The sequence below is a fragment of the Nocardia sp. NPDC050408 genome (assembly GCF_044458905.1).
In the GTDB taxonomy this organism is placed as follows: domain Bacteria; phylum Actinomycetota; class Actinomycetes; order Mycobacteriales; family Mycobacteriaceae; genus Nocardia.
The window spans coordinates 507920-565590 of the sequence record NZ_JBITIL010000002.1; the positions used below are offsets into that span (position 1 = coordinate 507920).

The 57671-nt window shown below is 66.1% G+C and carries 53 protein-coding genes (1 of these 53 cut by a window edge); 29 read left to right on the forward strand and 24 right to left on the reverse strand.

The window, feature by feature from the left end:
• Window positions 1–498: helix-turn-helix transcriptional regulator (locus ACIBJI_RS07185; protein WP_397083346.1), on the forward strand; the 498-nt coding region annotated here is incomplete at its 5' end.
• 11 nt (window positions 499–509) lie between these two features.
• On the opposite strand, the gene ACIBJI_RS07190 is transcribed toward ACIBJI_RS07185, so the two are convergent.
• Complete coding sequence (locus tag ACIBJI_RS07190; protein ID WP_364339844.1) at window positions 510–1250, reverse strand: SDR family oxidoreductase; 741 nt, start codon at window positions 1248–1250, stop codon at window positions 510–512.
• 107 nt (window positions 1251–1357) lie between these two features.
• Here ACIBJI_RS07190 and ACIBJI_RS07195 point away from each other — a divergent pair, with 107 nt between their 5' ends.
• Window positions 1358–1966, forward strand: a complete 609-nt coding sequence (locus ACIBJI_RS07195; RefSeq protein WP_364339842.1) for a TetR/AcrR family transcriptional regulator — start codon at window positions 1358–1360, stop codon at window positions 1964–1966.
• 95 nt (window positions 1967–2061) lie between these two features.
• Here ACIBJI_RS07195 and ACIBJI_RS07200 read toward each other — a convergent pair whose 3' ends face one another.
• Window positions 2062–3720, reverse strand: coding sequence for a DEAD/DEAH box helicase (locus ACIBJI_RS07200; protein ID WP_364340690.1), 1659 nt, complete (start codon window positions 3718–3720; stop codon window positions 2062–2064).
• A gap of 288 nt (window positions 3721–4008) precedes the next feature.
• Between ACIBJI_RS07200 and ACIBJI_RS07205 the strand changes: the two genes are divergently transcribed.
• Window positions 4009–5220, forward strand: coding sequence for a YihY/virulence factor BrkB family protein (locus ACIBJI_RS07205; protein ID WP_397083349.1), 1212 nt, complete (start codon window positions 4009–4011; stop codon window positions 5218–5220).
• Here the strand turns inward: ACIBJI_RS07205 and ACIBJI_RS07210 are convergent.
• Window positions 5193–5429, reverse strand: a complete 237-nt coding sequence (locus ACIBJI_RS07210) for a DUF3039 domain-containing protein (protein WP_327100152.1) — start codon at window positions 5427–5429, stop codon at window positions 5193–5195. The genes ACIBJI_RS07205 and ACIBJI_RS07210 overlap by 28 nt on opposite strands.
• Window positions 5430–5535: 106 nt before the next feature.
• Between ACIBJI_RS07210 and ACIBJI_RS07215 the strand changes: the two genes are divergently transcribed.
• Window positions 5536–5955 (forward strand): DUF3099 domain-containing protein, encoded by a 420-nt coding sequence (locus tag ACIBJI_RS07215; RefSeq protein ID WP_364339837.1) that lies wholly within the window; start codon window positions 5536–5538, stop codon window positions 5953–5955.
• Window positions 5956–6158: 203 nt separating this feature from the next.
• Here the strand turns inward: ACIBJI_RS07215 and ACIBJI_RS07220 are convergent, their stop codons facing one another.
• A complete protein-coding gene (locus ACIBJI_RS07220; RefSeq protein ID WP_397083351.1) occupies window positions 6159–7436 on the reverse strand; it encodes an MFS transporter in 1278 nt (425 codons plus the stop codon).
• Between the two features lie 277 nt (window positions 7437–7713).
• Between ACIBJI_RS07220 and ACIBJI_RS07225 the strand changes: the two genes are divergently transcribed.
• The 3 genes from ACIBJI_RS07225 (at window position 7714) to ACIBJI_RS07235 (ending at window position 11207) form a co-directional block, all read left to right on the forward strand.
• Window positions 7714–8454 carry a VOC family protein gene (locus tag ACIBJI_RS07225; protein WP_397083353.1) on the forward strand — a complete coding sequence of 247 codons (741 nt, stop codon included), beginning with the start codon at window positions 7714–7716 and terminating at the stop codon, window positions 8452–8454.
• A gap of 72 nt (window positions 8455–8526) precedes the next feature.
• Window positions 8527–10044, forward strand: coding sequence for a methyltransferase (locus tag ACIBJI_RS07230; RefSeq protein WP_397083355.1), 1518 nt, complete (start codon window positions 8527–8529; stop codon window positions 10042–10044).
• A gap of 194 nt (window positions 10045–10238) precedes the next feature.
• Window positions 10239–11207 (forward strand): sigma-70 family RNA polymerase sigma factor, encoded by a 969-nt coding sequence (locus ACIBJI_RS07235; RefSeq protein WP_364351959.1) that lies wholly within the window; start codon window positions 10239–10241, stop codon window positions 11205–11207.
• Window positions 11208–11375: 168 nt separating this feature from the next.
• Here the strand turns inward: ACIBJI_RS07235 and ACIBJI_RS07240 are convergent, their stop codons facing one another.
• Window positions 11376–11570, reverse strand: a complete 195-nt coding sequence (locus ACIBJI_RS07240; RefSeq protein WP_364351956.1) for a hypothetical protein — start codon at window positions 11568–11570, stop codon at window positions 11376–11378.
• A 414-nt stretch (window positions 11571–11984) separates the two neighbouring features.
• On the opposite strand from ACIBJI_RS07240, the gene ACIBJI_RS07245 reads away from it, so the two are divergent.
• Window positions 11985–13001: a LacI family DNA-binding transcriptional regulator gene (locus tag ACIBJI_RS07245; RefSeq protein WP_364351953.1), complete on the forward strand. Its 1017-nt coding sequence runs from the start codon at window positions 11985–11987 to the stop codon at window positions 12999–13001.
• A 510-nt stretch (window positions 13002–13511) separates the two neighbouring features.
• Here the strand turns inward: ACIBJI_RS07245 and ACIBJI_RS07250 are convergent.
• Window positions 13512–16280: a GNAT family N-acetyltransferase gene (locus tag ACIBJI_RS07250; RefSeq protein ID WP_364351950.1), complete on the reverse strand. Its 2769-nt coding sequence runs from the start codon at window positions 16278–16280 to the stop codon at window positions 13512–13514.
• The gene (locus ACIBJI_RS07255) at window positions 16273–17550 is read right to left on the reverse strand and encodes an acetoin utilization protein AcuC (RefSeq protein ID WP_397083358.1); all 1278 of its coding nucleotides are present in this window, start codon (window positions 17548–17550) and stop codon (window positions 16273–16275) included. The genes ACIBJI_RS07250 and ACIBJI_RS07255 overlap by 8 nt, the downstream gene beginning before the upstream one ends.
• Before the next feature lie 198 nt (window positions 17551–17748).
• Between ACIBJI_RS07255 and ACIBJI_RS07260 the strand changes: the two genes are divergently transcribed.
• Together ACIBJI_RS07260 and galE are read left to right on the forward strand one after the other, a co-directional pair.
• Window positions 17749–18435, forward strand: coding sequence for an iron dependent repressor, metal binding and dimerization domain protein (locus tag ACIBJI_RS07260; RefSeq protein ID WP_364351947.1), 687 nt, complete (start codon window positions 17749–17751; stop codon window positions 18433–18435).
• 3 nt (window positions 18436–18438) lie between these two features.
• Window positions 18439–19419 carry a UDP-glucose 4-epimerase GalE gene (gene galE, locus ACIBJI_RS07265; RefSeq protein ID WP_364351944.1) on the forward strand — a complete coding sequence of 327 codons (981 nt, stop codon included), beginning with the start codon at window positions 18439–18441 and terminating at the stop codon, window positions 19417–19419.
• 96 nt (window positions 19420–19515) lie between these two features.
• Here galE and ACIBJI_RS07270 read toward each other — a convergent pair whose 3' ends face one another.
• Window positions 19516–20769, reverse strand: a complete 1254-nt coding sequence (locus ACIBJI_RS07270; RefSeq protein WP_364351941.1) for a DUF4192 domain-containing protein — start codon at window positions 20767–20769, stop codon at window positions 19516–19518.
• A gap of 18 nt (window positions 20770–20787) precedes the next feature.
• On the opposite strand from ACIBJI_RS07270, the gene ACIBJI_RS07275 reads away from it, so the two are divergent.
• Entirely contained in the window at window positions 20788–20958 is a 171-nt protein-coding gene (locus tag ACIBJI_RS07275; protein WP_364351938.1) for a hypothetical protein, read from the forward strand.
• Between the two features lie 332 nt (window positions 20959–21290).
• Here ACIBJI_RS07275 and ACIBJI_RS07280 read toward each other — a convergent pair whose 3' ends face one another.
• Complete coding sequence (locus tag ACIBJI_RS07280) at window positions 21291–22013, reverse strand: sensor domain-containing protein (protein WP_396954969.1); 723 nt, start codon at window positions 22011–22013, stop codon at window positions 21291–21293.
• Between the two features lie 234 nt (window positions 22014–22247).
• Between ACIBJI_RS07280 and ACIBJI_RS07285 the strand changes: the two genes are divergently transcribed.
• The 4 genes from ACIBJI_RS07285 to speD all read left to right on the forward strand — a co-directional run bounded on the left by ACIBJI_RS07285 (window position 22248) and on the right by speD (window position 28187).
• Window positions 22248–23201 (forward strand): PAC2 family protein, encoded by a 954-nt coding sequence (locus tag ACIBJI_RS07285; RefSeq protein WP_364351932.1) that lies wholly within the window; start codon window positions 22248–22250, stop codon window positions 23199–23201.
• A 25-nt stretch (window positions 23202–23226) separates the two neighbouring features.
• Entirely contained in the window at window positions 23227–25749 is a 2523-nt protein-coding gene (locus tag ACIBJI_RS07290) for a DEAD/DEAH box helicase (protein WP_397083361.1), read from the forward strand.
• Window positions 25750–25875: 126 nt separating this feature from the next.
• Window positions 25876–26976 (forward strand): type III PLP-dependent enzyme, encoded by a 1101-nt coding sequence (locus tag ACIBJI_RS07295; RefSeq protein WP_364352065.1) that lies wholly within the window; start codon window positions 25876–25878, stop codon window positions 26974–26976.
• Between the two features lie 8 nt (window positions 26977–26984).
• Window positions 26985–28187 (forward strand): adenosylmethionine decarboxylase, encoded by a 1203-nt coding sequence (speD, locus tag ACIBJI_RS07300; RefSeq protein ID WP_396954967.1) that lies wholly within the window; start codon window positions 26985–26987, stop codon window positions 28185–28187.
• Between the two features lie 145 nt (window positions 28188–28332).
• Here speD and ACIBJI_RS07305 read toward each other — a convergent pair whose 3' ends face one another.
• The 4 genes from ACIBJI_RS07305 to ACIBJI_RS07320 form a co-directional block, all read right to left on the reverse strand.
• On the reverse strand, window positions 28333–28719 hold the full coding sequence (locus tag ACIBJI_RS07305; protein ID WP_397083363.1) for a hypothetical protein: 387 nt from the start codon (window positions 28717–28719) through the stop codon (window positions 28333–28335).
• A 57-nt stretch (window positions 28720–28776) separates the two neighbouring features.
• The gene (locus ACIBJI_RS07310) at window positions 28777–29511 is read right to left on the reverse strand and encodes an SDR family NAD(P)-dependent oxidoreductase (protein WP_364351920.1); all 735 of its coding nucleotides are present in this window, start codon (window positions 29509–29511) and stop codon (window positions 28777–28779) included.
• Between the two features lie 88 nt (window positions 29512–29599).
• Complete coding sequence (locus tag ACIBJI_RS07315; protein WP_396954963.1) at window positions 29600–30190, reverse strand: TetR family transcriptional regulator C-terminal domain-containing protein; 591 nt, start codon at window positions 30188–30190, stop codon at window positions 29600–29602.
• Between the two features lie 49 nt (window positions 30191–30239).
• Window positions 30240–30704 (reverse strand): gamma-glutamylcyclotransferase family protein, encoded by a 465-nt coding sequence (locus ACIBJI_RS07320; RefSeq protein WP_397083366.1) that lies wholly within the window; start codon window positions 30702–30704, stop codon window positions 30240–30242.
• A 149-nt stretch (window positions 30705–30853) separates the two neighbouring features.
• Between ACIBJI_RS07320 and ACIBJI_RS07325 the strand changes: the two genes are divergently transcribed.
• A complete protein-coding gene (locus ACIBJI_RS07325; RefSeq protein ID WP_397083368.1) occupies window positions 30854–31777 on the forward strand; it encodes a hypothetical protein in 924 nt (307 codons plus the stop codon).
• A 94-nt stretch (window positions 31778–31871) separates the two neighbouring features.
• Here ACIBJI_RS07325 and ACIBJI_RS07330 read toward each other — a convergent pair whose 3' ends face one another.
• Window positions 31872–32717, reverse strand: a complete 846-nt coding sequence (locus tag ACIBJI_RS07330; RefSeq protein ID WP_364351908.1) for an NAD(P)H-binding protein — start codon at window positions 32715–32717, stop codon at window positions 31872–31874.
• A gap of 86 nt (window positions 32718–32803) precedes the next feature.
• Between ACIBJI_RS07330 and ACIBJI_RS07335 the strand changes: the two genes are divergently transcribed.
• Window positions 32804–33238: a MarR family transcriptional regulator gene (locus ACIBJI_RS07335; RefSeq protein WP_364351905.1), complete on the forward strand. Its 435-nt coding sequence runs from the start codon at window positions 32804–32806 to the stop codon at window positions 33236–33238.
• Between the two features lie 10 nt (window positions 33239–33248).
• Here ACIBJI_RS07335 and ACIBJI_RS07340 read toward each other — a convergent pair whose 3' ends face one another.
• Window positions 33249–34163 carry a hydrogen peroxide-inducible genes activator gene (locus ACIBJI_RS07340; RefSeq protein WP_364351902.1) on the reverse strand — a complete coding sequence of 305 codons (915 nt, stop codon included), beginning with the start codon at window positions 34161–34163 and terminating at the stop codon, window positions 33249–33251.
• A 113-nt stretch (window positions 34164–34276) separates the two neighbouring features.
• Between ACIBJI_RS07340 and ACIBJI_RS07345 the strand changes: the two genes are divergently transcribed.
• The 4 genes from ACIBJI_RS07345 to ACIBJI_RS07360 all read left to right on the forward strand — a co-directional run bounded on the left by ACIBJI_RS07345 (window position 34277) and on the right by ACIBJI_RS07360 (window position 39690).
• Entirely contained in the window at window positions 34277–34864 is a 588-nt protein-coding gene (locus ACIBJI_RS07345; protein ID WP_396954961.1) for a peroxiredoxin, read from the forward strand.
• A gap of 50 nt (window positions 34865–34914) precedes the next feature.
• Window positions 34915–35454 (forward strand): carboxymuconolactone decarboxylase family protein, encoded by a 540-nt coding sequence (locus tag ACIBJI_RS07350; protein ID WP_364351898.1) that lies wholly within the window; start codon window positions 34915–34917, stop codon window positions 35452–35454.
• 135 nt (window positions 35455–35589) lie between these two features.
• Window positions 35590–38871 (forward strand): DUF4132 domain-containing protein, encoded by a 3282-nt coding sequence (locus ACIBJI_RS07355; RefSeq protein ID WP_397083371.1) that lies wholly within the window; start codon window positions 35590–35592, stop codon window positions 38869–38871.
• A 117-nt stretch (window positions 38872–38988) separates the two neighbouring features.
• Window positions 38989–39690, forward strand: coding sequence for a PhzF family phenazine biosynthesis protein (locus ACIBJI_RS07360; protein ID WP_396958841.1), 702 nt, complete (start codon window positions 38989–38991; stop codon window positions 39688–39690).
• Between the two features lie 122 nt (window positions 39691–39812).
• Here ACIBJI_RS07360 and ACIBJI_RS07365 read toward each other — a convergent pair whose 3' ends face one another.
• Window positions 39813–40502: a DUF5134 domain-containing protein gene (locus tag ACIBJI_RS07365; RefSeq protein WP_364351893.1), complete on the reverse strand. Its 690-nt coding sequence runs from the start codon at window positions 40500–40502 to the stop codon at window positions 39813–39815.
• Window positions 40503–40836: 334 nt separating this feature from the next.
• Window positions 40837–42480 (reverse strand): acyl-CoA synthetase, encoded by a 1644-nt coding sequence (locus ACIBJI_RS07370; RefSeq protein WP_364351890.1) that lies wholly within the window; start codon window positions 42478–42480, stop codon window positions 40837–40839.
• A 317-nt stretch (window positions 42481–42797) separates the two neighbouring features.
• Here ACIBJI_RS07370 and ACIBJI_RS07375 point away from each other — a divergent pair, with 317 nt between their 5' ends.
• On the forward strand, window positions 42798–43307 hold the full coding sequence (locus ACIBJI_RS07375; RefSeq protein ID WP_364351887.1) for a GNAT family N-acetyltransferase: 510 nt from the start codon (window positions 42798–42800) through the stop codon (window positions 43305–43307).
• Window positions 43308–43448: 141 nt separating this feature from the next.
• On the opposite strand, the gene ACIBJI_RS07380 is transcribed toward ACIBJI_RS07375, so the two are convergent.
• From ACIBJI_RS07380 to ACIBJI_RS07390, 3 genes are read right to left on the reverse strand one after another with little or no spacing between them, the layout of a single operon-like run.
• Window positions 43449–44438 (reverse strand): hypothetical protein, encoded by a 990-nt coding sequence (locus ACIBJI_RS07380; RefSeq protein ID WP_397083374.1) that lies wholly within the window; start codon window positions 44436–44438, stop codon window positions 43449–43451.
• Window positions 44425–45717, reverse strand: coding sequence for a hypothetical protein (locus ACIBJI_RS07385; RefSeq protein ID WP_397083376.1), 1293 nt, complete (start codon window positions 45715–45717; stop codon window positions 44425–44427). Before ACIBJI_RS07385 ends, ACIBJI_RS07380 begins: the two co-directional genes overlap by 14 nt.
• A complete protein-coding gene (locus ACIBJI_RS07390) occupies window positions 45714–46037 on the reverse strand; it encodes a hypothetical protein (RefSeq protein WP_397083378.1) in 324 nt (107 codons plus the stop codon). The genes ACIBJI_RS07385 and ACIBJI_RS07390 overlap by 4 nt, the downstream gene beginning before the upstream one ends.
• Before the next feature lie 313 nt (window positions 46038–46350).
• Here ACIBJI_RS07390 and ACIBJI_RS07395 point away from each other — a divergent pair, with 313 nt between their 5' ends.
• Window positions 46351–46842: a L,D-transpeptidase gene (locus tag ACIBJI_RS07395; protein ID WP_364351875.1), complete on the forward strand. Its 492-nt coding sequence runs from the start codon at window positions 46351–46353 to the stop codon at window positions 46840–46842.
• An 87-nt stretch (window positions 46843–46929) separates the two neighbouring features.
• On the opposite strand, the gene ACIBJI_RS07400 is transcribed toward ACIBJI_RS07395, so the two are convergent.
• Together ACIBJI_RS07400 and ACIBJI_RS07405 are read right to left on the reverse strand one after the other, a co-directional pair.
• Window positions 46930–48507, reverse strand: coding sequence for an MDR family MFS transporter (locus ACIBJI_RS07400; RefSeq protein ID WP_397083380.1), 1578 nt, complete (start codon window positions 48505–48507; stop codon window positions 46930–46932).
• The gene (locus ACIBJI_RS07405; protein WP_396958845.1) at window positions 48504–49136 is read right to left on the reverse strand and encodes a TetR/AcrR family transcriptional regulator; all 633 of its coding nucleotides are present in this window, start codon (window positions 49134–49136) and stop codon (window positions 48504–48506) included. The genes ACIBJI_RS07400 and ACIBJI_RS07405 overlap by 4 nt, the downstream gene beginning before the upstream one ends.
• 359 nt (window positions 49137–49495) lie before the next feature.
• Between ACIBJI_RS07405 and ACIBJI_RS07410 the strand changes: the two genes are divergently transcribed.
• Window positions 49496–50365 (forward strand): AfsR/SARP family transcriptional regulator, encoded by an 870-nt coding sequence (locus ACIBJI_RS07410; protein ID WP_364351866.1) that lies wholly within the window; start codon window positions 49496–49498, stop codon window positions 50363–50365.
• On the opposite strand, the gene accC is transcribed toward ACIBJI_RS07410, so the two are convergent.
• Window positions 50362–51711, reverse strand: coding sequence for an acetyl-CoA carboxylase biotin carboxylase subunit (gene accC, locus ACIBJI_RS07415; RefSeq protein WP_397083383.1), 1350 nt, complete (start codon window positions 51709–51711; stop codon window positions 50362–50364). The genes ACIBJI_RS07410 and accC overlap by 4 nt on opposite strands.
• A gap of 16 nt (window positions 51712–51727) precedes the next feature.
• Window positions 51728–53419: an acetyl-CoA carboxylase carboxyl transferase subunit alpha gene (accA, locus tag ACIBJI_RS07420; RefSeq protein ID WP_397083385.1), complete on the reverse strand. Its 1692-nt coding sequence runs from the start codon at window positions 53417–53419 to the stop codon at window positions 51728–51730.
• A 167-nt stretch (window positions 53420–53586) separates the two neighbouring features.
• On the opposite strand from accA, the gene ACIBJI_RS07425 reads away from it, so the two are divergent.
• The 5 genes in view from ACIBJI_RS07425 to ACIBJI_RS07445 are tightly spaced (at most 10 nt apart) and all read left to right on the forward strand, a layout consistent with a single transcriptional unit that may run on beyond the window.
• Window positions 53587–54855, forward strand: coding sequence for a beta-ketoacyl-[acyl-carrier-protein] synthase family protein (locus ACIBJI_RS07425; protein WP_397083387.1), 1269 nt, complete (start codon window positions 53587–53589; stop codon window positions 54853–54855).
• Window positions 54852–56069: a ketosynthase chain-length factor gene (locus ACIBJI_RS07430; protein WP_364351854.1), complete on the forward strand. Its 1218-nt coding sequence runs from the start codon at window positions 54852–54854 to the stop codon at window positions 56067–56069. Before ACIBJI_RS07425 ends, ACIBJI_RS07430 begins: the two co-directional genes overlap by 4 nt.
• Window positions 56070–56079: 10 nt before the next feature.
• Window positions 56080–56325 (forward strand): acyl carrier protein, encoded by a 246-nt coding sequence (locus ACIBJI_RS07435; RefSeq protein ID WP_364351851.1) that lies wholly within the window; start codon window positions 56080–56082, stop codon window positions 56323–56325.
• A complete protein-coding gene (locus tag ACIBJI_RS07440) occupies window positions 56322–57260 on the forward strand; it encodes an aromatase/cyclase (protein WP_364351848.1) in 939 nt (312 codons plus the stop codon). Before ACIBJI_RS07435 ends, ACIBJI_RS07440 begins: the two co-directional genes overlap by 4 nt.
• Window positions 57257–57671, forward strand: partial view of an MBL fold metallo-hydrolase gene (locus ACIBJI_RS07445; RefSeq protein WP_364351845.1) — the 5' portion only. It continues 521 nt past the right edge of the window; 415 of the gene's 936 nt are visible here — the first part of the coding sequence; its start codon is at window positions 57257–57259; the stop codon falls past the right edge of the window. Before ACIBJI_RS07440 ends, ACIBJI_RS07445 begins: the two co-directional genes overlap by 4 nt.

Sequence of the window (57671 nt, forward strand, 5' to 3'; positions counted from 1 at the left end):
TTCGAGCGCGTCGACGAAACTCCGCTCAGCGCCCGCCCGCCCGAGGGCACTCATGCCGAAGGGTCCGCGGCGCCGACCCGCAATCTCACCGATGACATAGCGTCCGCACGACGCGAACGCGCGGAGGCAGTCGTCTTCGACCTTCTCGAGCCGGTCGAGGTGATTCCCGTCGGCGCCCGCCGACCGGTGGATGGCCGAGCCGGACAGGTCGCCGACGCCCTGACCCGAAACCCCGCCGACCCCCGCACCCTCGCCGAATTCGCCGCCTACGCCGCCACCAGCCCCCGCACCCTGGCCCGACTGTTCCTCACCGAAACCGGGATCTGCTTCGGCCAGTGGCGAACCCAGATCCGCCTGGCCGCCTCGCTCCCCCTGCTCGCCGAGGGCCTGCCGGTCGCCCGCATCGCGGGCCGGGTCGGCTACGCCACCCCCAGCGCCTACGTCGCCGCCTTTCGCCGCACCGTCGGCGTCTCTCCCGGCCGCTACTTCGCCGGGTAATCGCGACGGAATCAGGCGTTGGTGCCGCCATCGACGGTGAAGGTCGCGCCGGTGATGCTGCGGCCGGAGGGGCCGGCGAGGAAGGTTACGGTGGCGGCGATGTCGTCGGTGGTGCCGAAGCGACCGAGGGCGGTCAGGTCGATTTGGTGCGGGGCGTGGTCGCCGTCGGCGGGGTTCATATCCGTGTCGGTGGAGCCGGGCTGCACCAGGTTGACCGTGATGCTGCGCGGGCCGAGTTCGCGCGCAAGGGCTTTCGTGAATCCGTTGAGTGCGGATTTACTCAGGTTGTACAGCGCGAGTCCGCCGAATGCGGCGCGCTCGGACAGGTTGCTGCCGATGCTGATGATCCGCCCGCCCTCGGTCATATGTTCGACCGCTGCCTGCGCACCGACGAATGCCGCCCGCGCGTGGATATTCAGCGCGCGGTCGATCTCCTCGACGGTGAATTCCTCGAACGGCTTGGCCGGGAAGATACCCGCGTTATTGACCAGCACATCAAGCCTGCCGAGTTCGACCGCGGCCCGATGCACCGCCGCGACGACCGCGCCCGCGTCGGCGCTGTCCGCCTGGATGGCGATCGCGCGCCGCCCCAACGCTTCCGCCTCGGCTACCACCGATTTCGCCTGCAACTCGTTGTGCTGGTAGGTCAGCGCCACATCCGCGCCCGCGGCGGCCAGGTGCCGGACGATAGCCGCTCCGATCCCCCGACTGCCCCCGGTCACCAGTGCCACCTTGCCCGTCAGATCCGACATCGCAACTCCTCCTAATTCTGTGTCGATCAGTACATAAATAGCTAAGCGCATGGGCGGCGATGCCGTCAAGGGGTATATTTAACGATCGACACAGAAAGGATCGGGCCATGGCCGAACGGGGACGCCCACGCGCGTTCGATCGCGACGTCGCGCTACGTCGCGCCATGGAGGTGTTCTGGGAGCACGGCTACGAGGGCTCGTCGATGAGCGATCTCACCGCGGCGATGGGCATCAACTCACCGAGCCTTTATGCCGCCTTCGGCGGGAAGGAAGAACTATTCCGCGCGGCTGTGGAGCTGTACGGCGAGACCGAAGGCGGCTACACCGCACGCGCCATGCGCGAGGAACCCACAGCCCGTGCGAGCATCGAAGCCATGCTGCGCGACAACGCCATGGCCTACGTCCACGAGGACAAACCGCACGGCTGCATGGTCGTGCTGGCGGGTTCCACCTATACCACCCGCAGCGAAACCATCCGCGACTTCCTGGTCGAAAAGCGCCGCCAGACAACCGAAGACATCCGCGAACGCCTCGAGCGCGGTGTCGCGGAAGGTGATATACCGCCGGAAACCGATACCGCGGCCCTCGCCAGCTTCTACACCACGGTGCTGTACGGACTGTCGATCCGAGCCCGCGACGGGGCATCACACGCCGAACTCACCCAATCCATCGACTGCGCCATGGCGGCGTGGCCCGCATCGGCCATCGCGCGCTGATATCTATCGCTACCCGACCGCGTAGCGCTGTTGGCCGCAGCGATCGCACTTGCGCGGTCACCGAAGCCATTGTGCCGTACTCGACGGCGCCGCGATCACTTCCCGCGCAGGGCTGCGATGCGCTCACCGAGTTGGTCCGCGGTGGCCAATGCCGTTGGCGGACCACCGCACTCGCGGCGCAACTCACCGTGGATCACACCGTGCGGCTTGCCGGTGCGATGGTGATGCATGGCGACCAGGCTGTTGAGCTCGCGACGCAGCTCACCGAGCTTATCCGCGGTCGCCACCCGCTCGGCGGCCGAGGCGACCTGCGGACCAGGGTCGGGCGTCGCCGTCGAACCGCGTTCAGCGAGCTGCTTCGACTGACGTTCACGCAGCAGCGCCCGCATCTGCTCCGCATCCAATAGTCCGGGAATCCCGAGGTAGTCCGCCTCCTCGGCGCTGCCCGCGAAAGTGGCTGTGCCGAAGGAGGATCCGTCGTAGATCACCTGGTCGAGTTCGGCGTCGGCGGCGAGTGCGACGAAGGGCTTCTCGTCCTCGCCCGGCTCGTCCTTCTGTTTGTTCGCATCGATCAGCAGTTCGTCTTCGAGGCCGTTCTGCTCGCGGTGCGGCTTGCCGATGACGTGATCGCGCTGCAGCTCCAGCTGCGCGGCCAGATCGAGCAGCACCGGCACCGACGGCAGGAACACACTCGCGGTCTCACCGGGCCTGCGCGCACGCACGAACCGGCCGATGGCCTGGGCGAAGTACAGCGGTGTCGAGGCACTGGTCGCGTAGACGCCGACCGCGAGACGCGGCACGTCGACGCCCTCCGACACCATGCGCACCGCGACCATCCAAGGCTGGGTGTTCTTGCTGAATTCGGCGATCCGGTTCGAGGAGGACGGATCATCCGACAGCACCACCGCGGGCCGCTCGCCCGAGATGTGTTCCAGCAGTTCGGCGTAATCGCGGGCCCGCTCTTGATCGGTGGCGATCACCAGCCCACCGGCATCGGGCATGCCGGTCGCGCGCAACTGCCGCAGCCGAGTGTCCGCGGCGACCAGCACCTTCGACATCCAGTCGCCGGCCGGATCCAATGCGGTGCGCCAGGCACGGGCGGTGTGTTCGGCGCTCAGCGGCTCACCGAGGCGGGCCGAATACTCCTCGCCCGCACTATCGCGCCAGTGCGCCTCGCCGGAATACGCCAGGAAGACCACGGGCCGGACCACGCCGTCGGCCAATGCCGCCGCGTAGCCGTAGGTGTGGTCGGCGCGAGAGCGCGGGAAACCGGCCTCATCGGGTTCGTAGGTGACGAACGGGATCTGGCTGTCATCGCTGCGGAACGGGGTACCGGTCAGCGCGAGTCGGCGGGTGGCATCACCGAAAGCCTCGGCGGTCGCCTCACCCCAGGACTTCGCATCGCCCGCATGGTGGATCTCGTCGAGAATCACCAGCGTTCTGCGTCTTTCGGTACGGACGCGGTGCCGCGCGGGATGCGAGGCGATCTGCGCGTAGGTGACCACGACGCCGTGATAGTCGCCGGAGGTCGCACCGGTCGCGTTGGAGAAGCGCGAATCCAGCTGAATGCCCACGCGGGCCGCGGATTGGGCCCACTGATGTTTGAGGTGTTCGGTCGGGGCGACCACGGTGACCTGGTCGACGGTGCGGTCGGCCAGCAGTTCGGCCGCGACCCGCAGTGCGAAGGTGGTCTTACCCGCGCCCGGCGTCGCCACCGCGAGGAAGTCCCTGGGCTTGGTGGACAAGTACTTCATCAGGGCCCGGCGCTGCCAGGCTCGGAGCGAACCACCTGTGGAACCCGCGGCGCTCGATTTTTGCGAATCGCCCGGTGTTTCCGCTTCTCCCGCCACAGCGGCGCCACCCGACACAGTCACGAAGACGACCCTAGCTGCCCCCCATGGCGTGTCGCCAAACCGACGCGGTGTGGGCGACGGGCATCACACGCCGAACCGTGCGCCACGCTGTGTTCACCTGGTTCCCATCGACTCGATGCCATGGCAAACCGGAACAATATGCCCGGATGCGCGATGCTGTTAAGCATCATGACCGACGAAAGTGCGCTACCGCGCAACACCCAGGGGACCGGCGACCAGCCGATCCACAGCGGCGGAGGCGGCACGGAACCCACCGCGGCGACCTATGTCCGCGACGTCGCAACGCGGGTTGCGCGACAGGGTGGCAAACTCCTCGTGCGGGTGGCGGTGAAGTCGTGGAACGATTCGATTTTCGCCAAATCCGCGGCCGCGGCGTTCTGGCAGACGATGTCGCTGGCACCGCTGCTGCTCGGGGTCCTGGGCAGCCTCGGTTACGTCGGTGAATGGTTCGGACCCGACACCGTGCAGATCGTCCAGCAGAAGATCATCGCGTTCAGCCGGGATCTGTTCAGCACCAGTGTGGTGAGCGACCTGATCGAACCGACCGTCAGCGATGTGCTCAGTCGTGGACGCGCCGCCTTCGTCTCGGTGGGTTTCGTCATGTCGCTGTGGGCCGGATCCTCGGCTATGTCGACCTTCGTGGATTCGATCGTCGAGGCGCACGGGCAGCAGGATGCCCGGCATCCGGTGTGGCAGCGCCTGTTCGCCTTGCTGCTGTATGTGCTGTTCCTGGTGGTCGCGGTGTTCCTACTGCCGCTGATCGCGCTGGGGCCGACTTTGATCGGTCGGGTGCTGCCGGATTCGTGGCGCGAACCCGGGCTGCGGTTGATCGACTCGTTCTACTACCCGGGCGTCGGCCTATTGCTGATCATCGGGCTCACCACCCTGTACAAGCTGGCGCTACACAAATCGCTGCCGTGGCATCGCTTGTTCGGCGGGGCGCTGGTCGCGGGCGTGTTCTTCATGGCCGCCAGCGAGGGGCTGCGCCGCTATCTGGCCTGGGTCACCAGGACCGGCGTCAGCTACGGCGCGCTCGCGACGCCGATCGCGTTCCTGCTGTTCACGTTCTTCCTCGGCTTCGCGGTCATCCTCGGCGCCGAATTCAATGCTGCGGTGCAAGAATTCTGGCCCGCCCGCAGCACCCGCATCGACCAGGTGAAGGAATGGTTGTCCAATCAGTTGGGCGGGGACGACACCGACACCGACACCGACACCGACCAGGATGATCCGGGCACAGCGAAGCCCCCGAACCCACCGGAGGCTCAGGGGCCGATCGAGCGGACAGACGACAACGGCGCCGATGCCGACCGGGCACGACTCAGCGCGCCCGGCGATCCATCACCGGCGTCGGCTCAGTCGCCCTTGCGCAAGCCGTCGTAGACCTTCTTGCACTCCGGGCAGACCGGCGAGCCGGGCTTCGCCGAGCGCGTGACCGGGAAGACCTCACCGCAGAGGGCAACCACATGGGTGCCCATGACGGCGCTCTCGGCGATCTTGTCCTTCTTCACGTAGTGGAAGAACTTCGGGGTGTCGTCGCCCGTCGTCTCGTCGGTGGTCGTATCCGGGCGAACCAGAGTGTCGGTACTCACGGATTCCATGATGCCGCATACTCGCGGGCTCGGCTGATGACGGTCGGTGTTCATCCAGCTGACCAGGCCATGTGCGGTGTGCCATCGACAGTGGAAGACTCAGGGTATGCAGCAGTACGGCGACACCCCCGACGCCGACGACATCGGCAGCGGTGATCGCCCGGACGTGACAAAGCCGACGCCACCTCACAAGTCCAGCGGCTACTTCCCCGGCAATGACGAGAAGCACCCTGTGCTGATCACCGAGGCCGCGCCGTCACTCGAGGATCAGCACCGAACCAGGGTCCGCCGCTACACCATCATCATGGCGTTCCGCATTCCCTGCCTGATCTTGGCAGCGATCGCCTACAGCGCCTTCAGCAATGCGCTGCTGTCGATCCTGATCATCGCCGCCTCGATTCCGTTGCCTTGGATCGCGGTCCTGATCGCGAATGACCGGCCGCCGCGCCGCAAGGACGAACCGAGTCGGTGGGACCGGCCGCGTACTGCGATCGAATCGCGGCCGCACCGGGCCATCGATTCCTGAGGGCGGTCTCGGGGCGAGGTTCCGGCGGCCGATGGGGGAAGGCGAGCCACGAGCCGAAGGCCTGGCAAGGGAAACAAGCACGAGAAATGCCACCACACGGGCACCGACCCGCCGATACTCAGCTGGACGAGCGATCAATCATCATGCGCTGGTGCATGCAGACGTCAGCGCATTCTCAGGGCTGAGTTCAGGGGTGGCGGCGTTCAGGGGTGGCGGCGGATGCCTGCGGACATGAGGGCTGCGGCGGCGCAGAGGGCGCCGGCGATGTACCAGGCGAGGTTGTAGGAGCCGTGGACGTCGCGGATGATGCCGGCGCCGGTGGCAGCTACGGCGGAGCCGATCTGATGTGAGGCGAAGACCCAGCCGAAGGCGACGGGGCCGTTCGCGCCGAAGAGTTCACGGCAGAGCATGACCGTCGGCGGGACGGTGGCGATCCAGTCCAGGCCGTAGAAGACGATGAATACCCACATGCTCGGCTGGGTGTCCGGCGCGAACAGCGACGGCAGGATCAGCAGCGACAGCCCGCGCAGTGTGTAGTAGCCGACCAGCAGGTAGCGGGGATCGGCGCGGTCGGTGAGCCAGCCGGAGAAGATGGTGCCCGCCACATCGAAGATGCCGACCAGTGCCAGCAGACCCGCGGCGGTCGTGGGTGGCATGCCGTGATCGTGTGCGGCGCTGACGAAGTGGGTGCCGACCAGGCCGTTGGTCGATGCGCCGCAGATCGCGAATCCGCCCGCGAGCAGCCAGAATCCGGGACTGCGTGCGATCGTGGCCAGGACCGTCAGCGCGCGGGTCGCACCGTCGGTCGCCTGCACGCGCAGTCCCACGGTGCTGCCGGGTTCGGCACCATACGCCGAAACGCCTGCATCACTGGGGAAGTCACGGATGAACAGCAGGACCAGCGGCACCACGGCGAGCGCGACTCCCGCGACGATCAGCGAGGGCACCCGCCAACCGTGCGCATGTGCCACCGCGGATACCAGCGGCAGGAAGATCAACTGCCCGGTCGCACCCGCCGCGGTGAGTACGCCGGTCACCAGTCCGCGCTGGCGCACGAACCAACGGCCGGTGATCGTCGCCACGAACGGCATGGACATCGATCCGACCCCGACCCCGACCAACAGGCCCCAGGTCGCCACCAAATGCCAAGGCTGGGTCATGAATACGGTGAGCCCGCTACCCGCCGCGACGAGTACCAGGGCGCACGCCACCACCCGGCGGATACCGAATCGGTCCATCAGTGCCGCGGCGAACGGCGAAATCAGCCCGTACAACAGCAGATTCAGCGAGACCGCGGCCCCGATGGTGCCGTGCGACCAGCCGAACTCCTCGTGCAGCGGATCCAGCAGCACACCCGGCACCGACCGGAACGCCGCCGCGCCCAACAGCGCGATAAATCCCACACCGGCGACGATCCAGGCGGGATGCAGCCGCCTCGGCACGGAATCGACAGGTACCGGAGGCGTCTGCAGTTCAGTCACCCGCTGAGCGTGCCGGAATTTCGCTCATCGAACGAGTGGCCGGAATGCCATAAACCGCCAAGATCGTGCCAGTTTCGGCCCCATCCGAAACCGGCTCGACAGCATCGCGGGCGAACACTTACTCTGTGGCGGGGGTAAGAGACGGGAACTCTCTCAGCATCAGTGAAGTGCGACACATCCGCGTCAACACGGCGCGGGCGGCTCCGAATCGCCGGAAGATGCGACAACTGCACGCTGGTGGCGGCGCGGGAACTCCCGCCAGGAAACAGGAGAAAGCATGATTCGGTGGGTCTGGGCCTTCCTCGACCGCCCGACGCAACGTTTCGACGAATGCGCGACATTCTGGTCGACGATCACCGACACCGAACTCTCGCCGCGACGCGGTGAGAACGACGAATTCCTAACGCTCCTACCGGATCCCGCACTCTTCGCCGATGCGGGGGTCAAGATGCAGGCGGTGACCGGACTCGGCCGGGTACACCTGGATCTCGACGTCGAGGATGTCACCGCCGCGGTCCGCATCGCACTCGATCTCGACGCGGAACTGGTCGCCAACCACAAGAGCTACGCCGTGCTGCGCTCGCCGGGCGGTCAGATCTTCTGCTTCACTCCCAGCGGCCGCGCGAAGGGCACCCCCGCTCCGGCCGTGCGTGCTCCGGACGGCCCGCTCACTCGCCTCGATCAGGTCTGCCTCGATATCGGCCCGACCGACTACGCCGCCGAAACCCGGTTCTGGACCACCCTCACCAACTGGGACCTGACGCAGGGCCGCCTGCCCGAATTCACCCGGCTACGCGCGAAGGAGCCGATGCCCATCCAGCTTCTGCTGCAGCGCCTCGGCGAGGACCGGCCCGCCAGCGCACACATCGACCTTGCCTCCGCGGATATCGACGCCACCGCAGCGTGGCACGAGTCCCTCGGCGCGACGCTGGTCGAGCGGCACGAGCACTGGATCGTCATGTCCGATCCGGCCGACGCGCCCTATTGCATTACCGGCCGCGATCCGAACGGCGTCTGAGGTCGCGCGCTGTCCATGTGACACGACGAGCACGTTTCGGTTGCTGGCGTGTCGCGGTGGCAGAGTACCGGTGTGCCTACCAACCAGACGACCACCGGATCGCTGCTCACCGCGCTGTGTCCAGATCTGCGGGCCGCGCTGACCCGCGTCGGTTACACCGCCGACACCCTGCTGGAAGTGCTCGGCCCCGACGTGCACGCCGCACTGGGCCGCTCCGAACCGGTACCGGTGCGACGGGCCGCTCGCCAGGCTGGCACGCTCGGCACACTGATCCGCCTGTTGCTGCTCGGTGACGCACTGCCCGAACGCGAGGTCGCGGCCGCTCTGGCACCGGTGGGTATCGACCGCGCGGTGGCCGCTGGCCTGCTCGCGTGCGACGGCGATGATGTGCGCGCGGCCCTCGACCTGCGTCCGCTCGATGCGGGCGAAGGCACTCGCTGGATTCTGTCCGACCTCGACGACTCGATGTTGCGGCGCACCCTGACCGAGGATCATGTGCTCGGCGTCGGCCACGCCTCCCTCTCGCTGCTGCGCGCCACTCCTACCCGCCGCGTCGGTTCGGTCCTCGACCTGGGCACCGGCTGCGGCGTTCAGGCCGTCCACGCCGCCGCGTATGCGGACCGGGTGACCGCGACCGACGTGAACCCGCGTGCCCTGTGGTTGGCCGAGGCGACGGCCGCACTCAACGGACTCGATATCGAACTTCTACCTGGTTCCTGGTTCGAGCCGGTGGCCGGTCGGCGCTTCGACCAGGTGGTGGCCAATCCGCCGTTCGTCGTCGGGCCGGCACGCATAGAGCACACCTACCGCGACTCCGGCCTAGCACTCGACGGCGCAAGCGAATTGGTGATCTCGCAGGTTCCTAGTGTGCTCGCCGCCGGTGGCACCGCCGCGATGCTGGCCGCGTGGGTGCATCTGGACGGCGAGGACTGGCGCCAGCGCGTCTCGTCCTGGCTGCCGCCGCACGGCGTCGATGCCTGGGTGGTCCAACGCGATATCGCCGATCCGGCCCTCTATGTCGGAACATGGCTACGCGACGCGGGTTTGGATCCGCGCGACCCGGCCGCACAGGCCCGCGCCGAACAGTGGCTGGACGCCTTCACCGCCGCGGATGTCGAGGGCATCGGCTTCGGCTTCGTCTATCTGCATGCCATCGATGGTCCGACCGAACTGCTTGCCGAGGATCTGACGCACGGCTTCGACGATCCGCTCGGCGCCGAAGCCACTGCGTATTTCGAGCGCTCGGCCTGGTTGCGCCGTGCCGCCGCCGAGGAAAACCTCGCCTGGTCAACACGTTTCGTGGTCGATCCCGCGACCGCACTGGAACGGGTCTATCTGCACGGCGAATTCGGTTGGGAGCAACAGGTCGCGCGGCTGCACCGCGACGACGGTCCGCGCTGGCAGCACGAGGTGGACGAGTCCACCATCGCACTCGTCGCGGGAATGCGCGCCGACGGTTTGCCGTTACAACAGCTGATAGAACTGCTCGCGCTCGCCCACGGATCGGGCGAAGTCACCGAGGAGTTCACGGCGGACGCATTATCCGTGGTGGCCGGGTTGGTTCGCCACGGTTTGGTGCGGCCCGTGTAACGAAGCGGCAACCATTCCCGTCCCGCCGGACGCTTCGCGCACGGGTGGTTCCGACAGGGTGGGGTTCTCAGGAACTTCTCAGACGCAAGTGATGGAAACCGCAGTTCAGAGCGGTTTATCGGAGCTATAGCGGGGAACTTTCTACTTGTCGGGTCCGTTGTTCGGAGTGAGACACCACCGACAGGAGGCAAGTCATGACAAGCCCCGCCACCACTCGTGTGCGCACCAGCGATTCGGACCTCGACGCCCAGAGCCCTGCAGCCGACCTGGTACGCGTGTACCTGAACGGGATCGGCCGTACCGCACTGCTCACGGCAGCCGATGAGGTCGAGCTGGCCAAGCGCATCGAGGCGGGCCTCTATGCGCAGCATCTGCTGGAGACCGGCAAGCGATTGTCGGCCACCCGCAAGCGCGATCTGGCCATCATCGTTCGCGAAGGCCAGTCGGCACGCTCGCATCTACTCGAAGCCAACCTCCGGCTCGTGGTCTCCCTCGCCAAGCGCTACACCGGCCGCGGTATGCCGCTGCTGGACCTGATCCAGGAGGGCAACCTCGGCCTGATCAGGGCAATGGAGAAGTTCGACTACTCCAAGGGATTCAAGTTCTCCACCTATGCCACCTGGTGGATTCGACAGGCCATCACGCGCGGTATGGCCGATCAGAGCCGCACCATCCGCCTGCCCGTGCATCTGGTCGAGCAGGTCAACAAGCTGGCCAGGATCAAGCGCGAACTGCATCAGCAGCTCGGTCGCGAGGCCACCGATGCCGAACTCGCCAAGGAGTCCGGCATTCCGGTCGACAAGATCTCCGATCTGCTCGACCACAGCCGCGACCCGGTAAGCCTGGATATGCCGGTCGGCAATGACGAAGAGGCACCGCTGGGCGATTTCATCGAGGACTCCGAGGCCACCTCGGCCGAATCCGCCGTGATCGCCGGGCTCCTGCACCACGATGTGCGCAGCGTGCTCGCCACCCTGGACGAGCGCGAGCAGCAGGTCATCCGGCTGCGCTTCGGCCTGGATGACGGCCAGCCGCGCACCCTCGATCAGATCGGCAAGCTCTTCGGACTCTCCCGCGAGCGTGTTCGTCAGATAGAGCGTGAGGTCATGTCGAAGCTGCGCAAGGGTGAGCGGGCCGACCGCCTGCGCGCCTACGCCAGCTGATTTCGCAATAACCCGTGCCGGTGATCCCGGCACGTGCCCATGACGCCGGACCCCTCCGAGGCCGCTCCGGCGTCCGGCTTGGTGACCCGGGCGGTCACCTCGAACGCCGGCCGGTGACCGCGCGTCCCGCCCCCTCCGGGTTCGCGCGAGCCGGTCGGCGAACCTCATTCAATCCCCGCCGAGTTCGTCGTTGACCGTGACGTTCTCCGGTTTCAGTGCGAGTGCGGAGTTCTCGGCCTGCAGATCGAACCGAATCGCCAAATCCTCCTGCACTCGGCCGATTCCGACGCTGGCCTGGACAGGTCGTGCGGTGGCCGGCGCGAGCGGCAGGCACATCGAGTTGCCGCCCATCCCGCCTGCCATCCATCCCGCCTGCCGCCCATCGGGCGCATCGCCTATCGGGCGCATCGCCTATCGGGCGCACCGCCTATCGGGCGCACCGCCTATCGGGCGCACCGCCTATCGGACGCCGCGGCCCATCGTTATCGCGCGCCGCCGCCTGTCCACCGCACGCTGCCGTCTATCGCGCTTGCGCCGATATCCGATACCCGTCGCCACTGATCACCCGCCGCCGGCGTAAACAATTCGACTCAGCTGAACGCCCGAACCGCGCCAGATGGTGGCTGTAGTCGTTATCGGAGGACAACGGAGGGACGCCTGCCGCGCTGCTGATATCTGCACGCCATGGCGGGCAGGCTGCTCCCGGATCTGAATCCGGCGCTTGGAGTAGGGATGACGGGAGGTGGGGTGGTGCGGCGGCCGCTTAGTATTTCTGCGATGCAGGGACCCACGCTCCGGGATGTGGCCAACGCGGCTGGTGTGCACACGGCAACGGCGTCGCGCGCTTTGAATCCCAATGCCCGCGCCTTGGTGAATCCGGAGACCGCGCGGCGGGTGTTGCGGGCGGCGGAAACGCTCGGTTATCGGCCGAATCCGATTGCCAGGGGTTTGAAGACCGGAAAGTCAGGGACGATCGGGCTGGTCATCCCCGATCTCACCAACCCGTTGTTTCCGTCGATCGTGCGCGGCATCGAGGATGTACTGGCCGCCGCCGGGTACAGCAGCCTCATCGTCGACACCGACCACCGGCCCGATCGCGAGCAGGCGCAGATCACCTCGCTGCGCTCGCGCCAGGCCGAGGGTTTGATAATCGCCACCGCACTGCTGGAACATCCACTGCTGCAGCAGTTGCATGAGCAGCGCGTGCCGATGGTGCTGGTCAATTGCCGCACCCAGGGTCTCGCTGTCGGATCTGTCGCCGCCGATGACGCGGCTGGCATCGGGCTCGCCGTCAAGCATCTCGTCGAACTGGGCCACCGCCGGATCCTGCACCTCGCAGGCCCACAAACCACCTCCACCGGTGTCGAGCGTCTGCGTGCCTTCCGGACCGCCGCTCACGAACACGGTCTTGACGACTCCGATCGAATCATGGTGTGCGACAGGTGGACCGAAGACGCCGGAGCCCGAGCGCTGCACACCGCACTGAACTCCGCCGACGATTTCACCGCGATTGTCGCCGGAAACGACCTCATCGCCCTCGGCTGCTACGACGTCTTCGCCGAACGAAACATCAGCTGCCCCACCGACATCAGCGTGACCGGCTTCAACGGCATGCCCTATCTCGACAAGCTCAGTCCCCCGCTGACCACCATCGCCATCCCGCACCGCGACATCGGCCGCGAAGGCGCGCGCATGCTCCTGGAATCCATCGCCGAACCCACCCGAACCCACCGCTCCGTTCTCCTCCCCCCGTCCCTCGTCGTACGCAGCTCCACCGCCCCACCGCACCGCTGATGTATCCCGCGGTTACTACGCGTGCTCCCGCGCACAGGCCACAGTCCCTGCATACTCACCACCGATCGAACTGGGTCCGTGCGCTACGCAGCGGCGATGCGAACTACCTGCTCCGGGCCTCCGCGCTGACCGATCCGACCGCAACCGCAACCCCACAGATTCCTCGGCCGCAGCCACGGTCCTCTGCACCGCTAACCACCGAGCGAATCGGTATATGCGCTACCCGACGGCGCTTCGCACCAGCCAACGCGAGACCCCTACGCTCGCGAGTGCAGCAGGCCGCCGCCGCGTTGACCGGACAGCACCAGCAGCCCGCGCAACTCCGCGGTGGTCGACGAGCGCCCGATACTCCCCGGCGCCGCCGCGGGTGCGGGTGCACTGCGCGCCCCGATCGAACCGGCCAACGCCCGGCGGCGATTCGCACCGCTGACGTGGGATTTCGATGCGTGCGAGAACAGCAGATCGGCGAATTGGGTGGCGGCGGGCTCGCACGGTCCGGGGCAGCGGGGCTCAGCCGAGGCGGCGGGGGCCGGAGTCGAAGCGGCTGGGTTGGCGGCCGAAGCGGGCTCGGGCGTAGAGGATCGCGGCGGCGTTGGCGGAGGCGAGGACGGGGTCGAAGGACAGTTCTCGCATTTCGGGGAGGTCGTCGAAGAGGGCCGAGACGCGTTGGACGAGTTCGACAAGGGCGGGTTTGTCGACGCGGGGGCTGGCGGGGGTGCCGGAGAGGAGAGGGGCGGCGCGAGGGGCGTCGATGAGGGCGCTCGCTTCGTCGGCCGTGAGTGGGAGGGCGCGGTAGGCGCGGTCGCCGAGGAGTTCGATGATCATGCCGGAGAGGCCGAATTCGATGACCGAACCGAAGGACGGGTCGTCCTGCACCCGCAGCACACAGCCAACACCGGGGGAGGCCATCTTCTGGATGTGCACGGCCGGATCACCGCACAGTTCCACCAGATGCGCATAGGCTTGGCGAACGGCCTCCGGGCGCCACAGGTCCAAACGAACCCCGCTGAGATCCGGTCGGCGCCGCCACATTTCGCCGGTCGCCTTGGCCGCGACCGGATAGCCGAGTTCCTCGGCCGCCGCCACCGCCTCGTCGGCGCTGCGGACCTCGCGGAATTCGACGACGTGAATCCCGTAGCAGTCCAATAGATCGACGGCTTCCAGGTCGGTGAGCCAACGCCCGTCGGATTCGGCCATCCAGCCCGCGACCAGCCGCTTGGCCTGTTCCGCGTCGATACCGGCCGGACGCACTACCGTCGACACCGGTTTCGTGCGCCACTGCGCGTACCGATGTGCCCTGGCCAGCGCCCGTGCGGCGCGCTCCGGATCCGGATAGGACGGTATCGAGCCGCGCACCGCTGTACCGGCCGGACCACGCATGGCCAGCAGGTTCGGAATCCCCTGCTCGGCGACGAAAGTGGTGAGAATAGGTTTCGCCGCATCGGGTACGGCCGCCGCGGCCTCGCGAATGGCATCGGCGAATCCGGCCATCCGCAGCGGCACCGGCGGCGCGAAAACCACGATCACCGAATCGATCTCGTCCGAGCGCAACGCGGCGACCACCGCATCCAAGTAGGCACCCGGCGTCGCGTCCGGTCCCAGGCTCACTGGATCGCCGATCGACTGCTCGTCCACCACACGCTCGGTCGGGCGCGGGCGTCGAACGCCGTCGTACGGCACCGTGGCGGGACGTCGAACCTCGAGCCCCTCACCGCGCGCGGCATCGACGGCCAACCAGTTCAACGCCGCACTATTGCCGATCACAGCGACCCGCGGACCCGCGGGCAGCGGCTGATAACCCAGCAGCGCCGCACAGTCGAACAGTTCCGAAATAGAGTCGACCTGAACGATTCCCGACTGCACGAACAGGTCGCGCACGATGGATCGATCCATATCCCCGGTCGGCTGGGACCGCGCTGCCAAACGTCCACTGCTCACCGCGACGATCGGTTTACTCCGCGCGACCCGACGCGCGATCCGGGAGAATTTGCGCGGATTACCGAAGCTCTCCAGATACAGCAGGATCACATCGGTGGCGGAGTCGGTGTCCCAGTACTGCAGCAGGTCGTTGCCGGACACATCGGCGCGATTGCCCGCCGAAACGAAGGTCGACAACCCCAGATTGCGTGCGGCAGCTTCACCGAGGATGGCCGCACCCAATGGACCGGACTGACAGAAGAATCCGATGCGCCCGCGCCCGGGCAGCACCGAGGCCAGGGTCGCGTTCAAGGAAACCGAGGCATCGGTATTGGCGATGCCGAGCGCACTCGGCCCGACCACCCGCATCCCGTGCCCGCGCACCGCGGCTACCAGCTCGTGTTCGGCGACCACACCATCTTCGCCGGTTTCCGCGAAGCCCGCGGTGAGCACCACCAATCCCTTGACGCCCTTGGCCATACAGTCGTCCAGAACCGAACTGATCGCCTCGGGTGGCACGGCGACCACCGCGAGATCCACCTCATCGGGAATATCGCGCACCGTCGGGTACGCCCGTACCCCGCGCACCGATCGCCGATTCGGATTGACCGGGAAAACCGGCCCCTGGAACATTCCGGACAGCAAATTGGCCAGGATCACTCCACCGACCCGGGCCGGGCCCATGGTGGCGCCGATCACCGCGACCGAACGCGGCGCGAGCAGATTGCCGACACTGCGCGCCTCCGAGGCGCGCTCACGCGAATCCCGCACCGAGAGCAGAGCTTCGGTGGGATCGATGGCGAATTCCAGATGCAGCACCGAACCGTCCCTGGCGCGCTCCACCTGGTAGCCCGCGTCACGGAATACGGTGACCATCACAGTGTTCTCCGCGAGCACCTCCGCGACGAACGTCTCGATCTTGTTCTCCGCGGCCGCGCCCGCCAGATGTTCGAGCAGAATCGATCCGAGTCCGCGTCCCTGGTGTTCGTCTGCCACCACGAATGCGACTTCGGCGGCGCGTGGTCCGATGCGGTCGGTCAGCAGTTCATAGCGGCCGACCGCGATGATCGCCTCACCGAGGACCAGCAGCAGTCCGACCCGGTCGTGGTGGTCGACGTGGGTGGAGCGGTACAGATCCTTGGGCGAAATGCGCGGGTACGGACCGAAGTAGCGCAGATATCGGGAACGATCCGACAGCGCCGCGTGGAATTCCTGCAGCCGCTCGGCATCATCGGGCGTGATCGGGCACAGTCGCACCACGCCGCCGTCGGAGGCCAGTACATCGGCGAACCAGTGCTGCGGCGGCGGTGGCGGCACCGCGGGCGTGCTCGGGGAGTCCGGGACGGGTGGGTTCTCAGTCACGGGGGTCCTCCGGATCCAGGCCGAGCAACCCGAAGGTGGCTCGGCGCGTGGCCAATACGGCCATATCGATTGCGCGTTGCGCACGGTCGGTGCGCGCGTCCCCAGTTTCCCCGGTGCCGCCGGGACCATCCCATGGGTGGTAGGCGGTGTTACCACCGTCACCCATGGTGCGCGGCGGATCGACGGTCGGCGCCGCGGATCGGATCATATCGATCCAGTCCTGCGGCACCGCGGTTTCCGGTGCGATGGTGCGGTCCAGCGCAGTCGCCAGCAGATGCGTCCAGGCGCGCGGCACCACCCGCACCAGGCCGTAGCCACCGCCACCGACGGCGAGCCAACGGCCTTCGGCGTATTCGTCGGCCAGATCGCGCATGGCGATGAAGGCGGCGCGTTGCCCGTCGACGGTCAGTTCCATATCGGCCAGCGGGTCCTCGCGATGAGTGTCGACACCGCATTGGCTCACCACGATCTGCGGACGGAAGGCCGCGAGCGCACCGGGCACGATCGCGTGAAAGCCGCGCAGCCACTGGGGATCTCGGGTGCCCGGCAGGACCGCCAGATTGATCGCGGTGCCCTCGGCAGCACCGTGGCCGGTCTCCTCCGGCCAACCGGTATTGGGCCACAGGGTGGCCGGATGCTGATGAATCGAGATCGTCAGTACCCGGGGGTCGCCGTAAAAGGCGCGCTGCACACCGTCGCCGTGATGCACGTCGACATCAAGGTAGGCGATCCGGTCGAATCCGTTGTCCAGCAGCCAGGAGATGGCCACGGCCGCATCGTTGTAGATACAGAATCCCGCCGCCGAATCCGGCATCGCGTGGTGCATGCCGCCGCCGATGCTCACCGCGCGCCGGGTCCGCCCGTGGGCGATCTCGCGCGCGGCGGTCAATGTGCCGCCGACGATCACCGAGGCCGCCTGATGCATCCGCGGGAATACCGGATTGTCCGGTGAGCCGAGGCCATACGGAGGTGCGAGCGGCGCACCCGCGGGCGGTGTGGCGTGTTCGACGGCTTCGATGTAGTCCGCGGTGTGGATGCGCAGCAAATCGGACACTTCGGCCCGCTCGGGCACCAATCGCTCGACACCGTCGAGTAATCCGAGACTTTCCGCCAAGGCCATGGTGAACTGCAGGCGCGCCGGTTTCATGGGATGCTCCGGCGTCCACGCGTAGTCGAGGAAACGGTCGGTCCAGACGACGGTCCCGGATCGCGCCTCGAGATCACCTTCGTCGAGCGGCGCGGACTGTTCGCCGTGCGGTGCAGTGGCCATGCTCGCAACGCTACGCGGGAAGGTAACGGCCCCGTTGGACGTTCGTATGCAGTAGAAATACAAGCAAGAGCGAACACGGTGACAGGCCGTGCGCCGACAGAATTCCCACAGCGCAGTCACGGGTGTAGCGCGAAACCACGCGGCACGCGGGGGTGCCGACGTGCGTGGGTAGAATTCGTGCCGACGAAGGGGTAACAGGTGAAGGATCTGGTCGACACCACGGAGATGTACCTCCGTACCATCTACGACCTCGAGGAAGAGGGCGTGGTGCCCCTGCGTGCGCGCATCGCCGAGCGCCTCGAGCAGAGTGGCCCGACGGTCAGCCAGACCGTCGCGCGGATGGAACGCGATGGTCTGCTGCTGGTCGCCGGTGATCGCCATCTCGAACTGACCGACAAGGGCCGCAGCATGGCGGTCGCGGTCATGCGCAAGCATCGCCTCGCCGAGCGGCTGCTCGTGGACATCATCGGGCTCGACTGGCAGAACGTGCACGCCGAGGCGTGCCGCTGGGAACACGTCATGAGCGAGGATGTCGAGCGGCGACTGGTCGAGGTGCTCAACCACCCGACGACCTCCCCCTATGGCAACCCGATTCCGGGGCTGGACGAGCTGGGCATCATCCCGTCGAGCGGCGCCGACGAAACCCTGGTGCGGCTGTCGGATCTGCCGCACGGACAGGTGCATGCCGTCGTGGTGCGTCGCCTGGCCGAGCACATCCAGACCGATCCTGAGGTCATCGGCCAGCTGCGGGAGGCGGGTGTGGTGCCCGACGCCCGTGTGACGGTCGAGACCAAGCCCGGTTCGGTAGTCATCACCGTGCCCGGCCACGAGGGTTTCGAGCTCTCGGACGAAATGGCCCACGCCGTCCAGGTGAAGTTGGTCTGAGGCGTGAAACTTCTGGTCACGGGTGGCGCGGGCTATGTCGGTGGCGTCTGCGCGCAGGTTCTGCTCGAATCGGGGCACGAGGTCGTGGTGGTCGACGATCTGTCGACCGGCAATGCCGAGGGTGTGCCCACCGAGGCGCGGTTCGTCGAGGGTGATGTCGCGGTCGCCGCGCCCGCACTGCTCGAGGCCGAATCCTTCGACGGTGTCCTGCATTTCGCGGCGCAGTCGCTGGTCGGTGAGTCGGTGCTGCAGCCGGAGAAGTACTGGCACGGCAATGTGGTGAAGACGCTCGAACTGCTGGAGGCGATGCGGCGTACCGAAACGCCGAGGCTGGTCTTCTCCTCGACCGCAGCCGTATACGGCGAACCCGAACAAGTGCCGATCACCGAGGATGCGCCGACCCGGCCGACCAACCCCTACGGTGCCTCCAAGCTGGCCATCGACCACGCCATCACCTCCTACTCGATCGCACACGGCTTGGCCGCGACCAGCCTGCGCTATTTCAACGTCGCGGGCGCCTACGGCGGCCTCGGCGAAAACCGGGTGGTGGAAACCCATCTCATCCCCCTGGTGCTGCAGGTCGCCCTCGGTCATCGCAAGGCGATCTCGGTCTTCGGCACCGACTGGCCCACCCCCGACGGCACCGCGGTCCGTGATTACATCCACATCCGCGACCTCGCCGACGCCCACCTGCTGGCCCTCGGCTCCGCGGAATCCGGCACCCATCGCATCTTCAATCTCGGCAGCGGCACCGGTTTTTCGGTCCGTGAGGTGATTTCGGCCTGCGAGCGCGTCACCGGCCTGCCCATCGCCGCCGAGGACGCACCGCGCCGTGCCGGCGACCCGGCCACGCTGATCGCGTCCAGCGATCGCGCCATCACCGATCTCGGTTGGCAGCCCAAGCACAACGACCTCGACGAAATCGTCTCCGATGCCTGGGAATTCCTGCGCGACCTCGGTCCGCTGGCACACAGCGCGAAGTAAGCCAGCTCACTATCGAGCGCGGTCACATGGTGGTGCTGTACTTGCCGCAACCACCATGTGACTCGCCGGCTCACCTCTGACCGCCCGAGTACGGGCTCACCGGACAACCGGCCCCAGGTCGATGCCGAGGTCCGCGGCAATACCGAGCCCGCAGTAGGCAAGGCGGCGCAGCGTATCCGGGCGCATCCCGGTGCGTAGGGAGATCTCGAGCAGACTCGCCATGGAATGGGCGGGATCGGCTTCGAGAGCCGCTTGCAGCGCGATGCCTGCGAGCGGCCCGTCACCGCGGATATAGGCGCTGTAGCCGAGAAGTGTTGCGGCGTCGGCACGGTCGCTGCCCGACAGCGCATGTGTCAGTACCACCCACAGGGTTTCGGCTGGGGCCGCGTGGGCTCCGACCGCCAACCCGAACAGTGAGTCGCGCACTGTCCGATCGCGCAGTGCCGCGGCCAGTTCCGCGTACTCCTGGGCGGCGAGGGCCACACCGGAGTCGATGTTGGCGATCTGCCACAGCATATGTTCGAGCGCCCGCCGGTGATATCCGTCGGGATCACCGCGCCGGACGGCGGCCGCGTACCGCTCGTGCGCGAGTGCCCGGGCGCTGTCGAGATGGACCGCGACCTGTTGCGCCAGCTCCTCGTCGGGTGCGACCAGATCGGTCAGCTCCGAGCGGGTGCCCCGGATCGGTCGCCCTTCGAGCACATGCGCCACCGTCACCATCGATGTCGCCGGATCCGGCAGCGTCCCACGGTGATTCACATCGAGCAGACTCCACCACCGCTGCTCCGCCTCGATGGCGCGCACCGCCCAGGCACCCTCGAGGTATACCTCGGCCCGCGCCAGTCGCCGCGCGAACGCCGCGATGAGCGTGCCCCACGGCCCGGTACTCCCCACACCGTTTCGGCGCGTGCGTCGCGGTTCGCGCGCCCGGTCATCGACGACTACCGCGAGTACTTCCGTCGCCCCCTCCGCGGCACAGATATGCGAAACACACTCGGCATACGCCGCTGCGAGGCCGCGCCGACTTCCACCCTCCTGATCCAAATCGAACCGCACCACCGCATCGATGATCGGACTCTGCTCCGCATCGGTGGCGCCGCGCAGCACCGCCACCACCAGCGACCGCTCCGGCACGAATCCGACCATGGCGGGCACCGCTACAATCAATTCACCGGGATCGTCGACATGCAGCGAATCCCCCGGAATCCGATCCCCGAATTCCGGCGGCGGTTCCGCACAGATACCCGGGCGCAACTCTTTCCCGAAACCACGTGTGCACTCCGGCGATTCGTCGTCGACATCCGGGTCGAAGAAGGACATCGAATCGAATCGGGCCGAGACCTCATCCACGGGCCATGTGCGATATGCATGCGCCCCAACGCTATCGCCCGCTGGTTCAGCGAAACGCGACGCACAGGCAATGTCACTCGAATCCGTGATGTCATTCGGCTCGTCGACTTGTGGACTTTCCGATGGCTGGCCGATTCGCGCACCGCGGCCTGTATCCGCATCGTCACGCGGATGCGCGACGTCGCGTAGACCCGAGTCGCCGAAACGCGGCGGGTGCGCGGATTTGCGGAGGTGAACGGCGGGGCTCGGGCAAAAACCGGTGCGCTGCGATGCACCATCACCTGGATCTCCGAGGGCGGGAGCGGCGTTCGTAGAAGTCGTCATGCATCGAGGGTGCGCTTACCCACCGCGAAGCCCGGGACGCTGACCTGGGGATATCGCGGGACCGAATTACTCTGTGGAAAACACTTGGATTGTGGACGAATCGGGAATCGGGGACCAGAACGGCGGGGACCATGTCGGTGCCATCTGCTACCGTCCGGCTGCGAGCTCCAGCTGCCATTCGGTAGAACCCACGGCATTCACCCCCGCTTGACCTTCCGCACCGCCGTCGTGAACAGCTCGTCCAACGCCGCGGTATCGGGCTTCGCATCGCCGAATGTCATGTACGTCACCGTGATTCGCACATCGGCGACCTGCCCGGTCAGCGTCCGCATCGACTGCGTCACCCGCGCCGCACTCACCTGTGGCGCCACTGTGCGACGCAACGCGAGCGTGTCGTCAGCATCGATCGGGGGCGGCTGCTGCAATTCGGTGGTCACTGTCGTTATCGCACCCGCCCGGCTCACGTGCACCTGCTGACACCGCTTCAACTGCTCACGCAACACCGACAACGGCTGTCCGGTTCTGGTCAATTCCACGGTCATCGTGGCGCGCGTCTGATTGTCGGTACCCACCACGATGGCCGTCTGATTCGGACCGAATAGCTGAGCGGGCGGGACACACCCATCGGGTTGCACCGTCGAACCGCGCCCGACCCCGGTCAGATCCCCCGCCGCCTGCGCGGCCGCCTCCGCCGGAAGCACCACGGCATCGTAGTCGACCGGGAACTGCCCGGGATCGGGCAGCAGCGTCGAAAGCTGTGCCGCCACATGCTGGGTCACGGTATTCGGCTCGGACCCAACCGGATGTCCGGTCACCGTCGACGCGCAGCCGGCGAGCAGCACCATAGTCGCGGCCAGGGGCACCCAACCCGATACCCCGAATCCGCGTGGTCCCCTGCGCGTCGAATTCGGCACAGTCACCGCTTCACTGTGCCAAACTCCCCGCACCCGCCCGCGATGCCACGCCGATTCTCGGAGTGACCGGGAATGTGCGGGGTACCGCCGATGTTGCCCTGTCTTATGGGTCGGTGTCGCCCGTGGCAACGTGTGTCGGAGCCATGGGGGACAATGGACAGTGGTTGACCGCCGCGAATTGCCCAACAGGCCTGTGAACCTGGAAGCTCGCATCGGTGAACCGCGCAGGAAGGAGATGCGATGGAGCACGAGTCGCGAATGTACGAGTTGGAGTTCCCCGCTCCGCAGCTGTCGAACGACGATGGCTTGGGTCCGGTCCTGGTACACGGACTGGAGGGCTTCACCGATGCCGGACATGCGGTGCGGCTGGCCACGACGCACCTGCGCGAGAGCCTCGAGAGCGAGCTGGTCGCCTCGTTCGATGTGGACGAGCTGCTGGACTACCGCTCGCGTCGTCCGCTGATGACGTTCAAGACAGACCACTTCTCGGAGTACGCAGAACCCGAGCTGAATCTGTGGGCGCTGCGCGATACCGCGGGCACCCCGTTCCTGCTGCTGTCCGGCCTGGAACCGGATCTGCGCTGGGAGAAATTCACTACCGCGGTGCGGCTGCTCGCCGAACAGCTCGGTGTGCGGCGCAGCATCGGTCTGAGCGCCATCCCGATGGCGATCCCGCATACCCGCCCGCTCGGCATCACCGCGCACTCCTCCGACCGCGATCTCATCGCCGACCATCAGCGCTGGCCGGGCGAACTACAGGTGCCAGGCAGCGCTTCCTCTCTGCTGGAGTACCGCATGGCCCAGCACGGCCACGAATCCGTCGGTTTCTCGGTGCACGTGCCGCACTACCTCGCGCAGACCGCCTACCCGGAGGCCGCGCAGACTCTGCTCGAGCATGTCGCCGACAACGCGGGACTGGAATTCCCGCTGGCCGCGCTCGGTGAGGCCGCCGCGCGGGTGCGCGAACAGGTCAACGAGCACATCGCCGGCAACTCCGAGGTCGAGACCGTGGTGCACGCGCTCGAGCGCCAGTACGACAGCTTCGTCACCGCTCAGGAACGTCAGTCGAGCCTGCTGGTCGGCGACGGTGAACTGCCCAGCGGCGACGAATTGGGCGCCGAATTCGAGCGCTTCCTGGCCGAGCAGGGCGGCTACGAGGGTGACAAGGGCGACGAGGGCGAACAGTCCAACTGACCCGATCACCCTGACGGAGCCGTAGATGGCTGCCCGTAGGGTGGTCGGAGTGGATCTGACCGAACTGCTCGATATACCGGGAACCGACGCCGACGCACTCTACGAATCCTTCGGGGCGTGGGCGGCCGAGCAGGGCACCCCGCTTTATCCGGCACAGGACGAGGCGCTGCTGGAATTGGCGTCCGGATCCAATGTCATCTTGGCCACCCCCACCGGGTCCGGTAAATCTCTTGTCGCGGTCGGCGCGCATCTGTTCGCGCTGACGCGCGGCCTGCGCACGTACTACACCGCGCCCATCAAAGCCCTGGTCAGCGAGAAATTCTTCGCCCTGTGCGACGTTTTCGGCGCGGACCGGGTCGGCATGGTGACCGGTGACGCGGCAGTGAATCCGGAGGCGCCGATCATCTGCGCCACCGCCGAGATCCTGGCGAATATGGCGCTGCGCGAGGGCGCTGCCGCCGATGTCGGCCAGGTCGTGATGGACGAATTCCATTTCTACGCCGATCCGGACCGCGGCTGGGCCTGGCAGGTACCGCTGCTGGAACTTCCGGGCGCCCAATTCCTGCTGATGTCGGCCACTCTCGGCGAGGTCGATTTCTTCGCCGCCGATTTGGAACGTCGCACCGGCAATTCGACCGCCATTGTCGCGGGCACCGAACGTCCTGTCCCGTTGAGCTTTTCTTACGCGCGCACCCCGATCACCGAAACCCTGGAAGATCTCGTCACGACCAACCAGTCACCGGTGTACGTCGTGCATTTCACCCAGGCCGCCGCATTGGAACGCGCCCAGGCGCTGACCAGCGTCAACTTCGCCACCCGCGCCGAAAAGGACGCCATCGCAACGGCGCTGGGCGATTTCCGCTTCTCCTCCGGCTTCGGCAAGACCCTGTCCCGGCTGATCCGCCACGGTATCGGCGTACATCACGCGGGCATGCTGCCCAAGTACCGCCGACTGGTGGAACGCCTGGCCCAGGACGGTCTGCTGAAGGTGGTGTGCGGCACCGACACCCTCGGTGTCGGCATCAACGTGCCGATCCGCACGGTATTGCTCACCGGCCTCACCAAATTCGACGGTGTGCGCACCCGCAGGCTCAAGGCCCGCGAATTCCATCAGATCGCGGGCCGCGCGGGCCGGGCCGGCTACGACACCATGGGCACCGTCGTCGTGCAGGCGCCCGACCACGAGGTGGAGAACACCCGACTGCTGGCCAAGGCGGGCGACGATCCGAAGAAGCAGCGCAAGGTGGTGCGCCGCAAGCCGCCGGAGGGCTTCGTCTCCTGGAGCGAGGAGACCTTCGACCGACTCGTCGCCGCCAGCCCCGAACCGATGGTGTCGCGCTTCAACGTGACGAACTCCATGCTGCTCAATGTGATCGCCCGCCCGGGCAATTGCTTCGACGCCATGCGCCATCTGCTCGAGGACAATCACGAGCCGCGCCCCGCACAACGTCGCCATATCCTGCGCGCCATCCGGCTGTACCGCGCGCTGCGCGACGCGGGTGTGGTGCAACAGCTTCCCGAGCCCGACGCACAGGGCCGCCGCGCCAGACTCACCGTCGACCTGCAGCGCGATTTCGCCCTCGACCAACCCCTGTCTCCCTTCGCTCTCGCCGCACTCGAGCTGCTCGACAAGGACGCCCCCGGCTACACCCTCGACGTCATCTCCCTCATCGAATCGACACTCGAGGATCCGCGCCAGCTGCTCATGGCCCAGCAGCACAAGGCCCGCGGTCAGGCGATCAACGAGATGAAGGCCGACGGCATCGAATACGACGAACGCATGGAGCTGCTGGAAGAGGTCACCTGGCCCAAACCGCTGGCCGAGCTGATCGAGCCCGCTTTCGAGACCTACCGAGCCGGGCATCCCTGGATGTCGGAATTCGCCCCGTCCCCCAAATCGGTTGTCCGCGACATGATCGAACGCTCGATGACCTTCGCCGAGCTGATCTCGCATTACGAACTGGCCCGCTCCGAGGGGGTGGTGCTGCGCTATCTCGCCGACGCCTACCGCGCGCTACGGCGTACCGTCCCGGAATCGGCGCGCACCGAGGATCTCGACGATATGACCGAATGGCTGGGCGAGCTTGTGCGCCAAGTGGATTCGAGTCTGCTCGACGAATGGGAGCAGCTCACCAATCCAGGCGCGGAGACCGATGCGGATCAGCTCGCCTTCGGCGCGGAATCGGTGCGGCCGATCTCGGCCAATGAACGTGCGTTCAAGGTGATGATCCGCAATGCCATGTTCCGTCGCGTCGAACTCGCCGCGCTGCGCCGCTGGGAGGCCCTCGCCGAGTTGGGCACAGGCCCGGACTGGGCGGCCGAATTGACGCCCTACTTCGACGAGTACGAGCGCATCGGCACAGGCCCGGACGCTCGCGGTCCGCAACTGTTCCAGGTGGAACAACGCACCGGTTTCTGGCAGGTGCGCCAGGTGCTCGACGATCCCGCCGGGGACCACGGCTGGGCACTCGCGGCGGTGGTCGATCTGGCCGAGTCCGATGCCGCGGGCGAGGTCGTATTCGACGAGGTCACGGTAGTCGCGGGGTGATCATGATCAAGGTGTCGTCAACGAGTTGGTTACCAGGGGCATCGCGCTGATACTCTCTCGCGCGGTGCCCGAACGACGGCCAACCCCCAAACGACGGAGAGTTCCCTTAGATTGACCGGTTCAAACCTGCCCGAATCGCCCTATCTGGCCATCCACCCAGAGCGGGTGCGCGAGAACTACCGCGCGCTCCAGGCCGCGGTACCCGGAGCCCGAATTCGCTTCGCGGTCAAGGCGAGTCCGGTCCCGGAACTCATCGGTCTGCTCGACCGTCACGGCGCGGAGTTCGACGTCGCCAGCGTCGGTGAGATCGAACTGTGCCTGCGCGAGAGCGTCGACCCGGCCCGTATGTGCTACGGGAACCCGATCAAGAAAGCCGCCCATATCGCCGCCGCCTACGCCGCGGGCGTGCGCCGCTACGCCTTCGACACCGAGGATGATCTGCTGCGCATCGTCGAGCACGCGCCGGGCTCGGAGGTCGAGTGCCGGTTCCTGTCCTCGGCGCCGCAGTCGACGACGCCCTTCGGTACCAAATTCGGCTGCTCCCCCACCGAGGCGCTGCGCCTACTGGTGCGCGCACGCGATCTCGGATTGATCGTCGGCGGTCCCTACTTCCATGTCGGCTCCCAGCAGACCGACCCGAGGGCCTGGCGCGTCGGTATCGAACAGGCGGGCCGCATCGTGGCAGCGTTGGCGGACAAGGATATTCCGGTGCGGTCGGTGAATATCGGTGGCGGCCTGCCCATTTCGTACGTCGAGGCGGCGCCCGCACTCGACGATATCGGCGCCGTCATCGCGGCCGCCACCGCCGAATTCCTACCCGAGACCGCCGGACTCGTCATCGAGCCCGGCCGCGCGCTCGTCGGTTCGGCTGGCACCATTCACGCCGAGGTCATCAGCGTGCGCATAGCGCCGGACGGACGGCGCTGGGTGTATCTCGACATCGGCCGCTACAACGGCATGGCCGAGACCGAGAACGAGTACATCGCATACCGCTTCGTCACCGAACGTGACGGAGATCCCGTGGACGAGGCGGTGGTGGCCGGACCGACCTGCGATGGCGACGATGTACTGTATCAACGCACGAAGGTCCTTCTTCCGACCTCGTTGCGAGCCGGTGATCGCATCCAGATCCTCGATACCGGCGCCTATACCGCGAGTTATTCGTCGGTGTCCTTCAATGGTTTTCCGCCCTTGACCGTTCATGTCTCGGGCGCTGAGCGAGAGTGAGTTTGCCCATGACGGCGGAATTCACCGGCTGGCATGTGCTGGCCGAGTTCGGTGGTGTCGACGCGACCCTCTGCGACGACCTCGAACGACTCGAATCGGCGTTGCGCGAGTCTCTGATCGCCGCGGGCGTCACCATCTGCGATGTCGTACACAAGAAGTTCGATCCGCAGGGGGTGACTGTCCTCGCGCTGTTGTCGGAGTCTCACGCCTCGATTCACACTTATCCGGAGTCCGGCGACATCTTTGTCGACGTATTCACCTGCGGAAGTATCGGCGCCGGCGCGTCGAAGGCTGTCGAACTACTGCGAGATAAGTTGTCTCCCAAGAATGTTCGCATGCAGGTCATCCAGCGCGGGCACGGCTCGACGCGGATCGAGGAACCGGTGGGCAATGGCCTGACCCGCATCTGGGATCTGCACGAGGTCATCGTCGATACCCACACTCCGTTCCAGCACATGGTGATCGCACGCACCGAACAGGGCATCAGCCTGTTCTCCGACGACGATCGCCAGTCCACGGAGTTCTCCCAGCTGACCTACCACGAGGCGATGATGGTCCCAGCCTTCGCGCTGGCCGCGAAGCTGGACAAGGTGCTGATCATCGGTTCGGGTGAGGGTGTGGCCAGCCAGATGTCGGTCGCCGCGGGTGCGACGCTGGTGGATCACGTCGATATCGACCAGCGCGAGGTCGAATTGTGCGCCGAGCACCTGCCCTACGGCTACACCAGCGATGAACTGGCCGCCGCGGTGAAGGGTGCGGGCCCGGTCAAGGTGCACTACGCCGACGGCTGGGACTTCCTGGCCAACGCGACCGAGGCGGGTACCCGCTACGACGTGATCGTCATCGATCTGCCCGATGAGCGGGTCGAGGACGCGCAGCACAACCGGCTCTACGAGTCGGAGTTCCTGTCGCGATGTCAGGCACTGCTCGCGCCCGGCGGCGTACTCAGCGCACAGGCCGGATGCGCGACGATGTGGCGCAACGAGACGCTGAAGCGGTCCTGGAAGCGCTTCCACGAGCAGTTCGATACCGTGGTGCAGTACGGCAGCGATGAGCACGAGTGGACATTCCTGTTCGGGTTGAATGACCGGATCGATGACCCGGTGCAGGCGATGACCGATCGGCTGGGCACGCTGCCCTACCGCGCCGAAACGATCGATGCGCGGGCGCTGGTGCGTGGCGCGATCGAACCGCACGCGCTGCGGGTTTAGCGGTAGCCTCGAATCGCACCGGCTCCCAAAGGATTTCCCGTGAGCCGGTGCGATTCGACCGAATACTGCCCGCCCCGCTCTCCGGCGCGCTGCCGGGGCTGATCGCCGCGGCCGCAAGCTGAGCGATTGTCAGCGTGCCGGGTGGTCAGTAAGTGCAGAGCTGATACCAGTTGCCCGAACGGGTGGGCGTGGCGACAGCAGCATTATTGCGGAAGTACAGCCCGGCGTCCTTCACATACGGAATAGCGAGATCAATCTTCGCGCGCCGGTAGATCACATGACGGTCATCGACCGAGACGATCTGCGCATCCTCCATACCGGCGAGGAAACCGCTGAAGGAGTGCGTGTGATTCTCGCTCGAGATCCTGCCGTCTTGCACGATCGCGACCTGATTCGTGATCGCGGTGAACGACCCCCACCCGTTCACCGTGCCCGCACAGGAACCGGCGTGCGCACCGGCCCCCGCTGTGGCGGGACCAGCGCCGGCAATCAATCCGAATCCGAGAATCCCCAGCGCAACAAGAGCTTTCATGAGCACAGCCTGCGCAATATGGCTTGCGGAATCCTTAACGGTTGCGACCGTGAGGCATTACGCGGACCTTCCCGAGATGAACCCGCCGTCGACGGGGAGGATGTGGCCGGTGGTGAAGGCTGCGTCCGCGAGATACAGCACCGCTGCGGTTGTTTCGCTCACCTCACCGATTCGATTGAGCAAAGCCAGTCGGCCCGAGGCACTTTCGTCGCCGTCACCGAACAGCGGAGTGCGGATGATGCCGGGTGCGACGGCATTGACTCGGATGCCGTCGGCGGCGAGTTCCGCAGCCAAGCTCGTCGTCAGTGCGTGAACGCCACCCTTGCTGACCAGCGCCGCCGATGCGGGCAGCCCCGCGAGCGCGTGGTTGATCAGCACTGTCCCGATATTCACAATGCTGCCAGCACTTTTCTGCGCTCGCAGCTGACGCACGACGGCCTGTGTGGTGAAGTAGGTCCCCTTGAGGTTCCCGTTCAGGTAGCCGTCCAGATCCGCCTCGGTGACGTCGACGAACGGCTTCGCGCCGAAGATCCCGGCGTTGTTCACCAACACATCCACTCGACCGAACCGCTCCACCGCAAGGCGAACCAGCTCGGAACCCGTTGTAGGCCTAGCGATATCACCAGCGAATGCCGCCAACTGTGAGGGCGCGCCCAACGAATCCGCCACCGTCGCGAGCTTGTCCGCATCCCGTCCGTTGAGCACGACATTGTCGCCACGCTCCACGAAGGCCCGAGCTATATCGCGCCCGATCCCACTGGAGGATCCGGTGATGATGACCGTCTTGACCATATTCTTCTCTCTTCCTCGCGATACTCACCGATACGACCGGTCGTCTTGGAATAGATACACGGCCACGCAGGACGGCAATACCTACGGGTCAGACCCGAAAGTAGTCATCCAGCAGTCGACGCAAACACTTGTGCAACGGTTCGAGCGAGCGCTCGATCTTCATCCTGAGTACCGCACCCTCCCAGGACTCCAGTAGCAGATCGGCCAGTTCTGTGGCGTCGATATCGTCGCGAATCATCCCGAGCTCCTGCGCCCGCCGTAGCGCCGCCGCCACCCCGTCCCGCCAGGAATGCCAGGCCACCGCCAAGGATTCGCGCAGGACCGCGCTGCCCTCGAGTTCCCCGCCGAGGTTCGCGATCAGGCATCCACCGGTGAACTCCGCCCGCACGAAGTCATCCATGAGCCGTCCGAAGAACGCTCGCAATCCGGCGACCGGATCCGGCGAACTCCCGAGCGCCTCGGCCAGATTCCGCTGCACACACAGCGAATGGTGGTCGATTATGGCCTGCCCGAAACTCTCTTTGCTATCGAAGTAGTTGTAGAACGACCCCTTCGGCACTCCGACCGCATCCAGGATCTGCTTGATACCTGTCCCGTGATAGCCGTTCGTCAGGAAGCCGGCAGCACCGTGCTCCACCAGAAGCTGCCGAGTGTCATCGCTGCGTCGGGGTCGCGCCATCGCATTAATATATGACCGGTCGTCTTGGAATGGCAAATCTTGCCTTGCTTCAGAGCAGTCTGCGCCACTCGGCGCACCGAGCCACGAACGCGCCCAAATGCTCGGCGGCAAAGCGCTCGGCATACCAATTATCCTGCGCGACAACGGAAGTCCACACATACGTCCACGCCGACGTGGCCGGACCCGGCTGAACCCGTCGCAACTCGTACTCGTCATCCTCGAACGCATCCAGCACCGCCCACTCCCCCGCGTCGAGCCCCGACAGCACGACACCTCGCGCAACCCCACCCGCGGCGGGCACCAACCCGGGATACACCCGCCCCGGCAGTGCCGCCACCCGCCACCCGGTCAGCTCCGCCGCCACCAATTCCGGACACCGCCCGATCAACTCGACCAATACTTCCGGAAACTGCAATGTCCCGTAGACGAACAGCTGATCACCGTTCGCGATAGCGCGACCCAGCCGCTCGGTGCCACCCGAGTTATCCACCACGAACCCTTTCGAACTGCCCACCAGCGGAGATTACGCCCGACGAGCTCGCGCAATCGGCCCGACACCGACGCCTGCTACCGGGAATTCGGCGTGCGAACGCGTACCGTGCCACTGGAGCCGATACGCCCGCGGAGCCGCGACCGCCCGCACGCCGCTACAGGAAGGCACCCATGATCCGGCGCACGCTCGCGGCGGGTATTGCCGTCGCCATCGTTTCGGTTGCCCTTGCCGGGTGCACGACCGCACCCGACGGTCGGCCGCAGGCAGATCGGCTGCGGGATGAGCTCGGCGCCATGCCGGGCGTGGAAAACATTTCCGTCGACTACTCCAACGACTTCACCCGGGGCACCTACCTGGACTTGGACCTATCGATGCGTGCGGCTTCCGAAGCCCAGGTCGCGGAGGTTGTCGACCGGATCAATACCATCAAGCAGCGCGACTTCGACTCCTACCAGCAGTCGACCGAGATCATCGTCGGCGATCGACTCGAGTTGAAGCTGGGCGCCGAGTTGGACCCGCATCGAATCGCTGCCCGCACCCACGAGCTCCGCCAACTCGACACGAGCCTCCCCGGTGCCGCCATCACCTGGACCACCTCCGGTTTCGAGATCGAAAAGTCTCCGCCCACAACGGATTCCCTGGCAGCCGTGCGCACCGTCCTCGGCAACGATCCGACGCAGGTCACCATCCGGCCCGCCGACCGGCAGCCGGTCTGGACCGTCGACTTACCATTCGGCACCCAGCAGGAACAGGACATCCAGACCCTGCTGACCGGGCTCCCCATACCCGTCACTTTCGTCCGCATCATCAACGGGCATATCGCGAATCTCTCTGTCGGAGTCCACAGCCCGGATACCGCTTATCAGGACCTGACCGCGGTCATCGCCGAAACCCGGCCGACACCAGACCATCCGATGGACCTACGTTGGAACTGGGGTAGCTACTCGCCCGACAAACAATTCACCGGAAGCGTCCAGGTCGCCGGATGCTCCGATCAGACCACCGCCGCCGACGCCCACCCCGAGCACTACCTCACCCCCGAGGCCATAGCCCTGCAGCGTCGACTCCGCACCGAATTCGAAACCTGCAATTAGCGTCTTCATGTGGCACCTTTTGCGCAGTAGTTGAACCAGGCGTGGGTGGGCGCCTTGTCGTCGATGGTGGGCGGGGTCACCTGGCACGGTGTGCCTACAAGAACGCGTCGACATTGCGCGCACACCAGTCGGCGAACGTACGCGGACTCCTGCCGAGCAGCTCAGGCACTGTGTCGGTGCGAAACCCCACCGTATCGGCGCGCATCAACTCGAACCCCTCGATGATCGCCGCCGCCAGCGCTGGTGGCGCGCCGCCCGGGTAGCGGGATTCCAACGCCTCCTGCGGTGTGGCCGCCTCGTGCACCTCGATGGCGCGGCCGATCGTGCGGGCGATGGTCGCGACTTGTTCTGCGACAGTGTAGGTTTGCGAACCCGTGAGGGTATAGGTCATGCCGTGGTGACCGTCACCGGTGAGGACCTCGGCCGCCACCGCGGCGATATCGGCAGGGTCGATCGGGGCGTAGCGGCCGGGTCCGGTCGGGTCGAGGACCGCGCCGCCGGAGCCGATCGCCGGCGCCCACGCCAGCGCATTCGTCATGAACCCACCGGGCCGCAGCACGGTCACCGGTATGCCGGATTCGGCGGCGACCTGCTCGCGCTCGCGATGCCAACGCCCCATGGCCGGTACCGGATCGCCCATCGCGTTGAACGACGACAACTGCACGATATGCCGCACTCCGGCCGCTCGCGCCGCGTTCACCGCATCGACCGTGTGCTCCAGGCCGATGCCGGGCACCAGCAGGAACAGCGCGTCGGCACCGTCGAATGCGGGCGCGAGTGTCGTCGGATCGTCTAAATCGCCGACGATCAACTCACCCCGGTCCGGATCCGAGACGCGCGCCGGATCGCGCACGAGGACACGGAATTCCGCATCTCTGGCAGCGAGTTCGCCGACGAGTTCACGACCGATATTTCCGGTGCCACCGGTGACCACTATCATCAGATCTCCACATCGTTAGCCGTCTAATGAAGTCGAACGTTAGACGGCTAACGATCCATTCGTCAACAGCCGAGGAGATCCGACAAGTGCCCGAGTTCCTCGACCTACACGGCCGCAGTTCGAAGATGCTGCGCGCACTAGCGGACCGCGAAATGCGCACGCATGGACTACATCTGGGCCAGAATCACGTACTGGCACTGCTGTGGGAGCAGGATGGTCGCACCCCGGGCGAGGTCGCTGCCGCGCTGAACGTCACCACACCGACCGTCGTCAAGATGGCCACCCGTATGACCGCTACGGACCTGCTGGAGCGCCGTCGCGACGACCACGACAACCGCCTCGTCCGCCTCTGGCTCACCGATAAGGGCCGCGCGCTCCAACAGCCGATCGAGGCACAGCGACAAGCGTTGGAGGACAAGGTGACCGCCGACCTCACCCCCACCGAACGCCGTCACCTCATGAGCGCCCTGCGCAAAATCCACGACACCGCGACCGAACTCCTCGGCGAGGCCGCACCCTGATCGCGCGGACTCAGTTCACTCCTGGCCGCTGGGACCGAATGATCTGCGCCAACCGTTCGTAATCGTCCGCGCGCGCCGTCGACGCGCGAAACGCCAGACCGAGCGTGCGCCCCGGCGCGGGTGCGGCGAAATGCGCGATTTCCAGTGTGCCGCGCGCGGTTTCGGCGGCCACCGCCATCTCCGGAATCAATGTCACCCCCAGGCCACCCGCCACGCACTGGACCACGGTCGCCAGCGACGCGGCACGGGTATCGCCGACCGCCCCCGGATGAGCATCGGCGGAGCGGCAGAACTCCAGGGTCTGATCACGCAGGCAATGGCCCTCATCGAGCAGCAGCAGCGGCAGCGCGTCCAGGGTGTCGGGTGCGATATCGGTGCGACCGGCCAGTTCGTGACCGCGCGGGGTCACCAGCACGAATTCTTCGGTGTACAACGGGATCTCGACCAGCCCCGGCGCCTCGGTGGGCAGTGCGAGCAGCGCGACATCAAGGACGCCGGTGCGCAATCCCTCCAGCAGCCGGGCGGTCTGATCCTCGATCACCTGAGGATTCAAGGCGGGCAATACCTTGCGCAATTCGGGCAGCAGATCCGGCAGCACATACGGGGCAACCGTCGGAATGATGCCGATCCGCAGGGTGCCGCCCAGGCTGTCACCGGTCGCCGAGGCGACGAATCGATCGGCCGCCTCGAGTGTCGCCGTAGCCTGCGGAAGCAGCCGCATACCCGCGGCGGTGACGAGCACCCGTCGGGTGCTGCGCTCGATCAGCTGCAGGCCGAGCCCGTGTTCCAATGCGGCAAGAGCCTGCGATAACGTGGGCTGGCTCACACTGAGCCGCGCGGCTGCGGTGCCGAAGTGGCGGTACTCCGCGACGGCCACGAACGCACGCAGCTGCGACAGGGTCGGCTGATAAGTCTGATCAGTCACGCCTATCAGTGTAGTGCGACTGATCACGTTTACCTTTCACCGGCCTTTGGGCAAGATCGTTGTGAGCTTTTCGATCCACTCGCTCTAGCAAACCGACTGACGAGGAGACAAGCATGGCTTTGCTGACCATCGGCGACCAGTTCCCGGCATACAACCTCACCGCGGTGATCGGCGGTGACCTGTCGAAGGTCGACGCTCAGCAGCCTGACGACTACTTCACCCGCATCACCTCCGACGATCACGCCGGCAAGTGGCGCATCGTCTTCTTCTGGCCCAAGGACTTCACCTTCGTGTGCCCGACCGAGATCGCCGCCTTCGGCAAGCTCAACGAGGAGTTCGCCGATCGCGACGCGCAGGTGCTCGGCGCCTCGGTCGACAACGAGTTCGTGCATTTCCAGTGGCGCGCCCAGCACGAGGATCTCAAGACCCTCCCGTTCCCGATGCTGAGCGACCTCAAGCGTGAATTGGCCACCGCCACCGGCGTTCTCAATGTCGACGGCGTCGCCGACCGCGCCACCTTCATCATCGACCCGAACAACGAGATCCAGTTCGTCTCGGTGACCGCCGGTTCGGTCGGCCGCAATGTCGACGAAGTGCTGCGCGTGCTGGACGCGCTGCAATCCGACGAGCTGTGCGCCTGCAACTGGAAGAAGGGCGACCCGACCATCAACGCGGGCGAACTGCTCGCCGCGAGCGTCTGAGCACTATCCGCACCACCTGAAAACCCCCGAACGAGAAGAGGATTCGCCGAATGAGCATTGAGACCCTGAAGAACTCCCTTCCCGAGTACGCAAAGGACCTCAAGCTCAATCTGTCGTCCATCACACGCACCACCGTGCTGAACGAACAGCAACTGTGGGGCACGCTGCTCGCGTCGGCGGCCGCGACCCGGTCTGCGACGACGCTGCGCGAAATCGCCGAGGAAGCCGCGGACAATCTGTCCGCGGAGGCCTACAACGCCGCACTCGGCGCCGCCTCGATCATGGGCATGAACAATGTGTTCTACCGGGGCAAAGCGTTTCTGGAAGGACGCTACGACGATCTGCGTGCCGGTCTGCGGATGAATATCATCGGCAACCCGGGTGTCGACAAGGCCGATTTCGAGCTGTGGTCGTTCGCTGTCTCCTCGATCAACGGCTGCGCGCACTGCCTGGAGGCGCATGAGAAGACACTGCGCGAGGCGGGCGTCTCGCGTGAGGTGATCTTCGAATCGCTGCGTGCGGCCGCGATCGTCGCCGGTGTCGGCCAGGCCGTGCAATCCACGGAGACGCTGGCCACCGCCGCGGTCTGATATTTCGCCGGAAACGCGCAACGGCCCCGTCCGAATAGGACGGGGCCGTTGCGCGTTTCCGCGCCGACCGGCACGTGTCGGAGCGCCTCGCTAGCCTGTCCGCGATACGCACCTCGCGAACAAGGGAGCAGGCCGATGGCTATCCGCACGCCGCCGACCGATGAGGACATCTGGGTGGTACCCGCCGCCTGGTGGTCGAAAACCGATCCGTTCCGCGGCCGGTGGCCCGCGCGCAGGGTCTCGGTGAATGTGGCTGCGGCACAGACGGTCTCCGACAAGCTGGCGCAGTCCACGGATCGGATCCGCGCTATCCTGAGCCATTCCGGCTCGCACAAGGTGCTCGCCGAACGGGGTGCGCGGTATCTGACTGATCGGCAGGCCGACCCACTCGGCGCGGCCGTATGCGCCGCGATCGGCATGGACACGAAGCTGTGGGGTGACAGCGCCCTCGGCCGCTACTACGACGACCACGCGGATCTGGCCGATTATCTGGTCGCCACCCATGGTCTCGGCTGTGCCGTGGCGACCGTGGCCGCACTCAGCGGCATCTGCGCGGAAGCTTCGGATACCTGGGGCGGGCAATCGAATCGCTTGGTGGTTTCACGTCCCTGCGATCCGCCCGCCACCCTGGTCCGCCGATTGCGCACTTTGCTGGCCGCCGCAAGGGAGATGGATTACGCCGACGCCTTGGACCAGGCACGGCAGCTGCGCCGCGAACCGCTCTCGATCCGGTTGCTCACCTCGTACCTGTTCCCCACCGAACAGGACTGGGTCACACACGATCTCGCCGATCCGAAACTCACCGACGGATTCGGATCGATCTTCCTGCTCGCTTCGGTGACCGATTCGGCACACGCGCACCGCATCCTCGATCTGCTCGGCTGGCACTGGCACCTGCTGCGCGACAACAAATCGCTGATCTACAGTGTCGCGGCACATCTCGGCGCCGACGCCGCCTCGGTCCTCACTCGACTATGGGAGGCGGGTCAGGGCAATAGCTCCGCACCGGGACCGGAAACCCTGTCGCGCATCCTCGCCCACCTCCCCGCTGACGAAGCGATGGACTTCCTGGCCGGGCACTCGTGGCGCAACGTGACCGCTGCGGCGCTGCTCGCCTCGACCGAACGGTTTCCGGCACGTGCCATGCGTGTGCTCGGCGCACGGACCGCCCGGCAGGAGAGCGTCGTCGACTTCTGCCAGCATGTCCGCCGCCATCCCGAACTCGCCGTCGCCATGCGATACGAACTACCCGAAGCCGCACAGCAGTTGATCACCGAGAATCGGCCCGCAGAGCAGACGGTCGAAGAGGCTCCCGCCCGACTGGTTCCCGCGATCCTGAGCACACCGCCATGGCAACGACCGCGCCGTAAGCCGGTTGCCGCTATGGCGCTCGAAGTTCCTGCGGGCGTTGCTGTTTCGTGGCGCGCTGGCGAACGGGAGAAATGGCTCGACACCGTCGGCACGCTGTCCGAGGACGAGATACACGAGCGGCTGGAGCGCATTCCGCCGGGCAATGACTTTCTCAATGACTGGACATTGCAGGCACTAACCCAGGTCGACTTCGCGATCGCGGAACCGTATCTGCGCACCAGCACCGTGGGCTGGGGTCTCTGGTCGGCCACTCCACTGCTCGCACTCACCGCCGCACACGGTGCCGCGACGCACGATCTGATCATCGACACTGTCGTACGGCGACCACGCGACCACGCTGCGGCGATCGCCCCCTTCGAAAGTCCGGCCGTCGCCGAACTGGTCGTGGACTGGCTGCGCCTGCGCTCACGCCGCCGCATCGCACTGGACTGGTTGCGCCGCCATCCCGCCTACGCCGCGACCGCGTTCATTCCGGGCGCGATCGGCAAGGCGCGCAAGGCAAGACGCACGCATGCCGCGGCGCTGCGTACCCTGGTCACACTCGGCCACACCGATGCCATCATTGCCGCCGCGGCCGCATACGACGCCACCGCGGCGGTGCGCGAGTTGCTCGATACCGATCCCGCCGAGATCGTGCCCGCGCGGATGCCCGTTCTGCCACAATGGTTGTCGATTTCCGAGCTGCCCGCGATCGGGTTGACCGGCGGCCATGTGCTTCCGCCCGATGCGGTCGCCAATCTCGTTACGTTCATGATGTTGTCCGAACCCGGTGCGCCGCATGCGGCGCTGGCACGAGTTCGCGAAGACTGCGACGCGGCGAGTTCAGCCGCCGCGGCCGGTGCGATCCACAGCCAGTGGAACAGGGCGGGCGCGCCGTCGAAGGACACCTGGGTCTGGGAAGTGTTGGCCGCCTTCGGAAATGATGAGACGGTCGAGGAGCTGCTGCCGAATATCCTCTGGAGCGGGGCCAAGGACAATGCGCTCGACACTCTCGCCGCAATCGGTACCGAGCACGCCTTGTCGGCATTGATCACGTTGAGCGAGAAGGGCCGAAACGCGGCGGTCCGGGATGCGGCGCAGACCCGGGTCACCGATGTCGCGGACGAATTGGGTTTGAGCGAGGATCAACTCGCCGACCGCCTGGTTCCGGATCTCGGACTGCGCCCCGACGGCACGGCACTGCTCGACTTCGGGCCGCGCCAGTTCATGCTTGGCTTCGATGAACAGTTGCGCCCCACCATTACCGGTACCGACGGCACCCGCTACAAGGCGCTGCCCAAGGCTGGAGTTCACGACGACGCATACTGCGCCGCCGATGCGACCGCGACGTATCGCTCGATCCTCAAGTCCGTCAAGAAGTTCGCCGCCGACCAGATCCGACGACTCGAGCGCGCCATGGTCACCGAACGCCGCTTCACCCTCGACGAACTACGCACCCTGTTCATCGCACATCCGGTGCGCATCAACGTGACTCGCCGACTGATCTGGGCGACCTATCGCGACGACCAGGTGCTCGCCTCGTTCCGCATCGCCGAGGACAACTCCTTCACCGACGCCGGCAACGCCACCCTCGAAGTCGCCGAGGACGCCGTTGTCGGTATTGCCCATCCCCTCCACCTCGGCACCGAACTGACCACTGCTTGGGCCGATGTGCTCGCCGACTACGAACTCCTGCAACCATTTTCACAGCTCGGCCGGGAGGTGCACCATCCGGATCCGGAGCTGCTCGCCGGTTCCTCCGTGCCGATTCCGGCAAACGCCACTGTGCCCGTCGGCCGTATCCACGGCCTGACCGACCGCGGCTGGAATCCACCCGAACGCGGCGATGACGGTCGCATCGATACCTTCGACAAACGGCTTCCGGACGACCGGGTTTTCAGCATCGGGATCGATCCGGGCATGGAGCCGTTCGAATCGGTCGCTCCCGTGCACGAGCTCAGATATGCCGCGCTTGCGGGCAACAATGGCTCCACCTTCGCCGACCTCAGCCCTGTCACCATTTCGGAGATCCTGCGTGATCTCGCGTGGCTCCGCGGCCCGCATTGACAGCAGTTCCGAGACAGACATAACGGGCAAATCGGCATGTCGGATGTGGGTTCGTGCCAGGCGGAAAATTCCGCGCCAGCGCATAAACCATCTTCGACGGCCGGTAGGCTCGCGAACATGGGCACACAGGGTGAACCAGAGGCCATCGGTACGCGGGTCGAGGTCGTGCGCGTTTTCACGGACCCGACCGGACGGGGCGGCAACGAACTCGGCATCGCTCGCGCCGCCGATGTCGCCGAGGTCGACCACCAGGCGCTGGCGGCCAAGGCGGGATACAGCGAGACCGTTTTTGTCGAGGACCCCGTGGACGAGATCGCCAAGGTGCGGATCTACACCCCCGCGGTGGAGCTACCCTTCGCCGGGCATCCGTCGGTGGGTACCGCGTGGTGGTTCGCCGAGCGGGGCCAGCCGGTGCGGATTCTGCAGGTGGCGGCGGGTCCGGTCGCGGTCGAACTCACCGACGGCCTCGTCTGGATCAAGGCACGCGGCGAATGGGCTCCGGAATTCGCCTTCCACCAGCTCGATGATCTCGACGCGCTGGCGAATCTGCGCCCCGACGATTTCACCACCGGCTCGCATTACCTCTGGACCTGGACCGACGAGCACCGCGGCGCCCTGCGCTCCCGCATGTTCGCCCCGGCCATGGGCGTCCCCGAGGACGAAGCCACCGGAGCCGCCGCCGTCGCCCTCACCGCCCTGCTGCGCCGCAGCCTGATCATCACCCAGGGCAAGGGCTCACAGATCTTCACCGAATGGGACTCCGACGGTTGGGTCCGACTCGGCGGCCGCGTCGTCGCCGACTCGGTCGTCCACCTCTAGACCGCGAGTATCCGACGATAGATTCGGGCTGCCGACCGGGCATCGACTGGGACACCGCGCGAGCTCTTCGGACTGCGGGTGGGGCGATCTATCCCGGCCTGATCGGACAAAGACGCCGGGGTTTATCCGGAGACCGCGGCGACGAGCATGTAGGCCGTTCCCAGGTCCATGACGATGTGGGGTACAAGTGCCGTTGTCAGTGCACGGCCGATGAAAGAAGCCGACTGCTGCGAGTCGGTTCGGATGCCGATCGGGTGGCCGAGCCAGCGCTGGCAACGACCGGTAGTCGCCGCGACGATCAGGGCGAGCGCATCGGCGGTGAACAGCGCGGCCAGTGTCAGCGCTGGTCCAGGGGATGGCCCGTTGACGTGCATGCCCCCATCGTGTCCCGCGATCGAGTACAGCATAGCGGCCGCGACGGCGATGTGATATCCGATGGCGATGATTCGATCATCGGGCAGCGCGCGAGTCATATTGCGCCACTGCACAATTCGATCTACCAACAAGGCCGCGAATACGATGATGAGCGCGATCAGCACACCGCGCAGCACGACCGGATCCGCTGTCATCGGAAAGACCAGCATCGCAAGCATGACCATGCACATGATCAGATGGGCTGCATCGGACTCGTGACATGCCGCCGCGCCGGGCAAATCTGCTTCGAGGCGAACAGGTTCGGCCCTACCGACGCCATCCCGTGCCGTCAGCCGCCCGAGCACCACCGTGGCCGCGAAAAGAAACGCCACCACCACCGACCACCGCAAGGCGGCATACTCCTGCGCGAACTCCACCACATCCACCTCCCGACCCAATTTCTCCCCTCCATGCTCGCACCCTGACGTCCCATCCGCCGCCCTTTCCCCACCAACACCCCACAGCCGCACCCTTTCTCAGGCGCACACTCCCACAACGGGACGAGCCCGACCAACAGTCGGTAATCCAAAAGGCACTCGATGGAGGCGGTGATCACCTGGAATCCATGGCGGCGAACACGAGAAGCCCTCACCACCAGCTCCACCTGATCTCGATCGCCCACGCTGAAATGGCTTAGCGGCCATCGAATCCGGGGTCAGCAGGCGACTGTGGGACGGAGGCGATCGGTGGCGGCGCGGGCGAAGCGGCGGATGCTCGGCAGCACGTGAATCGTCAGGCCGGGAGCTCTCGCAGGACCCGTTTGAGCACCTTTCCGGTGGGGTTGCGCGGGAGTTCGTCGACGAACAGCACATCGCGCGGGACCTTGAAGCGGGCGAGATGCGTCTTCACGTGCTCGCGCACCTCATCTGCAGTGAGCGAATGCCCTTCGCGGACAACCACTACCACACGCAGGCGCTGACCGTAACGATCGTCCTGCACCCCGAATGCGCTGACCTCCGCCACTGCCGGATGCGCGGCGAGCAATTCCTCCACCTCGCCCGGAAAGACATTCTCACCGCCGGAGACGATCATGTCGTCATCGCGTCCGTCGATGAAAAGTCTGCCGGCACTGTCGAAATGGCCGACATCGCCGGTGGACATCAACCGTCCGATGCGCGCCTTGTCACCACCGCCGGTGTAGCCCTCGAATTGGTAGTTGTTGCCGACGAAGATGCGTCCGGTAGTGCCGGGGGTTACCTCCCGGTCGTTGTCGTCGAAGATCTTCACCGTGGTGCTGGGCACCGGAGAGCCGACACAGCCCGGCTCGACCGCCAGATCAGCTGGCGTGGCAATGGTCGCGTAGGCCACCTCGGTGGACCCGTACACGTTGTACACCACCGGCCCGAATGCCTCGGTCACTCGGATGCACAGGTCCGCACCGAGCTGCGAGCCCGCGACGAAGATAATCCGCAACCGCGAAAGATCACGTCCGGCAAAGGCTTTCGGTCCGGCATCGACGAGACGTCGCAGCATTGCCGGCACCGCGATCATGGCCGTCGCCCCGTGCCGGTCCAGACTGTCCAGCACCGCCTGGGCATCGAAGCGCCGCCGGATCACCAGCGTGGATCCGAAGCCGATGGCGAGGACGGCGTGCGCGAAGCCGAGCGTATGGAACAGCGGCGCAGGGCATTCGGTGATTTCACGGGCGCGGAAGGGCACCTTGCCGAGAATGGCGCCCAGCGGTGCGAGTGAGGTCGGCTCGCTGCCGCGTGGCGCACCTTTCGGGGTGCCGGTGGTCCCGCTGGTAAGCAGGATGATGCGGGCGGGGGTACGCGGCTTGCGCGGTGGTGTGCGCGCCGCGCCCGCGATGAGATTGTCGATGGTGTCGACGCCCGGTTTATCGGCCCAGGCACGGTAGCGGCCACGGCGCGGTGTGAAGTCACCGAGCATACTTGCGTATTCGTCGTCGAAGATCAGCAGATCGGCGCCCTCGCGGGTCACCACCTCGCGCAGTTGCGGTGCCGCGAAATCGGTATTGAGCAGGATGATTCGCGCACCGCATTTCGCGGCGGCGAAGACCGCGTAATGGAAGCCGCGGTGGTTGCGCGCCAGGATCGCCACACCCTCGCCGTCGCGCAGTCCGCGCGCCCGCCAGGCATTCGCGAGCGCGGTGCTGCGCTCATCGAGTTCCCGGAAGCTGACGCGGCCGAGTTCATCGAGGATGGCGGTGCGGTCGCGATAGCGCAGGGCGGCAACGGTTGTCAGCCCGCCGAGCAGTCCGGAGCGCAGCACCGCGGCACCCATGAGGGCGAGTCGATCCGGGCGTTCAGGGGTCGCGAGTCCGGCACGCACGGTCAGGGCGGCGTAATAGGTCTCATCGGCGGCCCGACGCGCCGCAGCCGTGGCCAGCGCCCCGACCTTGTTCGCAAACTTCATGATTCGATCCTGACGCCAATCTCGCATAATCGCTCGTCGACCCGAATCCCTTCGGCCGCAGCCGATTCGGTCACTGCGGCGGTACAGCCCATTGGGCTGGACGCGCTGACGGTCAGGACGGCGCGCTCTGCTCGACCGGCGGTTGCGGCAGACGGCTCGATCAGCGCACTATCCGTGCGCGGTGCGAACTTCTCGAATAACGGCATCGTTGTCCACCTAGGTGAGGGCGAGTGCCCTCACAGTAAAGCGTCATCGGCGGGTTCGTCGAGTACCGACCCAGACAGCAGTGCCCAGCAGCCACGATCCATGATGGACGAATGTCCAGCGATATCGGCGAACATCTTCCGAGCCCGACCGCACCAGCCACCGCGCTGCGGATCGTCCTCGATGATCTGTCCGGTCCCGAGGTCGCTGCCCTGCTCACCCAGCATCTGGCCGAGATGTACGACAACTCGCCCGAAGACAGCGTGCACGCCCTGGATCTGGACGCGCTCCGTGGACCGAACGTCACCTTCTGGAGCGCCTGGGAGGACGACGAACTAGCTGGTTGCGGCGCACTCAAACAACTCGACGTTACCCATGGCGAGATCAAGTCGATGCGCACCGCCACCGATCGCACCGGCCGCGGCATCGCCTCGGCCCTGCTCAACCACCTGATCGCCGAGGCCCGCGCACGCGACTACCAGCGCCTCAGCCTGGAGACCGGAGCCTGCGACTACTTTGCCCCCGCGCAGCGGCTCTACGCCCGCCACGGCTTCGAGATCTGCGCCCCCTTTGCCGACTACGTCGAGGATCCGCACAGCGTCTTCATGACGCGCATCCTCTGACGCCGCACCCCCGGCGAGTGTTATCGGCCTTCGGCGCATGGTTGGTCAATTGATGACGCGCATCCTCTGATGCCGCGCATCAACGGACATCGATGGCCTTCAGCGCGCGGTCATGCGGATAGGTGACGCCTGGAGGATCGGTCACGCCGCGTCGATCGCGGTGATCAGCGTGCGATTGCCCGCCGTTCGCGTCGTGATGATCTGCGTGAAGGTCTGCGGCTGCTCACCCGGCCGCTGCTGGGTCAGCTGGACCTCCCAATGCGCCTCCCCCGCATCGCTGCCCGCGCGAGTGATCTGCACGCAGTAGAGGGTGCCGCTCGGTATCTGGTTGATCCCGCGCTGGATCTGGTCGGCGGCAGGCACATTCGCGTCGTTGGCGACTACGCCGCGCGCGGCGAATCCGGAACGCTGCACATAGTAGGCACGTTCGAATGCGAGGATCGCCGATGGCCCATCGCTGGTGCCGCCGGGATCGGTGCCGGAGATGACATCACCGGTGCGCCGTTGTTCGCAGCCCGGGGTGGCGATCGCCGACGGTTGGTCGCTCGGTGCCGTAGTTGCCTGGGCACGCCCAGCCGTGCCGCCCTGGGCGGCCACCTGGGTCGTCGCTGCGGCCGGTCGCTTGTGTTCGCCCGAACCGCCGAAGACGAACATCAGCACCGAGACGACCGCCAAAACCACACCGAGCACGATCAGCACCACGACGACTCGGTTCCCGCCACCGGTCGGCTGGGTATCGCGACGGCGCGGCGGATGCCGCAGTGCCGGACCGGGATTGCCACCGGACCGATCGATGATCGTGGGCACAACGGAACTGGTCTCGGCCGGTAGCTCGGCCTCGGCTTCTACCGCACGCGTCCGAGGCCGACTGCGATCCGCCTCCGGTGGCGCCGCCGCTGGGTGTCGAGGTTCGAGCCACTCCTGCCAATCCCCGGCCGGGCGGGGGCGGCGCGGCCGCTCGGGCGGATCGAGCGCATCGGCCAGCGGTGTCCGGCGCTGGCCCGAACCGCGGCGTGCGTTCGGGCGGCGGCGCCGCTTCGGGGTCGCAGCGGCGGGCCGGACCATGGGCAGCCCGATGTCGAACGGATTGCCCTGGTTCTGGCTCGAAGAGCCGGAATCAGAGCTCGTCATCGTCGAATTCGCCGATCACCGCAGGCGGGACGGTCGCCAAGACGGTCGGCACGGTGACGCCGAGTTGACCGTCGCGCGGTCGGCGATCCTCATCGGACTGCGACGACGGCGGCATCGCCAGACCACCGGTGGTGCCGGGCTGATTCGTCGGTTCCGGCCCGGACGGGCGCGACGGCGGGGTGTCCGCGGTCGCGGCCGGTGCCTGCGGCGCGGGAGCGGGCGCGGGCTTGGTCGCGGTCGGGCCGTCCAGGCTCGGCGGGATCACCGAGTTGGTTCCGATATTCGGCGCGGGCTTGGACGACTGCCCCGATCCACCACCGAAGTCGATGACATTGGTTGGCTTGCTCGCGCTGTCACCGCCGGTGGGCGAATTCGTGGTGCTGCCAGGATGGATTAGTTCGGGAATCGCCTTATCGATGGCCTTGTCAGCGGACGCGGCCACGGTATCCATGGCATGCGTGCCGACCTCGGCGATCTTGTCGATGAGGTGGGTGCCGATATTGACCCCGGCGTCGATGGCGGCGGTGCCGACCGAAACGCCCGCATTGATCAGATACTGCTGCAACTGGAGTTGGGCCGCCTGCACCGGATCCAGTGGCGTCGTTGTCGTCACGCCCGCGGTGGTCGTGCCGTTCGTGGTACCCGGCACGACCGTCTGCTGGGTAGTGCTGCCGACACCCTGCGGTGTGGTGACCGTGAGCGGTCCCATCGCATCCAGCCGCGCGGTGTGGCCGTCCATTTCCGACTGCGCCGTGCTCACCGCGGTGACCGCATCGCGCAACGCCTGGGTCGCCCGCGCGATCACCGCATCGGTATCCGAGGACGCGCTCGCGGTACTCAAGATCTGCTTGGCGTCGCGGCGGAAGGCCGCGATGATCTGGTCGACCTTCTGTGCGGCCCGGGCGCTGGTGGCATGGGCGTCGCCGAGCACCGACAGATACTCGGGTCCGCGGTCGGTGATGTCACCGATCTGCGTTTGGGTAGTGCGCAATGCCGGAACGGCATCGTCGGCGGCGCGGGAGGTCCAGGTCGATTCGAGGGCGTGCAGGCCCGCACGGTGCGGGCCCTCGGTGTCGGCGGCCTGCGTGGACGCGGCGGACAGCGCGTTGACCACGGACGGGTCCGGAGTCGCGACGCCGCTGCCGAGCGAGGCGCGCAATTGCAGCATCGGCTCGACCAGCGCCGCCACGATCGGCGGATCCACATTCGGATCGACAGGTGTGCTTGCGGGGGTATCGGAGGCGTTGTTCACGGGCCGCCGTCGAAGCAGTCTTCTCATGGCAGCGCCTCTCCTTGCCGGGCGAGAGCGCCCGCGGAATCGACATCGATACCCTGCATGTCCGCGCTGTAATCATGCAGCACCTGCCCGTAGGCGGCGACCAATTGCCCTGCGGTCGAGAGCGCCTGCACGTGTTCGTTCACCTTCTCGGTGAACCGGGCCACGAATCCGGCGCCGACCTGACCGAGATCGGCGACGAGCCGATCGGGATTCACCGCGCCACCCGCGACCGCCGACGCCGAGGCCAGCTGTTGCGACACCGTATTCGCGATCGTGGTGTAGGCGGCCATCGCCGCCGGGTCGAGCTTCAGCGCGTCCACTGTTCCCCCTTAATACGGAAACCAATCTGTCGCGTCACATTTCGACACTCCGAGCGTACTTGGGACCCAGGCAAAGCGCGCGCGGATCCTTTCGTTCCGCTGGAGTCTATGCCGCCGGATCCATCGCTTATGCGACGCCGCTCCGGTTCCACAGACACCGAGGTCGAAAACGAAAATGATCACTTTCACCTCGTGCCGGTTCTATGCTTGTCGCGACGAAGTTGGTCCCATCACCACCCTGGCGATCCACGCCCAGGGTGCCGGCACGGTTGGAGGGGTCAGAAGCGTGAAGAACAGCAGACGTTTTCGAAAGTTGTCGGTCAGATCCGCGGCGCTCATCGGTGCCGTTTCCGCAGGGCTGCTGCTAGCCGGAACGGCCCAGGCCGAACCGTTGTGGCCCGGTGGTCCGGATATCGGTACACCGGCGATCATCCCACCGATTCCGCCGGCTCCCGTTCACGCACCGTGTGGCGAGACCGCGCGTATGTGCATGCGGCTGTCGACGAACGAGGCCTGGCTGATGGACAACGGCAAGGTCACCTACGGTCCGACTCCGATCTCGCACGGTCGGCCCGGATATGAGACGCCGCCCGGCGTCTTCAAGGTCGCCTTCAAGCGGGAAGACTTCTGGAGCACCATGCACAACGCTCCGATGAAGTGGGCGGTCTTCTTCAACGGCGATATCGCCACCCATATCGGGCCCATCGAGGAACAGTCGCACGGCTGCATCCGCATGACCCCAGAGGGCGCCGAAGCGACCTACCGCTATCTCAACCCCGGTGACGTGGTCGAAGTCGTTCGCTGATACCGGATTTGCGTATGCGAAAGCGTCCGGGCGGAATCCGCCCGGACCCTTCGCATATCCCCGCCTGCCTCAGTGTTCGCCGACGAGCTACCGGTCCCCGTCTTCGGCCATGACCGCCTCGCCGCGAGCGACCATGCCAGCCTCATCCGCGAGTTTCATATGGGGAATGAACAGGGCGAGCACGAAGGCGATTACCGCGCCCGGGATCAGGTACCAGAAGCCGGGGACCAACGCGTCCACGTAGGCGCCGACGATGGCGTCGTGTAGCCCGTCCGGTAGATGCTTGACCACCGAGGGCACCAGGGCGCCCGGATCCAGCTTCGCGGCAGCGGCTTCGGGGCCGTGCGAGACGAAGACATCGGTGAGGCCCTCGGTCAAACGGTTGGTGAAGATGGAGCCGAAAATCGCCACGCCCAGTGCGCCGCCCATTTCACGGAAGTAGTTGTTGGCGCTGGTGGCGGTGCCGATTTGGTCGGGGGCCACGGCATTCTGGACGACTAGCACGATGATCTGCATGATCAGACCGAGGCCCGCACCCATGACGAACAGCATGGCGGAGACGACCCACATCGGAGTGTCCGCGCCCAGGCGGGTCAACCAGAGCATGTCCGCGAACATCAGGACCGCGCCGAGGGGCGGATAGAGTTTGTAGCGGCCGGTTTTGGTGATCATCGTCATCGAGGCGATCAACGCGATCATCAGACCGACCATCATCGGAATCAGCAGCAGACCCGAGACCGAAGCCGAAGCGCCCGTTGCCATTTGGAGATAGGTCGGGATGAAGGCGAGGGCAGCGAACATCACCAGACCGACCACGAAGCCGATCGCGGAGGTCAGCACGAAGGTGCGGTTGCGGAACAACCACAGCGGCAGCATCGGCTCCTCAGCGCGCGCCTCCACCAGCACGAAGGCAGCGACCACCACGACGAACGCCGCGATCATGGTGACCATAACCGTTGAGCCCCAAGCATATTGCTTGCCGCCCCAATCGGTGATCAGGATAAGCAGCGTGGTAGCGGCCGACATCAACACCACACCGAGATAGTCGGGCCGGGTCTTGGGCCGGTGGCTGGGGATGCTCAAGTAGCGGAAGGCGATGAACAGTGCGGCAATTCCGATCGGCACATTGATCCAGAAGCACCAGCGCCAGCCGAGATGGTCGGCGAAGAAGCCGCCGAGCAGCGGCCCCGCGACCGAGGTGATGCCGAAGACCGCGCCCATCGGGGCCATATATTTGCCACGATCCTTGGCGGGCACCACATCGGCGATGATGGCCTGCGCCAGAATCATCAGACCACCACCGCCGACGCCCTGCAGGCCGCGGAAGGTGATGAACTCCCAGAAACTCGTCGACGCGGCGGCGCCGATGGAGGCCACTGTGAAGATCGTGATGGCGAACAGGAACGGCCAGCGCCGCCCGAACAGATCGCCGAATTTGCCGTAGATCGGCATCATGATGGTGGTCGCGAGTAGATATGACGTTGCGGTCCAAGCCATATGGGAGATGCCGCCCAGATCGCCGACGATGGTCGGCATCGCGGTGCCGACGATGGTCTGGTCCAGGCTGGCCAGGAACATCCCCGCGATCAGCGCGCCGAAGATGAGCCAGATCCGCTTCTGTGTCAGGACAATCGGCGCCGGTGGCGATTCGGCAGTGATAGTCATCTCTTGCGTCTCTCTTTCTTGCCGTCATGCTGTTCGAACAGCTGCGCGGCCATCGCACAGTGTTCGCTTACTGCCGCCGCCAGCGACACGTTCGGATCTCCGACCGTCGTCATCGCAGCCCGCGTGGTGATGTTCGTCACGAATCCCGCTGCCAGACCGGCGAATTCGGGCGAGACCGCACTGCCGAGCCGAGCCGACAGCAGATCTACGAACACGCTCTGCAAGCGAGCGCCCGAGGCGACGAAGGCCGCGAGCACCCGCGGCTCGGTCTTGACGATCTCGGTAACCAGCGTGATGCCCTCGCGCATCTCGCTTTCGGATTCGAAGCCGTGCATGAACAACCAAGTGAGGTCGTCCATCAGCACACCGCTCGGGCCACCCGCGATGAACTGCTCGCGCAACTCCGGCGTACCGATCTCGCCGACCGGCCCGACTACCGCATCCATTTTCGTCTCGTAGTAGTTGAAGAACGTGCGGGGCGAGACCCCGACCGCTCTGGCGATGTCCTCGACGGTCGTCGCGTCCAGTCCGCGCTCGACCGCAAGCCGTCGCGCGGCAAGACAGAGATCGAGCTCGGTCTGGCGTTTCTTCTGCTCCCGCAACCCGATCGGGCGCTCGTCCTTGGACATGTCCGACAAAGTAGCACAAACTGCAATTTTTCAGAAACTGCAAGTTTGAGCGCATACGACTAGCAGCCGAGAGACCCCGGCCCGGACAGCTCCGAGCGCGAACAATCCGCTGTCCATTCGGAAGCGAATCGCCGGCTTCGCGCAACCCGAGCGAGCCTCGTCCCGCGAATTAGCCCGATGTGCGAATCTCCTTGGCAGGAAGGACAATTAGCGCACACTACGAGCCGAGTTAACTCCGATATAACTCAAGATTAATCGACTTGATACTGAATTTTGGATAGTGTTGATACTGCCTACAGCGAGGTGGGATTTCGAGAACTCACATCGGTCGGGGGGCAACGCTCGTAGGAGAACTCCAGGTGAAGTATTCAGTGTGCGCTCGCGTGTTAGGTCCATTGACGCTTGCTCTCAATAATCACAACGCAACGCCGACAGCACAGAAACAACGCCAACTGCTCGCCTTACTACTCGTCAGACACGACACCGTAGTTCCGGTAACAACGCTGGTCGAAGAGTTGTGGAACGACGATCCACCACGCAGCGCCGTCACCGTCGTGCAGACCTATGTACTGGGAATTCGAAAGAAGATGGCCGAGCAGCTCGGCATCGGGCAAGCCGAAGTGGCCGAACGATTTCTCCGGACACGCAGTAAGGGGTATTCGTTCGACGTCAAGGACTGCGTCTTCGATTTGCGCGACTATCAGAGCATGTCCGAGGCCGCGCGCTGCGCCGCCAAGGCAGGCGACGACTATCGCGCGGTAGATCTGTTCACCGCCGCGGAGGCGCTGTGGAGTGGTCCGGCGCTGGTCGATGTGGAGGGCGGTATCCCGCTCGCCGCGGAGATCTCGCATCTGGATCACCTCCGGCTGACCAATATCGAGCTGCGCGTCGAGGCCGAGCTGCGGCTCGGTCGATATCGCGAAGTCTGCCCTGACCTGGCCCGACTCACCATGCAGCACCCACTGCACGAGCGGCTGCAGGCGTATTACATGTTCGCACTGAGTCGTGCGGGCCAGCGCGTCCGCGCGCTGGAGTCCTACCAGCAGTTCAGCAGGTCGATGCAGCACGAACTCGGCCTCGACCCCTGCCAAAAGCTGCAGAAATTGCATCAGGATATCCTCGCCGCCTCCGATGTATCGGTCAGTGCCATGCTCAACAGCCGTCACGCGGGATACCTTATCGGCTGGTACTCCCCCGAATTCCGCGCGGCTCGAGCAGAACCCGCCTAATCCGCCCGCAATAACTCGTCCACCAGCGCGGTCGAATGCGTCGCCGACCGCATGGCCGGGTTGTCGAGTACTTCCCGCAGAAAATCCCGGGTCGTCTCGACGCGCGCACCCGAAATCCGGAATTCGGCCAGGGCTCGCCGCATGCGCGCGAGCGCCTGGTCCCGGTCCGGCGCCCATACGATCAGTTTGGCAAGTAGCGAATCATAGTGCGGTGGGATCGAATATCCGGCGTGCACATGCGTATCGACACGGACAAACGGACCACCAGGCGGTGTGAATTCGGCCACAACTCCGGGTGCCGGTGCGAATTCGGCAGCCGGGTCCTCGGCATTGATGCGGCATTCAATTGCAGCACCGCGCAGGAAAATATCGCGCTGCGCGATGCTGAGCGATTGCCCTGCCGCGATATGGATCTGCTCGGCGACCAAATCGATACCGGTAACCATTTCGGTCACCGGATGTTCGACCTGGATTCGGCAGTTCACCTCCATAAAATAATAATTCCCCTGCCGATCCACCAGAAATTCCACGGTTCCGGCGCCGACGTACCCGGCTTCCAGCACCCCGTCCACCGCGGATTTGCCCATCCGCGCCGCGAGCCCCTCCGGCAGCCGCGGCGCGGGCGACTCCTCGATGAGCTTCTGGTGCCTGCGCTGCACCGAGCAGTCGCGCTCACCGAGGTACACACCGTTGCCGTAGCCATCGCACAACACCTGGATCTCGACGTGCCGGGCGCCCTCGAGGTACTTCTCCAGATAGACTCGACTGTCCCCGAACAACATTCGCGCGGTCGCCCGCGTCTCCTGATAGGCACGCGGGAACGCCGCACTGTCGCGTACCACCTGCATCCCGCGCCCGCCGCCACCCGCGGCGGCCTTGATGATCACCGGGTACCCGATCGAGTCGGCCAGCGCGTGCGCATCCTCGGGTTCGAGCGGATCCAGACTGCCTGGCAGCAGCGGTAGCCCCGCCTTGGCCATCAGGGTGCGTGCCGACTGCTTGTCGCCGAGTTGGGCCATCACATCGGCGGGCGGACCGATCAGGATGACACCCGCCGCGCGGCAGGCATCCGCGAAATCCGGTGACTCCGAAAGGAATCCGTAGCCGGGGTGGATCGCATCGGCGCCGGTTGTCTCGGCCGCGGCGAGTACGGCGGCCGCATTGAGATAGCTGCGTTTGGCCGCGGCCGGCCCGATCTGCACCGATTCGTCGGCAAACTGCACGACGGCCGACTCCGCGTCGGCGACCGAATGTACCGCTACGGTGCGCACTCCGAGCTCCCGGCAGGTGCGCGCGACTCGCAGCGCGATCTCGCCGCGATTGGCGATAAGAATCTTCTCGAACATGGTGTCCCGCACTCTCCTACGCCACCGACCGAACCGGAACCTGCCGCCGCGCACCGAATCGGCGGAACCGGGCGCGCCGGTCGGCGGCGAGGTCTTCGCCGCCGCGACCGGTCAACTCGCGCAGACTCGCCGCCAGCGCACGGTGCAGTTGGTTCGCCGCCGCCAGCGGCGCCGCACCCACATCGTCGCCGGGTTCGGGCAGCACCGCATCCACGATGCCGAGCCGCAGTAGGTCACCGGCCGTAAGTGACAGCGCGGCAGCGGCTTTCGGTGCCGCGGCCGGATCGTTCCATATGATGGCCGCGCATCCTTCCGGACTGATCACCGAATATGTACCGTTGGCGAACATCAGCACCCGATTGGCGACGCCAAGCGCCAATGCGCCACCGCTGCCGCCCTCCCCGATCACCACGCTGATCACCGGCACCCGCAGCGCGGACATCAGCCGGATATTCTCCGCGATCACCACCGCCTGCCCCTGCTCCTCGGCGGTCGCGCCGGGATAGGCGCCGGGAGTGTCGATCAACGTGATCACCGGCAGCCCGAGCTTTTCGGCGAAACGCATGAGCCGTGCGGACTTTCGGTATCCCGCCGGGGTCGGCATACCGAAGTTGCGCGCCATCAACTCCTTCGGCTCATGCCCCTTCTGATGTCCGATCACCACGACCGGCCGGTCACCGAGCCAGGCGGTACCGCCGACGATGGCCGGGCAGTCCCCCGAGATACGGTCCCCGCGCAACTCCTGGAAGCCGTCGAAGGCCAGGGCGAAGTAATCGAGCGCGGTCGGTCTACTCGGCGTACGCGCCCGCCGAACCTGCGCCCAGGGATCGCTGTCGGGAACGCGAGCCGGGTCGGTGACGGTTCCCGCGTCCAATTCGGTCACCGCATCGCCGGTCGGATCGACCGGACCGGCCACTCGCAGCAGGGACCCGAGTGCCTGGCGCAATCCGGCGCGCGGCACGATCATATCGATCAGCCCACGCTCCAACAGGAATTCGGCGGTCTGGAACTTCGGCGGCAGCTCCTGACGGATCGTCTGTTCGATCACCCGGCGACCAGCGAAGCCCAGCCGCGCCCCCGGTTCGGCGATCAGCACATCCGACAGCGTGGCGAACGACGCCGCGACCCCACCGTAGGTCGGATCGGTGATCAGTGTGATGGTGAGAATGCCCGCGCGGTCCAACTGCTCCAGCGCCGCACTGGTTTTCGCCATCTGCATCAGCGACAACGGTCCCTCCTGCATCCGCGCGCCACCCGAGGCGGTGACGACTAGCAGCGGAATCCGCTCGGCGAGCGCGGTTTCCGCGGCCGCGGTGATCACCTCGCCGACCGCGGTGCCCAGACTGCCACCGAGGAACCGGAAATCCATGGCGGCGATGATCACCGGATTGCCGTCGATTGTCGCGACCGCGCACAGCACGGCATCGTGCATGCCGGTACGTGCCCGTGCGGCGGCGAGCCGGTCCGGATAGGGCTTGGTATCGGTGAAGGTCAGCGGATCGTCGTCGGTGGGGATGACGGCGAGCGGTTCGAAGCGGCCCTCGTCGGCGAGCTGGGCGATGCGCTGCTCGGCCGTGATCGGGGTATGTCTGCCGCATTCGCCGCAGACACCGAGGTCGCGGGCGAATCGCTTGCCGTACAGCGGAATCAGACAGGCCGGGCAGAGCACCCAGTCCGCGGCACCGTCCAGGCCGTGTGCTGACTTCATCACGCGTGTCTCCTGTGCTCGGGGAAGGTGCGACCCAGCCTGCGCGCACCCGCTAGAGAACAGCTCGACTCCGGCGCTCGAGTCAGGTTCGAGGACCGCCTTCGATGCTGGACCCCACGATCGAAGGGAGATAACGCCATGAACCCCAACGCATCCGGTGGTGCGGTATGAGCCGCCGCGTTGTCGTCACCGGACTAGGTGTCCGCGCGCCCGGCGGTTCGGGTAAGGACGAGTTCTGGAAACTGCTGTCCGAGGGCCGTACCGCGACGCGCCGGATTTCATTCTTCGACCCCACGCCCTACCGGTCCCAGGTGGCGGGCGAGGCCGATTTCGACCCGATTCAGGAAGGGTTGTCGCCCAGGGAAATTCGCCGTATGGACCGCGCGGTGCAGTTCGCCGTGGTGTGCGGACGGGAGGCGGTGGTCGATAGCGGCATCGATATCGGATCGCTGGATCCGCACCGGCTCGGCGTCAGCCTCGGCAGCGCGGTCGCCGCGGCGACCAGCCTGGAGCAGGAATATCTCGTGCTGTCGGATTCCGGTAAGAACTGGCTGGTCGACCAGACCTACCTGTCCCCGCACATGTTCGACTACATGGTGCCGAGCGTAATGCCCGCCGAAGTGGCCTGGAGTATAGGCGCGGAAGGGCCGGTCGCCATGGTCTCCAACGGCTGCACCTCCGGGTTGGATTCGGTCGGCCACGCCGTGCAGTTGATCCGCGAGGGTTCGGCCGATGTGATGCTGGCCGGCGCGGCGGATACCCCGATCACGCCGATCGTGGTGGCCTGCTTCGATGCGATCAAGGCCACCACCTCCCGCAATGACGATGCCGAACACGCCTCCCGACCGTTCGACAACTCGCGCAACGGCTTCGTGCTCGCGGAGGGGGCGGCGATGTTCGTACTGGAGGAATACGAGAGCGCGCGCAAGCGGGGCGCGCGTATCTATGCCGAGATCAGCGGCTACGCCACACGCTGCAACGCCTACCACATGACCGGCCTCAAGGCCGACGGCCGGGAGATGGCCGAGGCGATACGGGTCGCACTGGACGAGTCGCGCATCGACCCCACCGGCGTGGATTACATCAACGCGCACGGTTCGGGCACCCGGCAGAACGATCGGCACGAGACCGCCGCCGTAAAGCGCAGTCTCGGCCAGCACGCCTACGCGACGCCGATGAGCTCCATAAAATCGATGGTCGGCCACTCGCTGGGCGCCATCGGTTCGGTCGAGATCGCCGCCTCCCTGCTTGCGCTGGAATACCAGGTGGTGCCGCCGACTGCGAATCTGCACGAAGCCGACCCGGAGTGCGATCTGGACTACGTGCCGCTCACCGCGCGCCAGCACCGGATGGACACCGTGCTCACCGTCGGTAGCGGATTCGGTGGCTTCCAGAGCGCGATGGTGTTGCGTAAACCCGAGGCGGTGGCGGCATGATCCTGGTTACCGGTATGGGCGTGCTCGCGCCGAACGGCCTCGGCGTCGAGCGCTTCTGGGATGCGGTGTTGGATGGCCGCAGTGGTATCGCACCGCTGACCCGGTTCGACACCAGCCGCAACACCGCGCGATTGGCCGGACAGGTCGCCGATTTCGATGCGGCCGAACATCTGCCGAGCCGATTGCTGCCGCAGACCGATATTTCGACACGGATGGCATTGGTGGCCGCGCAGTGGGCCCTGGACGACGCCAAGGTCGATACGGCGGCACTGACCGACTACGACATGGGCGTGGTCACCGGAAATGCCTCCGGCGGTTTCGAATTCACCCATCGCGAGTTCAATAAGCTGTGGTCGCGCGGTTCCGAGCATGTGAGCGTCTACGAGTCGTTCGCCTGGTTCTACGCGGTGAATACCGGGCAGATCTCGATCCGGCACGGCATGCGCGGGCCGAGCAGTGCGCTGGTCGCCGAACAGGCGGGCGGTTTGGACGCGGTCGGGCACGCCCGGCGGACGGTCAACCGCGGCACCCCGCTGGTGGTCACCGGCGGGGTGGATTCCGCCCTCGATCCCTGGGGCTGGGCCTCACATCTGGCCAGCGGCGAGGTCAGCACGTCGGACGCGCCGGAGCGTGCCTATCTGCCCTTCGACACCGCCGCCGCCGGATATGTGCCGGGTGAAGGCGGTGCGATGCTGGTGGTCGAGGATGCCACGGCGGCCCGTGCCCGCGGCGTTCCGAAGGTGCATGGCGAAATCGCCGGGTACGCTTCGACATTCGATCCCGCACCGGATTCGGGAAGACCCTCGGGTCTGCGCCGCGCCGCGGAACTCGCACTCGCCGACGCCGGTATGGGACCGGGCGATATCGATATCGTCTTCGCCGATGCGGCGGGCGTGCCGGACCGCGATCGGGACGAGGCGGCGGCCATCGAGGCCATCTTCGGTGCCGGCGGCGTCCCGGTCACGGCGTCGAAACCGCTGACCGGACGGCTGTTCTCGGGCGCGGGCCCGCTCGACATCGTGACCGCACTGCTGTCCATTCGCGATTCGGTGATTCCGCCGACCGCCTACACCACCACCCTCGCCGAGGACTACCGGATCGATCTGGTACTCGGCGCACCGCGGCCCGCCACCGTCGGCGGCGCCCTCGTCCTGGCCCGTGGCCGTTGGGGTTTCAACTCCGCGGTCGTCGTGCGCGCTGTCGACCAAACCTAGGGAGCCGATCATGACCATGACCATGACCGAATTACGCCGGATCCTCGTGGAATGCGCGGGCGGCGACGATATCGCCGAAGATATCGCCGGACTCGACTTCGACCAGCTCGGCTACGACTCCTTGGCGCTCATCGAAACGGCCTCGCGGATCCAACGCGATTTCGGCGTGCTGATCCCGGAGGAACAGCTCATCGATGTCAAGACGCCGCAGGAGCTGGTCGATATCGTCAACAGCCAATTGCGCGGTGCGGCATGAATACACAGGTGATGAGCCACACCAAGGTGGTGCAGGCGCCGCCAGAGGTCGTCTACGCCCTGGTCGCGGATGTGACCAAATGGCCGGTGATCTTCGCACCGAGCGTGCTGGTGCGTCATCTGCACCGCGGACCCGATGAGGAGCGGTTCCGGCTGTGGGCCACCGTCAATGGTGAGGTGAAGAATTGGACCTCCCGGCGGGTGCTCGACGCGGCGCAACGGCGCATCGTCTTCGAACAGGAGCGCAGTCAGGCACCGATCGCGTCCATGGGCGGCGGCTGGTCGTTCCGCGAAATCGATCCCGGCACAACGAAGGTCACCCTCGACCACCGCTTCACCGTGGTGGACGGCGCCGATCCGGATCTGGTGGCGGGCGCGGTGGATCGCAATAGCGAGACAGAGTTGGCCGCGTTGGCTCGTATCGCAGAGCTGGGACATCCGGTTGACGAGGTGGTGCACACCTTCGAAGACGCCGTCCCGCTCGATATCGCGGCGGCCGAGGCGTACGACTTCATCTACCACAGCGAGCGCTGGCCCGAACACGTCCCGCACGTCGGCAGGATCGAACTCGACGAGGACGCCGACGGTGTGCAGCTGATGGAGATGGATACCGTCACCGTGGGCGGTATTCCGCACACCACCAAATCGGTGCGCGTCTGCGTCACCGACGAGCGCATCGATTACAAGCAACTGCTGCCGCCTGCCATGCTCTTCGGGCACAGCGGCGCATGGGAATTCGCGGACGGTCCGGACGGTGCGGTGGTCACGGCACGGCACACAGTTGCGATCAATCCGGTCGCCGCCCGCGAAATCCTCGGGGCCGATACCGATCTCGCCGATGCGCGCGCATATCTCACCGAAGCGCTGTCGACCAACAGCCGCAATACCCTGCTGTGCGCGGTGCGGTATGCCGAGTCCATGAAGTCACCGACATGACCGCCACCGAACTACCGAGTGTCGCCGGGGGGCCGGTCGTGCGCGAAATCGCCGACGGGGTCTACGCGTACACGCACAGTCGAGGCGGCTGGTGTGTCAGCAATGCGGGCGTGCTGGCGGGGCCGGACGGGGCGGTGGTGATCGATACGCTGGCGACCGAGGGACGCACCCGCGCGCTGGTCGAATTCGTCGACGGCCTCGATATCGGTCCGGCCAGAACGATTGTCAACACCCACCATCACGGCGACCACAATTTCGGCAATCACATCTTCGGGCCCACCGCGGTCGTCATCGGCCACGATCGGATCCGGCCGGAGATGATCGAGACCGGACTCGCGCTGACCGAACTGTGGCCGCAGGTGCAGTGGGGCGATGTGCGAGTAACCCTGCCCAGCATCACCTTCAGCAGCC

Excerpts from the sequence above, each read along its gene's own strand:
- ACIBJI_RS07350 (WP_364351898.1), top strand. The coding sequence starts at position 34,915 with ATGAGCATTGAGACCCTGAAGAACTCCCTTCCCGAGTACGCAAAGGAC.
- ACIBJI_RS07310 (WP_364351920.1), bottom strand. The coding sequence starts at position 29,511 with ATGGTCAAGACGGTCATCATCACCGGATCCTCCAGTGGGATCGGGCGC.
- ACIBJI_RS07355 (WP_397083371.1), top strand. The coding sequence starts at position 35,590 with ATGGCTATCCGCACGCCGCCGACCGATGAGGACATCTGGGTGGTACCC.
- ACIBJI_RS07330 (WP_364351908.1), bottom strand. The coding sequence starts at position 32,717 with ATGATAGTGGTCACCGGTGGCACCGGAAATATCGGTCGTGAACTCGTC.
- ACIBJI_RS07290 (WP_397083361.1), top strand. The coding sequence starts at position 23,227 with ATGGCTGCCCGTAGGGTGGTCGGAGTGGATCTGACCGAACTGCTCGAT.
- speD (WP_396954967.1), top strand. The coding sequence starts at position 26,985 with ATGACGGCGGAATTCACCGGCTGGCATGTGCTGGCCGAGTTCGGTGGT.
- ACIBJI_RS07400 (WP_397083380.1), bottom strand. The coding sequence starts at position 48,507 with ATGACTATCACTGCCGAATCGCCACCGGCGCCGATTGTCCTGACACAG.
- ACIBJI_RS07225 (WP_397083353.1), top strand. The coding sequence starts at position 7,714 with ATGATTCGGTGGGTCTGGGCCTTCCTCGACCGCCCGACGCAACGTTTC.
- ACIBJI_RS07315 (WP_396954963.1), bottom strand. The coding sequence starts at position 30,190 with ATGGCGCGACCCCGACGCAGCGATGACACTCGGCAGCTTCTGGTGGAG.
- ACIBJI_RS07425 (WP_397083387.1), top strand. The coding sequence starts at position 53,587 with ATGAGCCGCCGCGTTGTCGTCACCGGACTAGGTGTCCGCGCGCCCGGC.
- ACIBJI_RS07435 (WP_364351851.1), top strand. The coding sequence starts at position 56,080 with ATGACCATGACCATGACCGAATTACGCCGGATCCTCGTGGAATGCGCG.
- ACIBJI_RS07325 (WP_397083368.1), top strand. The coding sequence starts at position 30,854 with ATGATCCGGCGCACGCTCGCGGCGGGTATTGCCGTCGCCATCGTTTCG.
- ACIBJI_RS07190 (WP_364339844.1), bottom strand. The coding sequence starts at position 1,250 with ATGTCGGATCTGACGGGCAAGGTGGCACTGGTGACCGGGGGCAGTCGG.
- ACIBJI_RS07255 (WP_397083358.1), bottom strand. The coding sequence starts at position 17,550 with ATGGCCACTGCACCGCACGGCGAACAGTCCGCGCCGCTCGACGAAGGT.
- ACIBJI_RS07245 (WP_364351953.1), top strand. The coding sequence starts at position 11,985 with ATGCAGGGACCCACGCTCCGGGATGTGGCCAACGCGGCTGGTGTGCAC.
- ACIBJI_RS07385 (WP_397083376.1), bottom strand. The coding sequence starts at position 45,717 with ATGAGAAGACTGCTTCGACGGCGGCCCGTGAACAACGCCTCCGATACC.
- ACIBJI_RS07205 (WP_397083349.1), top strand. The coding sequence starts at position 4,009 with ATGACCGACGAAAGTGCGCTACCGCGCAACACCCAGGGGACCGGCGAC.
- ACIBJI_RS07405 (WP_396958845.1), bottom strand. The coding sequence starts at position 49,136 with ATGTCCAAGGACGAGCGCCCGATCGGGTTGCGGGAGCAGAAGAAACGC.
- ACIBJI_RS07380 (WP_397083374.1), bottom strand. The coding sequence starts at position 44,438 with ATGACGAGCTCTGATTCCGGCTCTTCGAGCCAGAACCAGGGCAATCCG.
- ACIBJI_RS07195 (WP_364339842.1), top strand. The coding sequence starts at position 1,358 with ATGGCCGAACGGGGACGCCCACGCGCGTTCGATCGCGACGTCGCGCTA.
- ACIBJI_RS07200 (WP_364340690.1), bottom strand. The coding sequence starts at position 3,720 with ATGAAGTACTTGTCCACCAAGCCCAGGGACTTCCTCGCGGTGGCGACG.
- ACIBJI_RS07430 (WP_364351854.1), top strand. The coding sequence starts at position 54,852 with ATGATCCTGGTTACCGGTATGGGCGTGCTCGCGCCGAACGGCCTCGGC.
- ACIBJI_RS07375 (WP_364351887.1), top strand. The coding sequence starts at position 42,798 with ATGTCCAGCGATATCGGCGAACATCTTCCGAGCCCGACCGCACCAGCC.
- ACIBJI_RS07345 (WP_396954961.1), top strand. The coding sequence starts at position 34,277 with ATGGCTTTGCTGACCATCGGCGACCAGTTCCCGGCATACAACCTCACC.
- accC (WP_397083383.1), bottom strand. The coding sequence starts at position 51,711 with ATGTTCGAGAAGATTCTTATCGCCAATCGCGGCGAGATCGCGCTGCGA.
- ACIBJI_RS07285 (WP_364351932.1), top strand. The coding sequence starts at position 22,248 with ATGGAGCACGAGTCGCGAATGTACGAGTTGGAGTTCCCCGCTCCGCAG.
- accA (WP_397083385.1), bottom strand. The coding sequence starts at position 53,419 with ATGAAGTCAGCACACGGCCTGGACGGTGCCGCGGACTGGGTGCTCTGC.
- ACIBJI_RS07240 (WP_364351956.1), bottom strand. The coding sequence starts at position 11,570 with ATGGCAGGCGGGATGGGCGGCAACTCGATGTGCCTGCCGCTCGCGCCG.
- ACIBJI_RS07440 (WP_364351848.1), top strand. The coding sequence starts at position 56,322 with ATGAATACACAGGTGATGAGCCACACCAAGGTGGTGCAGGCGCCGCCA.
- ACIBJI_RS07275 (WP_364351938.1), top strand. The coding sequence starts at position 20,788 with ATGCGCCCCAACGCTATCGCCCGCTGGTTCAGCGAAACGCGACGCACA.
- ACIBJI_RS07215 (WP_364339837.1), top strand. The coding sequence starts at position 5,536 with ATGCAGCAGTACGGCGACACCCCCGACGCCGACGACATCGGCAGCGGT.
- ACIBJI_RS07360 (WP_396958841.1), top strand. The coding sequence starts at position 38,989 with ATGGGCACACAGGGTGAACCAGAGGCCATCGGTACGCGGGTCGAGGTC.
- ACIBJI_RS07370 (WP_364351890.1), bottom strand. The coding sequence starts at position 42,480 with ATGAAGTTTGCGAACAAGGTCGGGGCGCTGGCCACGGCTGCGGCGCGT.
- ACIBJI_RS07235 (WP_364351959.1), top strand. The coding sequence starts at position 10,239 with ATGACAAGCCCCGCCACCACTCGTGTGCGCACCAGCGATTCGGACCTC.
- ACIBJI_RS07305 (WP_397083363.1), bottom strand. The coding sequence starts at position 28,719 with ATGAAAGCTCTTGTTGCGCTGGGGATTCTCGGATTCGGATTGATTGCC.